The sequence below is a fragment of the Paenibacillus tepidiphilus genome (assembly GCF_008635795.1).
GTDB lineage: Bacteria > Bacillota > Bacilli > Paenibacillales > Paenibacillaceae > Paenibacillus_AQ > Paenibacillus_AQ tepidiphilus.
Window position 1 is genome coordinate 1 of record NZ_VWRQ01000025.1, and the last position, 57,671, is coordinate 57,671.

The 57,671-nt window shown below is 57.5% G+C and carries 46 protein-coding genes, 1 riboswitch and 1 other annotated feature; of the genes, 36 read left to right on the forward strand and 10 right to left on the reverse strand.

Annotated features, from left to right (window positions below; translation table 11 throughout):
* The coding region (locus F1379_RS24905) for a putative PEP-binding protein (RefSeq protein WP_338046802.1) at positions 1-381 on the forward strand (381 nt) is incomplete at its 5' end.
* A gap of 1,253 nt (positions 382-1,634) precedes the next feature.
* Positions 1,635-4,028 (forward strand): type I pullulanase, encoded by a 2,394-nt coding sequence (gene pulA, locus F1379_RS24910; RefSeq protein ID WP_150275166.1) that lies wholly within the window; start codon positions 1,635-1,637, stop codon positions 4,026-4,028.
* 319 nt (positions 4,029-4,347) lie between these two features.
* On the opposite strand, the gene F1379_RS24915 is transcribed toward pulA, so the two are convergent.
* The 5 genes from F1379_RS24915 to F1379_RS24935 form a co-directional block, all read right to left on the reverse strand.
* Positions 4,348-5,955 (reverse strand): sensor domain-containing diguanylate cyclase, encoded by a 1,608-nt coding sequence (locus F1379_RS24915; protein ID WP_162551281.1) that lies wholly within the window; start codon positions 5,953-5,955, stop codon positions 4,348-4,350.
* Between the two features lie 381 nt (positions 5,956-6,336).
* A complete protein-coding gene (locus F1379_RS24920) occupies positions 6,337-7,509 on the reverse strand; it encodes an ABC transporter permease (protein ID WP_150275170.1) in 1,173 nt (390 codons plus the stop codon).
* The gene (locus F1379_RS24925; RefSeq protein WP_150275172.1) at positions 7,506-8,204 is read right to left on the reverse strand and encodes an ABC transporter ATP-binding protein; all 699 of its coding nucleotides are present in this window, start codon (positions 8,202-8,204) and stop codon (positions 7,506-7,508) included. The genes F1379_RS24920 and F1379_RS24925 overlap by 4 nt, the downstream gene beginning before the upstream one ends.
* Positions 8,201-9,721: an efflux RND transporter periplasmic adaptor subunit gene (locus tag F1379_RS24930; protein ID WP_150275174.1), complete on the reverse strand. Its 1,521-nt coding sequence runs from the start codon at positions 9,719-9,721 to the stop codon at positions 8,201-8,203. The genes F1379_RS24925 and F1379_RS24930 overlap by 4 nt, the downstream gene beginning before the upstream one ends.
* Positions 9,722-9,769: 48 nt before the next feature.
* Complete coding sequence (locus tag F1379_RS24935) at positions 9,770-12,352, reverse strand: hypothetical protein (RefSeq protein ID WP_150275176.1); 2,583 nt, start codon at positions 12,350-12,352, stop codon at positions 9,770-9,772.
* A gap of 384 nt (positions 12,353-12,736) precedes the next feature.
* Positions 12,737-13,020 (forward strand) — a binding site (T-box leader).
* A gap of 57 nt (positions 13,021-13,077) precedes the next feature.
* Here F1379_RS24935 and pheS point away from each other — a divergent pair.
* The 4 genes from pheS (at position 13,078) to F1379_RS24955 (ending at position 20,528) form a co-directional block, all read left to right on the forward strand.
* Positions 13,078-14,112 (forward strand): phenylalanine--tRNA ligase subunit alpha, encoded by a 1,035-nt coding sequence (gene pheS, locus F1379_RS24940; RefSeq protein WP_150275178.1) that lies wholly within the window; start codon positions 13,078-13,080, stop codon positions 14,110-14,112.
* A 41-nt stretch (positions 14,113-14,153) separates the two neighbouring features.
* Entirely contained in the window at positions 14,154-16,598 is a 2,445-nt protein-coding gene (gene pheT / locus F1379_RS24945; protein WP_150275180.1) for a phenylalanine--tRNA ligase subunit beta, read from the forward strand.
* A gap of 225 nt (positions 16,599-16,823) precedes the next feature.
* Entirely contained in the window at positions 16,824-19,136 is a 2,313-nt protein-coding gene (gene zapA, locus F1379_RS24950) for a cell division protein ZapA (protein ID WP_239004804.1), read from the forward strand.
* A gap of 330 nt (positions 19,137-19,466) precedes the next feature.
* Complete coding sequence (locus F1379_RS24955; RefSeq protein ID WP_150275184.1) at positions 19,467-20,528, forward strand: GGDEF domain-containing protein; 1,062 nt, start codon at positions 19,467-19,469, stop codon at positions 20,526-20,528.
* An 82-nt stretch (positions 20,529-20,610) separates the two neighbouring features.
* On the opposite strand, the gene F1379_RS24960 is transcribed toward F1379_RS24955, so the two are convergent.
* Positions 20,611-20,964: a phage holin family protein gene (locus tag F1379_RS24960; RefSeq protein ID WP_150275185.1), complete on the reverse strand. Its 354-nt coding sequence runs from the start codon at positions 20,962-20,964 to the stop codon at positions 20,611-20,613.
* Positions 20,965-21,121: 157 nt separating this feature from the next.
* On the opposite strand from F1379_RS24960, the gene F1379_RS24965 reads away from it, so the two are divergent.
* The 4 genes from F1379_RS24965 (at position 21,122) to F1379_RS24980 (ending at position 25,768) form a co-directional block, all read left to right on the forward strand.
* The gene (locus F1379_RS24965) at positions 21,122-23,482 is read left to right on the forward strand and encodes an endonuclease MutS2 (protein ID WP_150275186.1); all 2,361 of its coding nucleotides are present in this window, start codon (positions 21,122-21,124) and stop codon (positions 23,480-23,482) included.
* A gap of 31 nt (positions 23,483-23,513) precedes the next feature.
* Positions 23,514-23,933, forward strand: coding sequence for a DUF350 domain-containing protein (locus F1379_RS24970; protein WP_150275187.1), 420 nt, complete (start codon positions 23,514-23,516; stop codon positions 23,931-23,933).
* 20 nt (positions 23,934-23,953) lie between these two features.
* Positions 23,954-24,493 carry a hypothetical protein gene (locus F1379_RS24975; protein WP_150275188.1) on the forward strand — a complete coding sequence of 180 codons (540 nt, stop codon included), beginning with the start codon at positions 23,954-23,956 and terminating at the stop codon, positions 24,491-24,493.
* A gap of 66 nt (positions 24,494-24,559) precedes the next feature.
* The gene (locus F1379_RS24980) at positions 24,560-25,768 is read left to right on the forward strand and encodes an MFS transporter (RefSeq protein WP_338046803.1); all 1,209 of its coding nucleotides are present in this window, start codon (positions 24,560-24,562) and stop codon (positions 25,766-25,768) included.
* 101 nt (positions 25,769-25,869) lie between these two features.
* Here F1379_RS24980 and F1379_RS24985 read toward each other — a convergent pair whose 3' ends face one another.
* Complete coding sequence (locus F1379_RS24985; RefSeq protein ID WP_150275189.1) at positions 25,870-27,102, reverse strand: NAD(P)/FAD-dependent oxidoreductase; 1,233 nt, start codon at positions 27,100-27,102, stop codon at positions 25,870-25,872.
* A gap of 189 nt (positions 27,103-27,291) precedes the next feature.
* Between F1379_RS24985 and F1379_RS24990 the strand changes: the two genes are divergently transcribed.
* The 9 genes from F1379_RS24990 to F1379_RS25030 all read left to right on the forward strand — a co-directional run bounded on the left by F1379_RS24990 (position 27,292) and on the right by F1379_RS25030 (position 35,524).
* The gene (locus F1379_RS24990; protein WP_150275190.1) at positions 27,292-27,525 is read left to right on the forward strand and encodes a hypothetical protein; all 234 of its coding nucleotides are present in this window, start codon (positions 27,292-27,294) and stop codon (positions 27,523-27,525) included.
* Between the two features lie 30 nt (positions 27,526-27,555).
* A complete protein-coding gene (locus tag F1379_RS24995; RefSeq protein ID WP_150275191.1) occupies positions 27,556-27,942 on the forward strand; it encodes a spore coat protein in 387 nt (128 codons plus the stop codon).
* A gap of 358 nt (positions 27,943-28,300) precedes the next feature.
* A complete protein-coding gene (locus tag F1379_RS25000; RefSeq protein ID WP_150275192.1) occupies positions 28,301-28,801 on the forward strand; it encodes an Lrp/AsnC family transcriptional regulator in 501 nt (166 codons plus the stop codon).
* A 14-nt stretch (positions 28,802-28,815) separates the two neighbouring features.
* On the forward strand, positions 28,816-30,036 hold the full coding sequence (locus F1379_RS25005; RefSeq protein ID WP_203457173.1) for an aminotransferase class I/II-fold pyridoxal phosphate-dependent enzyme: 1,221 nt from the start codon (positions 28,816-28,818) through the stop codon (positions 30,034-30,036).
* 375 nt (positions 30,037-30,411) lie between these two features.
* Positions 30,412-30,978, forward strand: a complete 567-nt coding sequence (locus tag F1379_RS25010; protein ID WP_150275193.1) for a cob(I)yrinic acid a,c-diamide adenosyltransferase — start codon at positions 30,412-30,414, stop codon at positions 30,976-30,978.
* 1 nt (position 30,979) lies between these two features.
* A complete protein-coding gene (locus tag F1379_RS25015) occupies positions 30,980-31,966 on the forward strand; it encodes an RluA family pseudouridine synthase (RefSeq protein WP_150275194.1) in 987 nt (328 codons plus the stop codon).
* 809 nt (positions 31,967-32,775) lie between these two features.
* On the forward strand, positions 32,776-33,141 hold the full coding sequence (locus tag F1379_RS25020) for an arsenate reductase family protein (protein WP_150275195.1): 366 nt from the start codon (positions 32,776-32,778) through the stop codon (positions 33,139-33,141).
* Positions 33,142-33,448: 307 nt separating this feature from the next.
* Positions 33,449-34,375 (forward strand): 5'-3' exonuclease, encoded by a 927-nt coding sequence (locus F1379_RS25025; protein WP_150275196.1) that lies wholly within the window; start codon positions 33,449-33,451, stop codon positions 34,373-34,375.
* A gap of 228 nt (positions 34,376-34,603) precedes the next feature.
* Positions 34,604-35,524: a class I SAM-dependent methyltransferase gene (locus tag F1379_RS25030; protein WP_150275197.1), complete on the forward strand. Its 921-nt coding sequence runs from the start codon at positions 34,604-34,606 to the stop codon at positions 35,522-35,524.
* Between the two features lie 155 nt (positions 35,525-35,679).
* Here F1379_RS25030 and F1379_RS25035 read toward each other — a convergent pair whose 3' ends face one another.
* Positions 35,680-36,390 (reverse strand): hypothetical protein, encoded by a 711-nt coding sequence (locus tag F1379_RS25035; RefSeq protein ID WP_150275198.1) that lies wholly within the window; start codon positions 36,388-36,390, stop codon positions 35,680-35,682.
* The gene (locus F1379_RS25040; protein ID WP_150275199.1) at positions 36,390-37,241 is read right to left on the reverse strand and encodes an ATP-binding cassette domain-containing protein; all 852 of its coding nucleotides are present in this window, start codon (positions 37,239-37,241) and stop codon (positions 36,390-36,392) included. The genes F1379_RS25035 and F1379_RS25040 overlap by 1 nt, the downstream gene beginning before the upstream one ends.
* A 112-nt stretch (positions 37,242-37,353) precedes the next feature.
* Here F1379_RS25040 and F1379_RS25045 point away from each other — a divergent pair, with 112 nt between their 5' ends.
* From F1379_RS25045 to F1379_RS25055, 3 genes are all read left to right on the forward strand, one after another.
* Complete coding sequence (locus tag F1379_RS25045) at positions 37,354-38,115, forward strand: hypothetical protein (RefSeq protein WP_150275200.1); 762 nt, start codon at positions 37,354-37,356, stop codon at positions 38,113-38,115.
* A 101-nt stretch (positions 38,116-38,216) separates the two neighbouring features.
* Positions 38,217-39,710, forward strand: coding sequence for an alpha-N-arabinofuranosidase (locus tag F1379_RS25050; RefSeq protein WP_150275201.1), 1,494 nt, complete (start codon positions 38,217-38,219; stop codon positions 39,708-39,710).
* A gap of 12 nt (positions 39,711-39,722) precedes the next feature.
* Entirely contained in the window at positions 39,723-39,998 is a 276-nt protein-coding gene (locus tag F1379_RS25055; RefSeq protein ID WP_150275202.1) for a DUF6171 family protein, read from the forward strand.
* Between the two features lie 182 nt (positions 39,999-40,180).
* Here the strand turns inward: F1379_RS25055 and F1379_RS25060 are convergent, their stop codons facing one another.
* The gene (locus tag F1379_RS25060) at positions 40,181-41,125 is read right to left on the reverse strand and encodes an ArsR/SmtB family transcription factor (RefSeq protein WP_150275203.1); all 945 of its coding nucleotides are present in this window, start codon (positions 41,123-41,125) and stop codon (positions 40,181-40,183) included.
* 152 nt (positions 41,126-41,277) lie between these two features.
* Positions 41,278-41,474: riboswitch (cobalamin riboswitch) on the forward strand.
* 241 nt (positions 41,475-41,715) lie between these two features.
* Between F1379_RS25060 and F1379_RS25065 the strand changes: the two genes are divergently transcribed.
* The 14 genes from F1379_RS25065 (at position 41,716) to F1379_RS25130 (ending at position 57,580) form a co-directional block, all read left to right on the forward strand.
* Positions 41,716-42,483 (forward strand): energy-coupling factor ABC transporter permease, encoded by a 768-nt coding sequence (locus tag F1379_RS25065; RefSeq protein WP_150275204.1) that lies wholly within the window; start codon positions 41,716-41,718, stop codon positions 42,481-42,483.
* Complete coding sequence (locus F1379_RS25070; RefSeq protein ID WP_150275205.1) at positions 42,480-42,773, forward strand: energy-coupling factor ABC transporter substrate-binding protein; 294 nt, start codon at positions 42,480-42,482, stop codon at positions 42,771-42,773. The genes F1379_RS25065 and F1379_RS25070 overlap by 4 nt, the downstream gene beginning before the upstream one ends.
* Complete coding sequence (gene cbiQ, locus F1379_RS25075; RefSeq protein ID WP_162551283.1) at positions 42,757-43,536, forward strand: cobalt ECF transporter T component CbiQ; 780 nt, start codon at positions 42,757-42,759, stop codon at positions 43,534-43,536. The genes F1379_RS25070 and cbiQ overlap by 17 nt, the downstream gene beginning before the upstream one ends.
* A 111-nt stretch (positions 43,537-43,647) precedes the next feature.
* Positions 43,648-44,544, forward strand: a complete 897-nt coding sequence (locus F1379_RS25080; RefSeq protein WP_150275207.1) for an energy-coupling factor ABC transporter ATP-binding protein — start codon at positions 43,648-43,650, stop codon at positions 44,542-44,544.
* Between the two features lie 416 nt (positions 44,545-44,960).
* Positions 44,961-47,033, forward strand: coding sequence for a precorrin-3B C(17)-methyltransferase (gene cobJ, locus F1379_RS25085; RefSeq protein ID WP_150275208.1), 2,073 nt, complete (start codon positions 44,961-44,963; stop codon positions 47,031-47,033).
* Complete coding sequence (gene cobK / locus F1379_RS25090) at positions 47,030-47,809, forward strand: precorrin-6A reductase (protein WP_150275209.1); 780 nt, start codon at positions 47,030-47,032, stop codon at positions 47,807-47,809. Before cobJ ends, cobK begins: the two co-directional genes overlap by 4 nt.
* Before the next feature lie 716 nt (positions 47,810-48,525).
* Positions 48,526-49,179, forward strand: coding sequence for a precorrin-8X methylmutase (locus F1379_RS25095; RefSeq protein ID WP_150275210.1), 654 nt, complete (start codon positions 48,526-48,528; stop codon positions 49,177-49,179).
* 1 nt (position 49,180) lies between these two features.
* Entirely contained in the window at positions 49,181-50,536 is a 1,356-nt protein-coding gene (locus F1379_RS25100; RefSeq protein WP_239004800.1) for a cobalt-precorrin-5B (C(1))-methyltransferase, read from the forward strand.
* Positions 50,529-51,800 carry a precorrin-6y C5,15-methyltransferase (decarboxylating) subunit CbiE gene (cbiE, locus tag F1379_RS25105; RefSeq protein WP_150275211.1) on the forward strand — a complete coding sequence of 424 codons (1,272 nt, stop codon included), beginning with the start codon at positions 50,529-50,531 and terminating at the stop codon, positions 51,798-51,800. Before F1379_RS25100 ends, cbiE begins: the two co-directional genes overlap by 8 nt.
* Positions 51,801-51,916: 116 nt before the next feature.
* Positions 51,917-52,657: a precorrin-2 C(20)-methyltransferase gene (gene cobI / locus F1379_RS25110; RefSeq protein WP_150275245.1), complete on the forward strand. Its 741-nt coding sequence runs from the start codon at positions 51,917-51,919 to the stop codon at positions 52,655-52,657.
* A complete protein-coding gene (cobM, locus tag F1379_RS25115) occupies positions 52,654-53,457 on the forward strand; it encodes a precorrin-4 C(11)-methyltransferase (protein ID WP_150275212.1) in 804 nt (267 codons plus the stop codon). Before cobI ends, cobM begins: the two co-directional genes overlap by 4 nt.
* Complete coding sequence (locus F1379_RS25120) at positions 53,450-54,568, forward strand: cobalt-precorrin 5A hydrolase (RefSeq protein ID WP_150275213.1); 1,119 nt, start codon at positions 53,450-53,452, stop codon at positions 54,566-54,568. Before cobM ends, F1379_RS25120 begins: the two co-directional genes overlap by 8 nt.
* A complete protein-coding gene (locus F1379_RS25125; RefSeq protein ID WP_150275214.1) occupies positions 54,565-56,271 on the forward strand; it encodes a cobyrinic acid a,c-diamide synthase CobB in 1,707 nt (568 codons plus the stop codon). Before F1379_RS25120 ends, F1379_RS25125 begins: the two co-directional genes overlap by 4 nt.
* Positions 56,272-56,557: 286 nt before the next feature.
* The gene (locus F1379_RS25130; protein ID WP_150275246.1) at positions 56,558-57,580 is read left to right on the forward strand and encodes an HRDC domain-containing protein; all 1,023 of its coding nucleotides are present in this window, start codon (positions 56,558-56,560) and stop codon (positions 57,578-57,580) included.
* The last annotated feature ends 91 nt before the right edge of the window (positions 57,581-57,671 follow it).

The following is a 57,671-nucleotide window of genomic DNA, read 5'->3' on the forward strand; positions in this document are numbered from 1 at the left end:
GAAGTGGACTTCTTCAGCATCGGCACGAACGATCTGATCCAGTACACGATGGCGGCGGACCGGATGAACGAGCAGGTGTCGTACCTGTACCAGCCATACAACCCGGCGATTCTGCGCCTGGTGAAGAACGTCATCGATGCGGCCCATGCGGAAGGCAAATGGGCGGGCATGTGCGGCGAGATGGCCGGGGACGCAGGAGCGATTCCGCTGCTGCTGGGCCTGGGGCTCGATGAATTCAGCATGAGCGCGACTTCGATTCTGCCGGCACGCAGCCAGATTGCGAAGCTGTCGGCCGCAGAGATGAAGGAGCTGGCCGCCAAGGCGCTGCAGCTCGGCACCGCCGAGGAAGTGGCTGCTCTGGTGCAGAGCATCGCGCAGTAAGCTTGTGCTTATAGCCAGCTTCTCTAGGCTTAAACGTTCATCTTAACACTGCACACATTAATTCGTTTTCGTTAACCAAGTTCACTTTTCCAACTACACTTGCCGGTCTCCCAGAAGGGGGACCGTTTTTTTATGGCCTCAACGCCACCTGCTGTCCGAACATCACTATATAAGTTGAATTTAAGATTAGGCTGAATAAGCCGGAAAGTGAATTAAAGTTATGGACTTCCGTACGCTGCCCATTCCCGTTCTCCAGATGAATACCGCTAGTTGCTGTTGAATTCGCTGGCAGCAGGCTCTATCCGGCTCTGTTTAGGTATGATTTACAAAATGCAACCCCTATTCAACAGGGATAAATGTATTTCATACAACTATTTGTTAGGTATGCACCCATTTTTGAAGGATAAATGTATTTTGTGCAACTAAAATCTGCATATTGGGATCAAACTGCCTTAAAGCAAGAAAATAGATGTACGAAATGCAACTATAGCCGGGAAACGGCCTGTTTAGATGGATATAGTTGTACAAACTGCAATTAGCAGCTTAGCAGCGGTTAGTGAGGTCATTAAGAGCAGTAGCTGCTGTCGCCTTTAGTCATGGGTGCTCTTGGCCTTCCTCATCTATCTTATTGATTTGACCTGTGTGGAGGATAATCACGATCTGCATTTCAGCAGCTTAAAACGATGACAGTCCGTGCTTCGCCTATCAGCTTTTACTGCGGAAAGCCATCAGGCGGAAGCCGGTACCGCAACAAGCGGTATAAATCAAGAAATCTACGGGCGGGAAGCGACAGGGAGTCCAAATGTTTTCTTGCGCCACGGCTAATCCCAACACAAAAATCATTAGTTCAATCTATATAGTTTGGAGCTTACCAGGGTTCCCGTTATGGGGTTCTTTTGCGCAAGCCTGGAACAGCTGCCGGAGCGGCGGAGGCTGCGCAAGGATAAATGAATTGGTGTATTTTACAGTTGTGATCTTCTTCCGGCAGCGCTATACTGCGTACAAGCTGTCAATTTCATGTCGTTCTATGCCGATATAAAGGATAGGGACGGCAGAAATGCCGCGGCACCCAAACCTGTGAACATCGTGTTACATAATATAGGAATGTAACGAAAGATAGACAGGACTCTATGGACCGAACCTGCAGCAGGTGCAAGTATGCTTCATTACAATTGTGGAAATACCTTGAGAAAAGCTAACGAACCACTCCCTCGCGCAGCAATGTTGGCGGAAGAGTATAGGATGGTGATTACATGAACGGAAATTATAGAAACGCAGAAATGACGATAGGAACCTACGCAGGCAATGACCTTGGCCTGACGTACACACCGGAATACAGTATGTTCAAAGTATGGGCGCCGACGGCATTTGCCGTGTCGCTGGTGCTTTATGAAACCGGCGGTAACGGGGAGGCCGCAGGCAGCTTGGGGTACCGGGACAGCGGGCGCATTGTGCCGATGCAGCTGCTGGAGGACGAAATTTGGTCCGTCCGTTTTCCCGGCGATTTGCAGGGCAGATATTATATGTACCGCGCCGTATATGCAGACGGCAGCATCCGTGAGGCGGCTGATCCTTATGCGAAAGCGGTGTCGGCCAACGGCAAGCGCTCTGCAGTCCTTGATCTGCGCACTACCGATCCGGCAGGATGGGCTGAGGACCGTTCGCCTGCATTACCGCATCCTGTAGATGCAGTCTTGTACGAGCTTCATGTCCGTGACTTCTCCATTCATGAGAGCTCCGGGCTGCAGGCGAAGGGCCAATACAAGGCATTTACGGAAAGCGGCGTCAGGGATGCTTCGGGCCATGCGCTCGGCATTGATCACCTGGCCGAGCTGGGCATCACGCATGTGCATCTGATGCCGGTGTTTGATTTTCAGACGGTCGACGAATTGAAAGCGTCTCCTGGCGAGGGCTCCTCTACTACTGGCGACAATGGGTATAACTGGGGTTATGATCCGCAGCACTACAATGTTCCGGAGGGCTCTTACAGCTCCGATCCTGCCGACCCCGGCGCCCGTATCCGCGAGTTCAAGGAGATGGTTCAGGCCCTGCACAGCCGGGGCATTTCCGTCATTATGGACGTGGTCTACAACCATACGTATTCCGTGGAGCAAGGGCCGTTCGAACCGCTTGCCCCCGGCTGCTTCTACCGCCGTGATTATTCGGGCAAACTTTCCAACGGCTCCGGTGTCGGCAATGAGCTGGCTACGGAACGTCCGATGGTACGCAAATATATTAAGGACTCCCTGGCCTACTGGGCGCAGGAGTACCACATTGACGGCTTCCGCTTTGATCTGATGGGACTGATCGACAGTGCCACCATTCGGGAGATCACCGAGGAACTGCGGCTGAACATTAATCCGAACCTGCTGATTTACGGAGAGCCCTGGACAGGCGGGGATTCTCCGCTGGCCACCAAGACGCTCAAGGGCGTGCAGCGCGGCAAAGGCTATGCCGTGTTCAACGATAACTTCCGATCTGCGGTCAAGGGCGACAGCGACGGATGGGGCCGAGGCTTCGTCACGGGCGAGCCTGGCAGAGAAGGGGCCGTCGCCTCCGGGATCAAGGGAGCGATTCATGACTTTACCGATTCGCCGGCGGAGTCGGTGAATTATGTGACCGCCCACGACAATCTCAACCTGTGGGATAAAGTACTGGCCACCCAGGGGCTGCGGCAAGCGGCTGGACTGCCGGTCCTCGAGAACGGGCGGCTGAAGGACGGCGGGGATCTCGAAGCGGCACTGGCCGCCGCCAATCCGTATTTCGCGGTCGATACCACAGGCGTACTAGCGGATGAAACCGTCCGCCGCTGTCTGCTGGCGAACGGAATCATTCTGACCTCCCAGGGCATACCGTTCCTGCATGCCGGGGATGAGCTGCTGCGCAGCAAGTTCGGAGACCACAACAGCTACCGCAGCGGGGATGCAATCAACGCCATCCGCTGGGAGAACAAGGAACGCTTCGCGCCTGTATTCGCTTATTACAAAGGGCTTATCGAGCTGCGCCGCAAGCATCCGGCGTTCCGGCTGCACGGCCGGCAGGAGATTGAACGCTCGCTGGAGTTCCTCCGCTGCGACGGCGGCGTGGTCGCCTACCGGCTGAAGGATCATGCCGGCGGAGATGCCTGGAGCAATATCGTCGTTATTTTCAACGCCAATCCCGGAACTGTATCCCAGTCTCTGCCGGAGACCGGGCGCTGCTGGAATATTGTGGTTGACCATACGCGGGCCGGAAGTGAAGCCTTCCGCCTGGCTGAAGGCAACACCGCCGTGGTGGAGGGCCTGTCGATGATGGTGCTGTATGACAGCTACGGCGAGCCGGGACCGAAGCCTAAGGTAGTTGAATTTCATTATGACCGTCAGGACGGGGATTACCGCGGCTGGAATTTGTGGGTGTGGGGTACAGGCATCCAGGATGGACAGCATGATTTCAGGCAATTACAGGACGGGCACGCAGTAGCGCAGGTTGAAGTGCATCCCGGCCATGCGCTGGTCGGCTATATTTTACGGCGCAATGACTGGGAGGAACGGGCCGGAAGTGAAGACCGCTTTGTGGACTGCTCCAGTGAAGAAGGCCGCATCAAGGTGCTGCTGAGTGAACAGGAGCGCGGCGGCACGGCCAGAAATCCGCTGGAGCTGACAAGCTAAAGCTTCTACAACGTACAGGTTTTCAAAGCTCAGGATTGCCAGCGGACCGTACGGCCGTTATGATGTGGAAACTCGGCAATGTGCCGACGTATCGGACACAGGGGCGTATTCTTGCTGAACGGTCCATTTGTTGCTTGATTCTGGGTCCCTAAGGTTACTGGTGTCCGATCCGTCGTTCAAACCATACGGAAGGTTAAAATAACGGCAACTGATTCCGGAAGTATCGGTACCCGTTGCAATCTAAAGGGCTGTATCCGGTAAAGCTGCTGATTAGGCAGCTTCCGGATACAGCCCTTTGCCTTGCCGGTCCAGATTCAGCTCAGCTGTCCGCCTGGCCCGCATACTGTTCATCCATGAATTCGTTGTAGAGACTTGCTTCGTTGCCGCCATGCTTCTTGGAATGATACATCGCCATGTCCGCCGCATGAAGCAGCTCGTTGATGCTGACTCCATGCTGCGGATACAGGGCGACCCCGATGCTGGCCGAGGTGTGGAAGCTTGCGGCACCGTTAACCGACCACGTCTTGTTGAACAGTTGGAGCAGCCGGTCGAGAATTTCATTCAGCATGTCCAGGCTGTCGTAGCGGTGCAGGACAACCGCGAATTCATCGCCGCCGATGCGGAACGCCTGACCGAAGCCCTTCGCGGTCTGCTGAAGCTCCCGGGAGAGCAGCTGCAGGAATTCATCGCCGGCCAAATGGCCCAGCGTATCGTTAAGCTGCTTGAACCGGTCGCAATCCAGCAGGGCAAGCGCAAGGGGCTGGCGGCGCTCCTCCGGCTGGGTGATCAGGTTCTCCATGTACATTTTGAAATGGGCCCGGTTGGGTATGGAAGTCAGATGGTCATAGAAGGCAAGCTTGTGCAGCCGTTCTTCATATTGCTTGCGCTGGGTAATTTCACGCGAGACGAGCATGAATTGGTCGGAAGGCGCATCATTGCCGCTGACAGGGGAAATCTTCGTCTCCAGCCAGACCCAGTAGCCTTCCTTCGAGCGCATCCGCAGCTCCGTAATGCGCGGGGCTCCCTGTACCTGGCTCGTCAGCTTGGCCCAGGAGATCTCCGCTTCACGAATGTAATGGGAGAGCGGGGCGCCCTTCTCGGGAACATAGCCAAGCGTGGCCGCATGCGACGGCGAGGCATATTGAATGTATCCGTTCGGGTCCGTCAGGATAATAAAATCGGTCATTCGCTCGCCGATGAGCTGATAATGTGATTTCTCTTCCAGCATTTCATGCTGCTGGATCACCAGCTTGCGGCACAGATAGATAATGACCAGGAAGAGCAGGAACAGGGCAATGGAATACAGCGCGTATAAAGTACTCTTGCGTTCCGCCATCTCAAGATTGTACAGACGTGCGTAGTCATCCAGCAACTGTCCGGATCGGTCCAGGTGTCCGTGCACCTCGCCTATTCTGCCTTGAATCAGCTCTGTGTGGACGGCAGCGGAATCCCAGGTGCTTTGCGCCCGCATAGACAACAGCTCCTGGCCTGTGCTTCCCCACTCTGCGAGCTGTTGCCGTGAACGCTCCATCTCCTGATTCAGCTCGGAGAGAAGCCGGCGGGCGGTTACGGTTCCGCTGGTTCGCTCCGCCAGCATAGAGACGCTGTAGCCGGCCATGTCAAGCCGCTGCCTCGCCTGGGCGGTATTGTCGCCGAACTCCTGGGCGAGCCGGACGAGATCACTGCCTGTGGTCTCTGCATCCAGCGCTTCTTGCAGAGCAAGCGCAGCCTGATGCAGATCGCGGTCAGCATTCAGAATCAGCTCGGAATTCTGATATACGTCATTGTACAGGGAACTGGTCAGGTTGTTGATGGATCGATCCTGGTACAGCAGGGAGGAGACGCTGATCCCAATCAGAAGGATGGAGCTCGAGGCGAAGCATATGATAAGTCTGCGTGTTTTTTTTCTCTCGGATGAACCTGCCATCAAATCCTCTCCCCGCATCTAACTTTGCGAAACTTCTTTGCTGCCGTATCTGGCATGCGGAACAGGCCTGCCATAATGATTTCATGCCTGCGGGAGACCGATTAAGCTAAATTCATCTATTCGCCCCTTGCGGCCTTCTGCTGCCGGTTTCCGTTCGTTGGAGCAGAAGAGATTAGGATACAAACTTTACTGACATCCAGATCAAGCATTATGTATGTCCTGCAACCGAACAAGATGAAGTTACGGCTCTTAAGTCCTATTACCCAACTTTTTTGCAAACGATACTCCTTTTTTGACAGGCACAAGAATAAGCCGCAGATCCCTTCTAAAAGGGGCTGCGGCTATTCCTGACCGTTTACCAGTTAGAGCTCTGAAGCTCCATTAATCGTTGCGCAGAGCGTTGATCGGACGCATCCGGGCTGCTTTGTTCGCGGGCATCATGCCGAATACTACGCCGATGAACAGGGAGAAGACGAAGGATATCATCACCGTGTTCCAGTCGGTTGCCACATTCATGGAGCTGTAATGACCGACGGCCCAGCTGATAAAGAGGCCGAGGCCTACACCGATGAGGCCACCGAAGCCGCTCAGGACTACAGACTCAATCATAAACTGCATGAGAATGTTGAGCTTCTTGGCTCCAATGGCTTTGCGGATACCGATTTCGCGGGTCCGTTCATTGACGGAGACAATCATGATGTTCATGATGCCGATGCCGCCGACGAGCAGGGAGATGCCGGCAATGCCCGCCAGAGCCATCGACAGGGTGTCACTGGTCTCCGATACGGTTTCCAGCATTTCCTGTGAATCGAATACTGAGTAGGAATTGTCGGCATAGTTGAATTTCTTGTCGAGCGAGGCTTCCAGCCTGGTTTTGGTGTCTGCTACAACGTCGGCGGAATCGGTCGTGACCGTGATCGAACGCACGCCTTTGCTTTGCAGAAAACGTTCCGCGGTCGAAATGGGGATCAGAATTTTCTCGTCGTTGGAGCCGCCCAGACTGGAGCCCTTGGATTCCAGCAGGCCGACGATCTTAAAGCTTCGGCCGTTAAGCTGGACGCTTTGTCCCACCGGGTCCCCGGTGCCGAACAGCGTCTGCGCGGTGTCGGAGCCGATCAAGGCAACCTTCTGCCGGTATTCGGTGTCGATTTCCAGCAGGAAGCGCCCGGACTGCACATGAAAATCCTGAACGGTTTCATAGGCGGGTGTGATGCCTTCCACCGATACCGTGGTGTTCTCGGTTCCGTGCTTGGCCGTCACATTGCCGCTGATAACGGGGGACACCCCCTCCACACCCTCGATATCGCCCAGGGCAAGCGCTTCTTCATAGGTAAGCGAAGTGGTTGCCCCGCGCCCCGTGATATTGACGGTCAACTGGTTGGTACCCAGCGAATTGAGCGACTCGGTAATCTGTGAGGTGGTCCCCTGGCCGATCGAGACCAGGGCAATGACCGATGATACACCGATAATGATCCCCAGCATGGTCAAAAAGGATCTGATTTTGCTGCTGAGGATGCTTTTCATGGCCATTTTCATGCTTTGGAACAGCATCATTGGTCGTTCCTCCGATCCTCTACGAGATTACCGTCATGGATGCGGATAATCCGCTTGGCCTGCTGGGCGATCTCAAGGTCATGCGTGATGAGGATGATCGTATGGCCCTGATGGTTCAGCTCGCGGATCATTTGCAGCACCTCTTGCCCGGTCTTGGTATCCAGAGCACCTGTAGGCTCGTCGGCGAGCAGGATCGGAGGGGTGCCCGCAAGTGCCCGTGCGATAGCGACGCGTTGCTGCTGTCCCCCGGACAGTTCGGAAGGGCGGTGATTAATCCGCTCCTCCAAGCCTACCCGGATCAGGGAATCTCGGGCGGCTTCCCGCCGCTCCTTGTAAGTCAGTCCGCGGTAGATCAGCGGAAGCTCCACGTTCTCGATGGCCGACAGCTTCGGCAGCAGGTTGAAGTTCTGAAAGATGAACCCGATTTTCTCGTTGCGGATCTGGGCAAGCTTGTTGTCCGACAGCTTGCGGACCTCCTGCCCGTCGAGAAAGTAGTCTCCTTCATTGGCCACGTCCAGACACCCCAGCATATTCATTAAAGTGGATTTGCCGGAGCCGGAGGGGCCGATAATGGCGACAAATTCCCCGTGCTCGATGGTGAAGCTGAGTCCCTTGAGAATGGTCATGGATTCACCGGCCATTGTATACCGGTGAATCATGTTCTCGACCCGGATGAGCGGTGATGCGCTGCTCATGGTCTGCCACCTCCGCCTCCGGGCATGCCGCCACCGCTGCCAGAGAAGCCGCCACCGCCACTGCCGCCGGTAAAGCTACCGCCGGTAAACCCGCCGCCCATACCTCCCATACCTCCCATTTGACCTTGCACAGCCTGGGAAGATGAGGTGTTGGTGGAGATTACGGTAGGAATGATGACTTCATCGCCTTCGCTGAGTCCGCTGACGATTTCAATCGTGCTCTCATCATGGATGCCGACTTCAACGGCTACCCGCGTCTGGCCGGTTGCGGTGCTTGTGCCGCCTGAGCCGCTGCGTCCGCCGGCCGCGCCTGTACCCCGGCCGCCGTAACCGCCCTGTCCGCCATATCCTCCGGAGAAGCCGCCGCTTGGCCGTTCGCCGCCCCCCGGGAACTCGCCGCTGGGCCGTTCACCGCCTCCGGGGAAGCCGCCTTCCGGCATTTCCCCAGCCGCAGGCGCCCCGCCCTGAGCCGCATCGCCCGCAGGCGCCCCGCCCTGAGCCGCATCGCCCGCCGGGGCCGCGCCTTCCGGAGCCTGCCCGCCGCCGGTTGCGTCGCCCGAAGCGGACGCATCTCCGCTGCCTTCCGCACTGGCAGGCACATTGACGTAATACTTGCCGTTCACTTCGCTTACCGCTTCGATCGGCACGGTAAGAACATCATTCTTCTCTTCAATGGTAATCGCGACCTCTGCTGACATGCCGACCAGCACGCCTGCCGATTCATTGAGACCAACGGTTACGTCAAAGAGGGATACCCCGTTGCTGGAGGTGCCTTCCTTGGCGATCTCAATCACTTTGCCGCTGAACTCCTGATCCTCCAGGGCATCCAGGGTAATCGTTGCAGCCTGATCCAACTTGACGCTTGGAATATCCAGCTCGTCCACCTGGACGGTTACGCTGAGGTTCTCGTAATCCGTCATTGTGAACAGCTCGGCGCCGTTCTGCGCCTGCTCGCCGTCCGTAATATTGACGGCCGTGATCGTTCCGTCCATCGGTGAGGTCAGCGGATCGGGAGGCAGCATATCCTCTTCAAGGTCGGCAATCGCCTCCTGCTGGTCCGCGATGTCGCTTTGCGCTTTTTCAATGGCTTTCTTTGCGTTCTTAAGCTCATCTTCGCCGGCATTATTCATCGCGAGCGTCTTGTAGCTCTCCTGCTTATCCGTAAGCTCCGTCTTGAGGCTCTCCAGCGATTTCTCGGCTTGCTTCATCTGATCGCTCATATCATTTGGGGCAAAGGTAATCAGCACATCGCCGGCTTTGACGGTATCGCCTTTCTTTACCATAACCTGATCGACTTCTCCGGCTTCCTTGGTGCGGACCGTCTCGGAGTTGATGGCCGAGACCGATCCGGAGCCCGAGACGCCGACAAGAATATTGCCTTTGGTCACTCTGGCGGTGTTAAGCTGGACAGCTCCGGCCGTGTTATGCGGGTCAGGCCACAGCACATAGGCCAGAATCCCGGCAGCGGCTGTGACAGCAATGATGCTTGATGTCCAAATCACTTTCTTCTTTTTCATTCCGATCCTCCATCTTGCTTAAAGTATAAGGCAGAGCGTGGACTTCCCTTATGAACCGCTTGGTGTGCCGCTACCTGTGCCGCCTTCTTGCGTTTCTGTTTCCGCTGTCGCTGCAGCTTTTACTGTCACGTTAATGGTGTAGCTCTGGCTGCCGAGCAAGGCGCGCTGGCCCTGGAATTCGTCGTACAGCTCCAGCCTGTAAGTTCCGCCGTTCAAGCTTTTGTACAAGGAATTGTCAATCGTAGTGGTATAGGTGCTGTAGCTGCCGACTGTAAGATCTGTACCCGTGCTTAAGGCTTTGTCAAAATACTGGCCGAACGGGTCAACGACACGCAAGACGAGCTTATGCTGATAGGTGCCCATCTGATAAGCCGTGTCCTGATCCAATTTGTAGTTGAAGGAAATGGCCAGCTTGCTGGTGCCCTGGGTCAGCTCGCCCGATGAACTGCCGACAGCAAGCGTATATGGATACATGGAAACGGAAGTCAGCGCAGCTGCGGGGGTGACAAGCGACGGACTCAGCGTCAGCGCGGCTGTGCTGACATAGCCGGCAGCTTCCGTTCCTGCAGAAGTCAGCTTGCCGCCGGCAACGGACTGGCTGACATAGAGCTGCAGGCCGGAGGTATTGACCGAGGCCGGTATTTTGGCCCAGAAGCTGACCAGCGTTTTGCCGCCGGGACTGGTGGATAGCTCCGACTGGTTCGCAGTGGCTTCAAACACCTCGCCGTTCACGCTTCGGAACTGTGCGTACAGCCGTGACAAATCCGCCTGCCGTGTTTCCTGGCTGTTCATTTCAAGCTCGGTATAAACGACGTTGGTGTCCGTGCCTTTGTAAACGGTCGTCACGCGTTCCGTCACGGCGGCTTTCTTACCGGCGGATGTTATGGTGAAGCCTTCTCCTGCGGCCAGAGGCGCGATGGCGGTGGTAGCCCCGTCTGCTGTGGTGAGCAGCAGGAACTGCTTGGTCTCGGTTCCGCTGACAGTCTGCAGGAGGATTTTGGCCTGCCCGAAGCTGAGCGTGTAAGGAATGCTGGCCAGTACCGAGAGCTCCGTGGCTGCGCCCGGTGCCAGCGTCGTGCCTGCATCTTCGCTATAGAGCTGGGAGGACGAAGTAAGATCGGTTCCATCCACCTTCAGAATGCCTGTCAGGGCAGGCAATGTTACCGTCTTGGAGGTAGAGTTGCGGATGGTCAGCTTGGCCTGGAGCAGATCCTTGCTGCCCCAAGGCAGGCGCTGCAGTGAATTCAGCGTTACGCCGAATGTGCCGTAATTATTGGTCACGCTGGTCTCGGCCGCCACGTGGGAATTAGTCTGCAGCGTATAAGGGATGCTGAAATAAGCGACAGGCAGCACTACTTTACTCGTGCTGTCGGTGCCGGCCGGTGGAACGACACGCAGCTGCAGCTTATCCTGCTTCAATTCCAGCGGAATGCTGGTATCCAGTGCAATTACTTGCTCTTCCAGCGGCTTCAGGGTCAAATTGTTGAAGGCGGTGGTTGTGACAGGGAAGCTGTAGCCTTCCGACGACTGTACCGAAAGCTCATATGCCGGAACAGCCACAGCCTTGCTGCCGGTGTTCTTGATGCGGAACTGGTAGCTCCATGCTGCGCTGCCGTTATCCGCAGAGACCGCCGCCTTTAACAGCTGCAGCTCAACGATGTTGCTGTCGATGGATACTTTCTTGGTATACCCGGCAGCGACGGTGAAGGAGGCATTGCTTGCGGCAGGCAACGAATAAGAGACTACCGGCAGATACAGCTTGAGCGACTCATCCAGCTTGGCAATCTGCAGCGTCATGCTCTTGGTGTTCATATAGGCCGGAATTTCGGTCATGAAATACAAGGTTTTCTTTTCCTGCGGCTGGATTTTGTACTCGGAGCTGCTCTCGTCCAGGGCAAGCGTGAACACGGAACCGCCGGAGGATTTCAGATACAGGCTGTAGCCGGGATCGGTGAGCACCTTGGTGCCCAGGTTGGTGACCGTGAGACCCACTTTGGCATAAGCTTTGCCGTTATAGTTGTAGATTTGCAGCGCAGAGGCCTGGGTAGTGGCGGGAATGCTGCCCAGAGTGATCTTGCGGCTCTCGCCCTGCAGCGCGGATAGTGAATAGTTGGCAGGGACGGTGAATGTGCCGATCCGCTGTTCGTAGTCGGCTGCGCTGAAGTTCCAGCCATACATATTGACTTTAAGTCCCTTGACGCTTGAGGCTTGTCCTATATTGGCGTAGTATGTAATACTCTTCGTTTCTTTGCCGGCAATCTTCTTCGTCTGGGCATCCGCCGATACCGCAAGTCCTTTAATGATGCTGCCTCCGGGAGTGAGTACCTTAGAGAAGTAGTTGGCCAGATTCACGCTGGTGCCTGCGGTATTGGTGTATGTCAGTGTATACGTGAGGATATTTCCGCCCTCCTGGGCCAAAATACCGACGTCGCTCAGCTTCACGCTGAACGACGAGCCGAGCTTCATGGCGCTGAGTCCCGCCAGCGTGGAGACCCCGGTCTGCGCGGCCGCTGTGGCTGCGGCAGCGGAAGACGCCGCTTCGGCCACAGTCCCGGCGGCAAAGCCCGGAAATTGACTGACGGCAATTGTACTGAGCAGCAGCAATACAAATGCCTTGCTTCGTTTATGCATGAATTTCCCTCCCTGTTAACAAGCCGGTGCTATCCGATAAGCGCAGTAGGGTTATTCGGTTAACCCGGCTTTTTCCATCTAGAAAATTAGCAAAGCAGGCTGAACGTAAGCTGAAAAAGATGCCATGAAACCCTTCTGAAACTTAAAGGGACCTTAAAGCCAGATAAAAATTGCCCTAATTTTGATTCGTGCAGCGTCTCCTTGGAAATAATGGCATGGTGGGAGACCTGATCCCGGAGCGGCGATTTTCTTCTGCCTCATACAGAAGCGGGCTGCCCCTATAAGGGCGTCATTGCCGCTTTTGCTTGTCAAACCGGCGTTATTTGCATATAATGAGTAGCATATCTTTGAACTGCTTTGTCCGCTGCAGGCGGACAATACCGAAAAGATGCATTGATGGAGACAAGTAGTCAGCGACTGGCTCGACAGGGAGGAAACGCCGGAGATTGAGAGCGTTTCTGGGCAATAAGCGCTGCCGAAATTCACTCCGGAGCAGTTCCCTGAAATCCGCTCAGGCATGAGGCTGAGGGGTGCAGTAGGGGATACCGGCCGCAGACCGTTATTTCTGGCAAAGTGAGACGGGTGTTTTTCCGTAAGGGTGGTTTGTCACCTTAAATGTACGGAGACCTGTCTAATTAGGGTGGTACCACGGTCTCTTCGTCCCTTAGCGATGAAGAGGCCTTTTTGCGTGGATTAAGATGAATGAAGGGGGCAGAACGAAAGTCATGAAAGAAAAACTGGAAGCACTGAAAGTGGAGGCGCTGGCGAAGCTGCAGGAAGTTACCGATCCGCAGACGCTCAACGACCTGCGCGTCAAGTATTTGGGCAAGAAGGGTGAACTCACGGAAGTATTGCGCGGCATGGGCGGACTGAGCGCGGAGGAGCGTCCGGTCATCGGACAGGTGGCCAATCTGGTGCGCAGCGCTATTGAAGAGGTCATCTCGGCCAAGCAGGAGGCCTTTGTGCAGCAGGAGACGCAGGCGCGTCTGCAGGCGGAGAAGGTGGATGTTACGCTGCAGGGCCGCACATTGCCGCAGGGGGGACTGCATCCTTTGAGCCGCGTAATCCGCGAGATCGAGGATATCTTCATCGGCATGGGCTACCGGGTAGCTGAAGGTCCTGAAGTGGAAACGGATTTCTACAACTTCGAGGCGCTGAATCTGCCGAAGAACCATCCGGCACGGGATATGCAGGATTCCTTCTATTTGACTGAGGATCTGCTGATGCGAACCCAGACGTCTCCGGTGCAGATCCGCACCATGATGGCGATGAACGGGGAGACTCCGGTCAAAATCATCTGTCCCGGCAAGGTATTCCGCCGCGATGACGATGATGCGACGCATTCCTTCCAGTTCCATCAAATTGAAGGCCTGGTCATCGGCAAGAACATCCGCATGAGCGACTTGAAAGGCACCCTGCAGCAGTTCGTGACCGAAATGTTCGGTCCGCACACGCGCATCCGGCTGCGCCCGAGCTTCTTCCCGTTCACCGAGCCGAGCGTTGAGGTGGATGTCAGCTGCTTCAAATGCGGCGGCGACGGCTGCCGGCTGTGCAAGCAGAGCGGCTGGCTGGAGATTCTGGGCGCCGGCATGGTGCATCCGAATGTGCTGCGGGCAGGCGGCTATGATCCGGAAGTTGACAGCGGATTCGCCTTCGGCATGGGCGTGGAGCGGATTGCGATGCTGAAGTACGGCATTGACGATATCCGCAATTTCTATATCAACGATATGGGATTCGTGAAGCAATTCAAGGGAATCTGAGCGTAATACCAAATAAAGCAATGTAAAGGAAGTGTGCGGACATGAAAGTATCAACCGAATGGCTCGGTGATTATATATCGCTCGAAGGCGTCGCCGCCGAAGAGCTGGCAGAGAAAATTACTGCCGCCGGCATTGAGATCGACGGCGTGGAACGCCGCAATAAAGGGTTGTCCGGGATTGTGGTCGGCTATGTCAAATCCAAAGAAAAGCATCCCGATGCCGACAAGCTGAATGTATGCGTGGTCGATGCGGGACAAGGCGAGGACCTGCAGATAGTCTGCGGCGCGAAGAATGTGGCTGCAGGCCAGAAGGTTCCGGTTGCCCTTGTCGGCGCCAAGCTGCCGGGTCTGGAGATCAAGAAGGCCAAGCTGCGCGGCGTATTGTCCCAGGGCATGATCTGCTCCGCCAAGGAGCTGGGCATGAACGACAAGCTGCTGCCCAAGGAGCAGCAGGAAGGCATCCTCGTGCTGCCTGAGAATACGGAGATCGGCCAGGATATCCTGAAGGTGCTCGGCCTCAGCGATGAAATCATGGAATTCGATCTGACACCGAACCGCTCCGACTGTCTCAGCATGATCGGCGCAGCCTATGAGGTCAGCGCGATCCTGGGCCGCGAGCTGAAGCTGCCGGACCCGGCGGCGGAGCTGGTGGAAGCCGGAGGGCCTGCCGCAGAGCTGGTCAGCTCCAGAATTGATAACGAAGAGCTGAGCTCGCATTATGCGCTGCGGTATATTTCCGGCGTGAAGCCGGGACCTTCCCCGCTGTGGATTCAGAACCGGCTGATGGCGGCCGGTGTTCGCCCGATCAATAACATTGTGGACATCACCAACTATGTAATGCTGGAATACGGCCAGCCGCTGCACGCATTTGACGCCGACAAGGTTGCCGGCGGTGTACTGGGTGTACGGCTTGCCCATGAAGGCGAAACGCTGGTTACGCTGGACGGCCAGGAACGCAAGCTCGAGCCGCACATGCTGGTCATCGCCGATGCCGAGAAGGCAGTTGCTCTGGCCGGTGTGATGGGCGGTCTGGATACGGAGGTTACGGATGACACCGTGAATATTATCCTGGAATCCGCCAAGTTCGACGGGGGCACCGTCCGCAAGACCTCGCGCCAGCTGGGCCTGCGCTCGGAGGCTTCGCTGCGCTTCGAGAAGGAAGTGGACCCGAATGCCGTCATTCCGGCGCTGAACCGGGCTGCCGTGCTGATCGCACGCTACGCCGGAGGTTCTGTGCATGAGGGTATCTCCCAAGCGGGCGGCGCAGAAGTGCAGGAGAGCATTCTGACGCTATCGCTGGAGAAGCTCAATCATTATCTGGGTACAGAGCTGTCCTTGCTGGAAGTGAAGACGCTGTTTGGCCGTCTGCATTTCAAATGCGGCGACGCTGCCCAGGGAATCGTCGAAGTGCAGGTTCCTACCCGGCGCGGAGACATTACGGCAGATGTGGACCTGATTGAAGAAATTGCCCGCCTGTACGGGTACGACAACATCCCGACTACGCTGATTGAAGGGGTCACCACCCCGGGAACGCTGACACGCGAGCAATTTGTGCGCCGTGAGCTGCGCAAGCTGCTGGCGGGCGGGGGCTATCAGGAGGTAATGGGCTATTCCTTCATTCAGCCTGAGCAGAGCAAGCTGTTCCCGGCACTGTCCGGCGGACGTCATGCCTTGAAGCTGGCGATGCCGATGAGCGAGGAGCGCAGCGTGCTGCGCACGACATTGCTTCCGCAGCTGCTGGATATCGCCCTGTACAACAGCAACCGCCGGCAAAGCGATCTGGCGCTCTTCGAGCTTGGAAACATTTTCTTCACAGATGAAGAGGAACTCACACGCCAGCCGCAGGAGCTGCCTGTATTGGGACTGCTGCTTACCGGTAACCAGGGGGCGAAGCAATGGAACGGCTCTGCCCGTCCGGTGGATTTCTATGATATCAAGGGCGCTCTGGAAGCTGTGTTCGCCTATCTGGGCCTCAGTGACCGGATTGTCTATGAAGGCGACGCTCCCCAGGATTATCATCCGGGCCGCTCGGCGTCGGTATATCTGCTCGGGGCCGAAGGCCGCCTGAAGCTGGGAACCATGGGCCAGGTACACCCGGAGCTTACCCGCAAGCTCGACCTGGAGGATACCTATGTGGCTGAAGTGCTGCTGCAGCCATTGTACGACAATGCGCGGACAGCGCTTCAATACAGCGAGCTGCACCGCTTCCCGGGCATGGAACGGGACATTGCGGTAGTGGTTGGCGAAGAAGTGCCGGCCGGCCATTTGCTGGCGGCGATCCGTGAGCATGGCGGTACGCTGCTGCAGAATGTCCAGGTGTTCGACGTGTATACGGGCGGCAAAATGGAAAGCGGCAAGAAGAGCGTGGCTATCTCCCTGCTCTACCGTCATACCGAGCGCACACTGACCGATGAGGAAGTCGGAGAAGTGCATGAAGGCGTCGTCGCAGCCCTTCAGCAAACTTTTGGCGCAGAATTAAGAAAATAGCAGGAAAAGAACAAAGCCGCAGCGAATCCTTAACAACCGGGATCCCTGCGGCTTTGTTTGCTTATGGAATCTGTAAGTGCGAAGGCTTTGCGGGAAGATAAATGCCCGGTCAGGGTAATCCTTGAGTGAACGCATTTTTGCCAAACCTTCAGTATTGACGCTACAATAGAAGAGTATAAGCCAGCTAGAATCCGCACACATCTAAAGGAGGGCACAACTGTGGCTATGGACCGGATCAGTGTCGCCGTGGAGATATACGGAACTTCCTATAAACTTGTCGGTAGCAGTACAGAATATATGAAACAGGTGGCCCGTTATGTGGACGAGCATATGCGGGCGATTTCGAAATCGCATTCCAGACTGGACACGCCGCGGATCGCCGTACTGGCGGCGGTACATATGGCCGAGCAGGCCGTCCAGGTTCAGGACCTGCGGAATGAACTGAACATGCTGACCGGCGAGCGGACGGAGCTGCGGGCCGACGTGGCCCGCCTTCAGGAAGGGCAGAAGCAGCGGCAAGAGCAAATCGAGCGGCTGGAAGCAGCAGCCAAGGAAGAGGCGGCGCGGCTGATTGCCGCCGCCGAAGAAGAGCGTAAAGTCTATCTGGATCAGCAGGAACAGGAACGCAAGCAGCATGCAGAGCAGCTGCGGGAGGCAGAGCTTGCTGCAGCCGCGGCGCGCGATAAGCTGACCGCCGAGCTGCGGTCCCGGGAGTCGGAGCTGAAGGAGCTGCGGATCTCACTCGAACGGGAGCAGGCGGAACTGCGCGAAAGCCACCGGCTGGAGCTGAAATCGCTTGAAGAGGAGCGGCTGCGGCAGTTCGAGGAGATGAAGACCGCGCATGCGCAGGAGCTAGAGCAGCTGCGCAGTACGCTGGAGCAAGAGCAGGCGGAGCGGATCACTCATCTGGAGACGGAGCTTACCGGAACGCGGGATACGCTCACAGCCGAGCTTGTGGAGACCCGCACCGCGCTGAGCAAGGAGCTGGCCGACACCAAAGCCGGGCTGGAGAAGGAGCTTGCGGAAGAGCGCGAGGCGCTGACCAAGGAGCAGACGAAGGTCAGAGAGCTGCGCCAGTCGCAGGGAACGCAGGAGCACCGGCACAAGCAGCAGGTGCAGGAGCTGGAGAAGCAGCTCGGCGAGCTGCGCGGCGGCAACAGCCAGCTGCAGTCGCGGCTGCGGGCAGCCGAAGCGGCACTGAAGAGCGAGCGCGAAGCCGGCGCTACCTTGCTGGCGCAGTACGAAGCCGTGCTGCAGCGCGAGGAACAGCTTGCACAGCAGCTTGAAGCGGCAGCCGGCCAGGAGGCACAGCTGCGGGAAGAGCTGGCGGGACTCGGCCGCCAGTATGAAGGGGTCCGCGTGGAAGCGGACAGCCTGAGACAGTCGCTGCAGGAAGCACAGCATAGAATCGCTGGACTGAAGGATGAGCTGCAGTCCAGCGAAGAGCTTGGCGCGATGCTGAGCGAGGAGCTGGATGAGCAGCGGCTGCGCCAGGAAGAGGCGGCGCAGGAGGCCGATTCTCTGCGTAAGCAGCTTGAAGACAGCCGGGAGCGCCTGCGTTCTGCGCAGGAAGAGCTGCGGGCAGCGAGCGAAACCGGCAGCCTGCTCAGCGAAGAGCTTGAGGGGCTGCGGCTGCGCGCCGATGAATCGCGCCGGGAAGCGGAAGGACTCCGCGCGGAACTGGAAGAGAGCCAGGAGAAGCTGGAGCGGATGCGCGGCGAACTGAAGCAGGCAGCTGCCGGCTCGGCCGAGTGGAAGGCGCTGGCAGACAAGCAGATGGAAGACATCGGCGAGCTGGAGATGAGCCTGCTGGAAGCGCAGGAGCAGGCTTCCGTGCTGCAGCGGGAGCTGGAGGAGCTGCGCCGCACAGCCGCCGGCGAGGCGGAACGCCTTGGGCGGGAGGCGGCGCTGCGCGCCGAAGCCGAGCGCGAGAGCGAAGTGCGGGGAGCCGCTGCCGCCAAGGCAGAGGCAGAGCTTGCGGATCTGCGCGGACGCTATGAAGAGCTGATCGCGCAGTATGATGAAGTGCTCCAGGAAGGCGAACGTGTCCAGGAGCGGTATGAGCTGCTGGAGGCGGAGCGCGAGGAAGCGGCCCGCCGGATGGAGGAGCTGGCCGAAGCAAGCCGGGAAGCCGCCGCTGCAGCTGCCGATCAGCAGGAAGCGCTGCGGGAGAGCCGCGAGCTCGAAGCGGCCTGGAAGCAGCAGCTGGAGGAGCTGAAGCAGCGGGAGCGGCAATGGAGCGAGAGCGAAGCCAAGCTGCGCGAGGAAATGGAGATCTGGCAGGAGGAAGCAAGCGCGGCCGAAGCGGAGAACGAATCGCTGAGCCGTGCCCGCAGTGAGGCGCTGCAGCAGCTGGCCGAGATCGGTGAGAGCTACGAGCTGGCGCAAGGGCAGCTGCGGCTGCTTCAGGCGCAATTCGAGGTGCGCGAAGGTGAGCTGGGCAAGCTGTCCCAGGAACATCGCAGTCTGCAGGCGGAATATGCCAAGCTGCAAACTGAATATAATGAATGGATTCAACTGATCGAACAGGACAGTTGAATGGCGGACGCAGGCGCAAGTGGAGGCGGCCCCGGACAGTGAGTTCACTGTCCGGGGCCGCTCTCTTATGATGGTAAGAAAGTACGAGGCCGAATAGATAGCCCGGACCGGCCGAAGGCCTGCTGCAGCAAGGGGGACAGCCGGGCAGGACCAGAGAACGAAGTTTGTCGAAAAATGCAAAAATATGATGCGGTAATACTTAAAATTCATTATAATTAAAGCTATTATATTAACGGTCAGAAGTAGGGGATTTCCATCATTTTTGTTAACGAGGCACAAAATGCAGAAATTTGGCATCGCAGGATACTCACCGGATATTGGGTGCTGGTTATGGTGATGATGGCCGCACAGCTGATATTTGTGCTGACCACCGGGGCGGGTGAAGTGAAGACGGTCCTGATCCCGAGCCAGGGGCATTTATTTATCGCCTGCAACGTGCTGATCATGATATCCATGATTGCCGCCGAAATGTGGCTGCGTTCTTCCTGGCAGTATCACAAGCAAGCGGTAGTCGGCTGCGGATTTGCGGTGTCGTATCTGATGTATTTTGTGCTGGAGCCCTTTATCGACGGGGCGCAGATGACCCTGATGATGCCGATTATGATCGCCCTTGTCTATTTCGACCGGAAGCTGCTCAACATTCTGGGAGCGTTCAGCCTGCTGTTCTATACAGCGGTCTACTTCGGACTGGAACGTCCGCTGCTTGACAAGCCGCTGCTGGAATTTCTGATGGTGGAATGCGTCTTCATCGTATTTGCGCTCCTGGCCCAAGCGGTGATTATTCGCGCACGGGAGGTGCGCAGCCATGTGGAGCAGCTGACGAAATCGGAGCAGGAGCTGATGGTCGAGCGGGCCATCTCGGACAAGCTGCTGAAAGTGGATGCACTGACCGGCCTGTACAATCATAAATCGTTCCATGAATATCTGGATTCGCTGCTGGAGCAGTGTGAGAGCAACGGGCTGCGGCTCCAGCTCGCGCTGTTTGACATCGACAGCTTTAAGCAGGTGAACGACACCTACGGACATTGGGTCGGCGATCTGGTGCTGAAGGAGCTCGCCGGCAAGGTAGGCTCAATGATTGCCCCTAATGATTTTGCCGCCCGGTACGGGGGCGAGGAATTTGCCGTCATTTTCACCGATAAGAGCTTCCAGGAAGCTCTGGCCGCCGCCGAGGAGCTGCGGGCCGGGATTGCCTGCATGGAGCATCCGTATGCCGGCGGCAGGCCCATCACGGTCAGCATCGGCATATGCGACTATGTGACCGGCTACGGCAAGGAGCTGTTGTTCCGCAAGACAGACCGGGCTTTATATGAAGCCAAGCACGGCGGCAAAAATAAGGTTGTATCCGCCGCCTGTATTCCCGAGGATGATCCGCTTGTGTCATATGCATAAGCCCCGGTGCCTGCTTAGGCCAATGTGGCAAAACCCCCTGCAGCCGGTTAACCGGAGGCAGGGGGTTTTGCTGCGGGGCAAGTTATTTGGATTTACCTGCTTCAAACGGTGTTGAGACCGGCAGGAAGAGGTCGATAATTCCGATCACGAGTGCCGCCAGCAGCGCGCCGAGGATGGAGACGCTGACACCGCTGACCACAAACTGTGCGATCCAGATCACGAGGGCGCTGACCAGAAAGCCCACGATGCCACGCCCGAAGGGCGTTGTTTTCTTGCCGAAGATGCCTTCGATGATCCAGCCAAGCAGAGCGATAACGAGGGCGAGCACAAGCGCGCTCCAGAATCCGCCGATGGTAAACTGCGGCACTATCCAGCCTACGACGAGCAGCACAATCGCTGACACGATGAAACGGACGACATGACCGAGAAATTTCACTGTTCGTAACCTCCTTTGGCCTTTTTCGCTTTAGGATATGTGCAATGATTATTGTGGCCTGAACACGCCGCTTTATGCCCAGCAATCATGCCCAAATAGCGCAAATGGGCCGTATTAGGTATAATGGAAGCATCTATGAAGGGAGCAGTGACGTTAATTGGACGATAAAATTCTGCACACGCTTGAATACCGCAAAATTTTAAATAAATTAGTACAGCATGCCCAGACCTCAATGGGAAAGCAGGCGTCGGAGGAGCTGCGGCCATCGGGCGATTTCGAAGGGGTCAAGAAGCTGCTGCAGGCTACCGATGAAGGGGCGACGGTTGACCGGCTGAAGGGTATTCCGACATTTGGCGGAATCAGCGATATCCGTCCTGCGCTCAAGCGGGCTTCGATCGGCGGCATGCTTGGCACGCATGAGCTGCTTGCCGTAGGCAATACCATTCACGGGGGACGCCGGATCAAGCGCTTTGTGGCGGCGATGCACGAGGAGGAGAAGGTAGAAATCCTGTTCGCCTTGAGCGATCTGCTCTCCGAGCAAAAGCCGGTGGAGGATGCCATCAAGGCATGCATCAGCGAGGATGCCGACATTCTGGATACAGCCAGCCAGGAGCTGGCCAATATCCGCCGGGAGCTGCGCGGCGGTGAAGCCCGCATCCGCGAGAAGCTGGACTCGATGATCCGTTCATCCTCGGTCGCCAAGATGCTGCAGGATCAGCTGATTACGATCCGCGGCGACCGCTTCGTGATTCCGGTGAAGGCGGAATACCGCTCCCACTTCGGCGGCATCGTGCATGACCAATCCGGTTCCGGGGCCACCCTGTTCATCGAACCGGAGTCCATCGTGGCGATGAATAACAAGCTGCGGGAGACGCGGCTGCGCGAGGAGCGCGAGATCGAGATCATCCTGCACCGTCTCAGCGCGCTGGTCGGCGGAATCGCAGAAGAGACGGCCTACGATATCGACATTCTTGGAGAACTGGATTTCATCTTCGCCAAGGCGCGGCTTGCCCGCGATATGAAGGCGACCCAGCCGCGGATGAATGACCGCGGCTATCTGAAGCTGCGCAAGGGGCGGCATCCGCTGATTCCTGCCGAGGCGGTCGTGCCGCTCGATGTGGAGCTCGGCAATCAATACAGCTCCATTATTGTTACCGGCCCCAATACCGGCGGGAAGACGGTCACGCTGAAGACGATCGGACTGCTCAGCCTGATGTCGATGTCCGGCCTGTTCATTCCGGCCGAGGAAGGCAGCCAGATGTGTGTATTCGATGCAATCTATGCCGATATCGGCGACGAGCAGAGTATTGAGCAGAGCCTCAGTACCTTCTCCAGCCATATGACCAATATTATCTCCATTCTGAAACGGATGACGCCGAAGAGTCTGATCCTGCTGGATGAAGTCGGTGCGGGAACTGACCCGGCGGAGGGCTCGGCGCTGGCGATTGCCATCCTGGAGCATATCCACCGCCTGGAATGCCGGATGGTAGCAACGACGCACTACAGCGAGCTGAAGGCTTATGCCTATGAACGCAAGGGCGTCATCAATGCAAGCATGGAGTTCGACGTAGAGACGCTCAGCCCGACGTACCGGCTGCTTGTCGGCGTACCCGGCCGCAGTAACGCCTTTGCGATTGCCGAGCGCCTGGGCATGCCGGGCTCCATTCTGGACCATGCCCGCGGGGAAGTGAAGGAAGAGGATATGCGCGTGGAGCATATGATCGCTTCGCTGGAAGAGAACCGCCTCAGAGCGGAGAACGAACGCGAGAAGGCAGAGCTGAGCCGCCGCGAGGCGGAGGAATTCAAGCGCCGTCAGCAGCAGGAGCTGGAGAAGCTGGAAAGCCAGCGCGACAAGCGGCTGGAGAAGGCTGAGAAGGAGGCCGCCGACCTTGTGGCCAAGGCGCGCAAGGAAGCCGAGGAGATCATCAGCGATCTGCGCCGCCTGGCGATGGAGGAAGGGGCCTCCGTCAAGGAGCATAAGCTGATCGAGGCCCGCCGCCGTCTGGACGAAGCGCAGCCTGCCCCTCGGCAGAAGCAGCCGGTCCGCAGTGCCAAGGCGCCGCAGCAGCTGCAGCCGGGCGATGAGGTCCGGCTGCCGAGCGTCAATCAGAAGGGCTACATTGTTGAGCTCAGCGGCACGAAGGAAGCCGTCGTGCAATTCGGCATCATGAAGATGAAGGTCAACATCGCCGATCTGGAATTTATGGCTTCGGCGCCCGACAATCCGCCGCCGGCCAAGCGGGCGACGACACTCAAACGCTCGCGGGACGAGAATATCCGCTCGGAGCTGGATTTGCGCGGTGCGAATCTGGAGGAAGCGCTGCTGGAGACCGACCGTTTTATCGACGAGGCCTTTCTGGGCAACCTTGGACAGATTTATATTATCCACGGCAAAGGGACAGGCGTCCTGCGCTCAGGGATTCAGGATTATCTGCGCAAGCACAAGCATGTCAAAAGCTACCGGCTCGGAAATTACAATGAGGGCGGCGCGGGTGTGACCGTGGCTGAACTGAAGTAGCGGCTGGGAGATCCGGCAGAAAGAGGGAACGATGCAAGAGAATATCGACCAATTGCTGGCTCATCCGCTTGGATCGCTGCTGGGGTACTTTGCCGTGGCCGTGCTGGGGCTTGTGGTTTTCCTGTCTTTTTTCGAAATGGTCACCAAATATAATTGCTGGGAGGAAATCCGCAAAGGCAATCTTGCCGTGGCCATGGCTACCGGAGGCAAAATTTTCGGTATCTGTAACATTCTGCGCTTCAGCATTGAATCGGGAATTTCGATTTACGATACGATGAAATGGGCGGTGGTCGGATTTCTGCTGCTGCTGCTGGCTTATTTCCTGTTTGAATTTCTGACGCCGGTCTTCTCTATAGACGATGAGATTGCGCAGGACAACCGGGCGGTCGGATTGACGGCGATGCTGATTTCAGTCTCACTGTCGTATGTGATCGGGGCCGCTATTTTTTGAATAAGAAGGAGATTACGACAATGGATACAACAGTATGCCCTTGGTGTCATACAGAAATTGTGTGGGATGAGGAAATTGGACCCGAGGATACCTGCCCGCACTGCAACAATGAGCTGTCCGGCTACCGGACGATTACCGTAGGGGCGGATGATCTTGAGGATGAAGAGGATGAGTCCGACGATAGCTCCGTCCAGGATCATATCAGCGATGACAAGCTGTGGGATGACGAGGATAAGGAAGCGGTAGTGCCGATCTTTAACACGGTCACCCAGTTCGGCGACGATTATGATCCGGCAGCATACGAGCTCAGTGTGGCCGCTGTACTTGCTGCGCAGCTTGAAGCGCCCGAATGCCCGCAGTGTCATGAATTGATGGTCATGTCCGGCAAGCAGCCGGTGACGTCATTCGAAGGGGCAGTGCCGGAAGCGATGAACGGACGCCCTGTGCTTGAGGCCCCGTTTGCGCTGAATCTGTACATTTGTCCTTCCTGTTTCCACGTGCAGCACAGTCTGGCCCAGGAAGACCGCGTCCGGTTCGTGCGCCATTTGAGCGGCAAATAAGGACGGGCACATGCTTGCTCCCGCTTCAGGGCATATTAATGCCGATATGTCCTGGAGGAAGGGGAGATGTGCGAGATGAAAGGCTCAATCCGGAGCCAGGCCCCGCTGCTGCTGGGCGTTAACGGGCTATTTGTGCTGGCCAATGCGCTGGCAGGCACTTTTCTGAACGTATATTTGTGGAAAAGCCGGCAGGATTTCGTCATGATCGGCTGGTTCGCGGTCAGCCAGCAGCTGGCTGTCGGCCTCAGCTTCTGGCTGGGCGGCAAATGGGTCAAAGAACGAGGCAAAATGAACGCCCTGCGGCTGGGAATCGCCGTTTCGGGCTTTTTTTATTTACTGGTGCTATGGCTGGGGACGGACGCCGCGTACTATATATGGCCGCTCGGCTGTACACTCGGCATTTCCACCGGATTGTTCTGGCTCGCCTTTAATACGCTGTATTTCGAAATTACCGATGCGAAGAACCGGGATTTCTTTAATGGCTGGATGGGACTGCTCGGTTCATTTACCGGCATTGCCGGACCCTGGGTCTCCGGGCGGATCATTACATGGCTGCAGGGCGCCCGCGGCTACCGTACCGTGTTCACTCTTGCTTTGTGCATTTACGGGCTTGCGGCAGTGCTCAGCTTTTTTCTGAAAAAGCGTAAAAGCGGCAGCGCCTATATCTGGCTGGAGCCTTGGCGGGAGCTGCGCCGGAAGGAAAGTCCCTGGCGGACAGCTGCGGTTGCCCTGATGTTCGAGGGGATGCGGGAAGGCGTATTCTCATTCCTGATCGGCCTGCTGGTATACATAGCCACCCGGGAGGAGAGCAAGCTGGGGCAATTTGCGCTTCTGACTTCGGCGGTATCACTCGTCAGTTATTATGTGGCGGGCAAGTATTTTAAGTCCCGCTTCCGGTCCCAGGGCATGCTGGCCGGGGGACTGCTGCTTGTAGCCGTTATTGTACCGCTACTCTGGAAGGTAAGCTTCGGGACACTGCTGGTCATGGGCATCGGAACCTCGCTGTTCCTGCCGCTCTACGTACTGCCGATCACCTCGGTCAGCTTTGATCTGATGGGCCGGGATGCAGACAGTGTGGATAAACGGGTGGAACTGGTCGTCCTAAGAGAGCTTAGCCTGATGTGCGGACGCCTCGCGGGGATGTTCATCTTTATAGGGGTCCTGTCGGTGAATGACTCCCGGCATGTCATTACGCTCCTGCTTCTCGGCCTTGGGGCGGCTCCGCTGGGCAGCTGGCTTGTGCTGCGGCGTCCGCTGCGGGGAGGTAACCTCTAATATAGCGCAGCGTAGGATAGGCAACCCCGATAGCTGAGCAAGGCACATAAGGGCACAGGCCCGGGCGACTATTCCGCCCGGGCCTGTGCTTGTTTAAGTTGTCATACCGTTTGGGGTGACGGCTTGGCCGGCCGCGTCAGCGAGAACAGCTCCAGCTCGGGCCTGTTCATTCCAGTAAGCGTATCGGCCAGTAGTTCAGCCGCTATCATGCTGTAGACGGTTCCGTTGCCTCCGTAACCTTCAATAAAGTAACAGTTCGGATAATCCGGATGCGGCCCGATGAAGGGCAGTCCGTCCCGGGTGGTCCCGAACACCGCTCCCCAGGCATATTCGGCCTCGACGATGCCCTGAAGCTCGGGAAACAAGGCCTCCACCTCCTCCAGCAGCCGCTTGCTCTGGGACAGCACACGGACCTCGCGGCGCTGCGGATCGGTCAGGGTCTCATCCTTGCCGCCGGCAATAATCCGGCCGTCATGGGTCATGCGCAGATACAAGTAGGGGCGGGCGGTTTCCCAAATCAGACTGCGTTCATGCCATTTGGGCTCTATCCGAAGCGGCCGGGTCATAATTGCATATGTATTGACCAGTTCTGCACCCCGGTCCTTCTTCATTTCCTGGGTTTCATAGCCCATGGAGAAGACAACTTTGCGTGCATAAATGCGTCCATGCTCTGTATGGCAGACGACTCCGGCATCGCCGTACTCCAGCCGGCGGGCCTCGGTATGCTCATAGATGCGCACGCCGGAAGCATGGGCCTTGTCCAGCAGCGCATGAACCATCCGGAACGGATTGGCTTCGGCGTCTCCCCGGGAGTACAGGCCGCCCGGTTTGGAGAAGGAATAGCGTCCGGCTATATCGGATTCCTCCCAGAACTCCGAGTCAAAGCCATGGGCCACCAGGTTCTCATGCTCCTGCCGCAGCAACTTGACATCCTCTGCTGTACTGGCATAAAGGAGACTTGGGCGTGCGGTGATATAGGGATTGATATTCAGTTTATCCTGCAGTTCCAGAATGCCTTTGATGCTGCTCTGGCACAAACGGTAGAACAATACGCCCTTGTCTTTACCGAAGGTATTGATGCACGCGGTTAGAGATTTGTCGTTTGCTACCTGAAGCAGCCCTGTGTTTGCCTGGGAGCTGCCTCCGGCGACCTTTCTTTTCTCGATAACAACGGTATGTGCCCCGCTCTCCGCCAGACGGTATGCCATCATTGCCCCGCTCATACCCGCGCCGACAATCAGACAGTCGCAGTGAAGGTCTCCTTCAGGCTGGGGGTAAGACGGAATAACCGGCAGAGTGTGTTCCCAAGGGATGCGTCCGCTGAATAAATTCATAACTGGTTCTCTCCTTTTAGACCGTTCGCCACGGTAGTATTGGCGGCTCATTTCACTCTCATGCGCACTGGATTCAGGTGGCTGGAGAACGTGATGTAAGGCGCTAAGAATGTACCTTTAAGCACATAAAGATCGGAGCACGCGGCATAATAAGCCTGCTTGAACATTTTGAAGGGAGGATTCACGCACATGCATTCCGCAAATATGCAGCCGCTCAGCGGCAAGGAACTGGAGTATATCGCCGATTCTATTTCCAATGAGGATCTGTTGATTAAGCAGCTGGCCGCAACGGCCGGGGTCACACAAAATGCGACTGTCCACCAAATCTGCGTACAGCAGATCAACAGCCATACCCGTCATATGAATACACTGGTTCAATTGATGCAGCAGCATCAGCAATACGCACCGACACAGCCGCAATAATTATAACTAAGAACATGAGGAGGTAATCACGTGTACGCACAAAACGGAACCGCATTTATGGCGGATGAAGATTTGCTCAATACGGTGCTGGCGGATTTAAAACGGACGGTCCGCGAATATTCGACAGCAGCCACAGAATCCAACTGCCCTGTCGTCCGGCAAACGTTCAATGAGCTGACCATGGATACACTGCGGCTGCAGGGGGATCTGTATACACAGATGTCGCAGCTCAACATGTATACCGCTCCCGGCAAAGCGCTACGTCAGGATATCGACAAGCAGCTCCAGACGGCGCAGCAGACGCAAACCAAATGCCAGCAGTTCGTGCAGCAGAAGACTGGCGGAGCCGGGGCGTATGCCCATCCGGCCAACGTTCAGGCCCATCAGCCCAATGTGCAAAACCCTTACTATATGTAACCCTGCGGCTTATGCAGTGAAGCACTGGGCGGGATGAACGCTGTGAGGGTGAACGTGCCGGTCCATTCGCTGTAATCTACGTCCGTTCCTTCCGGAGACCCGGGAGGAGCGGGCGTTTTTGTGCTGATGTCGGGATAGGTAATGCATCCCCCGGAACACTCGTTTTGAGGGAAGGGTTCAGGTAATCCGCGCCGGATTTGAGAACAGGTTGAGCATACCCGGGAATCGCCGCCGGGCATATTTTAGTTTGCAGAGTTGCCTGTTTCATGTCATATTAATACTAAACTCTTTTCGCGGTGGTGTGCTGCAGCCCTGCTGCACCGGCACACATGCAAGGCGAATAATCCGGAGGGAAGGCATGCGGGAAATGGATGAACTGAAGCAAAAGGTGCTGGAACTGCTCAAGGAGGATGCGCGTACCTCTACAGAGCTGATGGCTACGCTGCTTGGGGCCGAAGAAGAGGATATCAGGACGGCCATCGAACAAATGGAGCAGGATCATGTCATTGTGAAATACACCACGGTGGTCAACTGGGACAAAGTGGACGATGAGCGCGTGACGGCGCTGATTGAGGTGCAGATTACTCCGGAACGAGGCCGGGGCTTCGAGGGGATTGCCGAACGGATTTACATGTATCCTCAGGTCAAATCCGTGTATTTGATGTCCGGCGCTTTCGATTTGCTCGTGGAAGTGGAAGGCCGCAATTTGCGCGAGGTGGCGAACTTCGTCTCCGAGAAGCTGTCTCCGATTGATTCGGTGCTGTCCACCAAGACCAATTTCACTCTCAAAAAATACAAGCAGGACGGTATCATCTTCGAAGAGCACGAAGAGGACAACCGCCTGATGATATCTCCGTAAAGGAAGTCATGTAAATGATCACGAATAAATCACAGCATAGCGGAGATGCAGAGAAATCAATGAAATCCTACCTGGCCCCCCTGGTGCAGCAGATACAGCCGTCAGGCATCCGCAAGTTCTTCGATCTGGCGGCAGGCAGCAAGGATATTATCTCGCTTGGGGTCGGCGAGCCTGACTTCAAGACCCCCTGGCATGTCCGGGAAGCCTGCGTTTATTCACTGGAGCGCGGCTTTACCGGCTATACCTCGAACGCCGGCATGCCGGAGCTGCGGGAAGGGATTGCCCAGTATTTGCACAGCCGCTTTGCGGTCGATTACAATCCGGCGAATGAGATCATCGCCACCGTCGGCGGCAGCGAGGCCATCGACCTGGCGCTGCGTGCGCTGATCTCGCCCGGGGACGAGATACTAATCCCGGAACCGTGTTATATCTCCTATTCTCCGATTACTGCTATCGGCGGTGGTGTTCCGGTTGGCATCGAGACCTTCGGCGAGAACCAGTTCAAGCTGGACGCGGCGGATCTGGAAGCCAAGATTACCCCGCGCTCCAAAATTCTGATTCTGTGCTACCCGAGCAATCCGACCGGCGCAATCATGAGCCGCGAGGACTGGGAGCCGATTGCCCGGGTCGTCGAGAAGCATGATCTCATTGTCATTTCGGATGAAATTTATGCCGAGCTGACCTACGGCAGCAATCATGTAAGCTTCCCGTCTCTGCCGGGTATGAAGGACCGGACGATTCTGGTCAGCGGCTTCTCCAAGGCGTTCGCCATGACCGGCTGGCGGATGGGCTATGCCTGCGGCCATCCCGACCTGATTGCCGCTATGCTGAAGATTCACCAGTATACGGTCATGTGCGCCCCTTCAATGGGCCAGGTGGCGGCGCTGGAGGCGCTCAGTAACGGTATGGAAGAGAAGGACCGGATGGTGGAATCCTACAACCAGCGGCGGCGGCTCATCATCAAGGGGCTGCGCGATGCCGGTCTGGAGTGCCATGAGCCGCAAGGCGCGTTCTACGCTTTTCCAAGCATCCGGGCCACGGGGCTGACCTCCGACGAATTTGCCCAGCGGCTGCTCTTTGAGTACAAGGTCGCTGCGGTGCCGGGCAGTGTATTCGGCTTGGGCGGCGAAGGCTACCTGCGTTGCTCCTATGCCACCTCGGTCACGCAGCTTAACGAAGCGATTGAGCGGATCGGCGCGTTTGTACGGAAGCTGGAGCAGGAACGGCGAGGATAAGCCATACGGCGGCCCCTGCGAGGACTTTATTGTTAAAAATTGTGCGTCTATGTAAGCAACAAGAGGAACCGCTTCGCCCCGAAACGGCAGCACGGACAGCCATTTCGGGCGGAAGCGGTTTGTTGTTTTTTTGTTTGGCAAGAATACAGACCTAGTACCTTGACCAAGCCAAATCTAAGGACTGTATGCGAGGATGTCTTCAACCTTACTCGAAAACTAGATGGTGCATAACTATAATTTGATGCGGTCAAGGTACTAAGTTACAGTGGTTTACATGTATTTACATGTCATAAACCGGGAAGAGCATTTGCCTATTCTCTTGGGAAACGATTAAACTATAATTATGTGATTGAGCTGCTGGAGGGGAAGCTGGAAATGGCGATTTATACGCGAACAGGTGATAAGGGTGAAACTTCGGTCATTGGCGGAAGAGTAGGCAAGGATGATGTCCGCGTGGAGGCTTACGGCACGATTGACGAGCTGAATTGCTTTGTCGGACAGGCGAGAAGCCTGATGGAAGGCGATGAGCGGTTCGCCGATGTCCGCGAGCAACTGCTGGAGATTCAGCACGAGCTGTTCGACTGCGGCTCTGACCTTGCTTTTGTCAAGCTCAGCGAGAATAAATACAAGGTCAAGGCGGAGATGGCCGTGCGTCTGGAGGGCTGGATTGACGTGCTGCAGGCTGAGAATCCGGTCCTGGAGCGCTTCATCCTGCCGGGAGGCAGCCAGCTGTCATCCGTGCTGCATGTATGCCGCACGGTCTGCCGGCGGGCGGAACGCCGCGCCGTGACGCTGGGACGAAGCGCCGACATCAACCCGGAAGCCGTTATTTATCTCAACAGGCTCTCCGACTATTTCTTCGCGCTGGCCCGCACGGCGAACACGCGCCTGGATGTTGCCGATGTCGAATATGTGCGCAGTAAAAAGGTGTTCCGCCACTGATATGACCAGCTATTATCCGCCAATTACCTATACGGTGCAGCCGGCCGAGGACGGCTGGCTGCTGAAGAGCATTCTGCAGAAGCGAATGGACGTATCGCGCAAGCTGCTGTCACGCCTGAAGCTGACCGAAGAAGGCATCAAGCTGAACGGAGTGCGGGTCTATATCAGCGAAAAGGTCAGCGCCGGAGACTGCGTGGAGATCCGTATGGAGGAAGAGATCTCCGCCGACATTATGCCGCAGGATATTCCGTTTGACATCCTGTACGAGGATGAGCACCTGCTGGCCGTGAACAAGGCGGCCGGGGTGATTGTGCATCCCACGCACGGGCATTATACGGACACGCTGGCCAACGGTGTCGTCCATTATTGGGCGGCGAAGGGGGAGCGCTACCGCTTCCGTCCCGTCCACCGGCTGGATCAGGAGACGTCGGGGGTGCTGGTCATCGCCAAGAACCCGTACAGCCACCAGCATATCTCCGAGCAGATGATCGCCGGGACGGTGGACAAGCGGTATGCCGCCTTTGTCCATGGGACGCCGCCTGCGCTGCGCGGCGACATCGACGGCCCGATCGACCGCGATCCGGCCGAGCCGCACCGGCGTATAGTAACACCGGACGGGTACCCCTCCTTGACGCGGTATGAGGTCAAGGCGCAATACCCGGGCGCGTCGCTGGTGGAGCTGAAGCTGGAGAGCGGGCGCACCCACCAGATCCGGGTGCACATGGGCTCGGTCGGCTGTCCGCTGATCGGCGACTCGATGTACCGGCACCCGCTGTACAGCAAGGCGCAGCCTACGCCGGCAGAGCAGGCACAGCTTGCTGAGGTGGCAGCGCTGGATGCCGCCATCCCGCGGCAGGCGCTGCACGCGGTGCGGCTGAGCTTCCGCCATCCCATCTCCCGTATGGAGATGGTGTTAGAGGCGCCGCTGCCGCCGGATATGGCGCTGCTGCAGCGGGTGCTGGAGCAGCAGCCTGAGCGCCTGCCCTGAAGCAGGGGCAGGGAGCAGTGCCTGGCGGCGCGTTGCTGAGCCGGCCGGATGAGGCATAGGCAGCCCGGCCAGAGCCGGCTCAGGCAAGGTGAGACCGGACAAAGGTAGCTCAGATAGAGCCAGCTAGGGCAAAGGCAGTCCGGACAGAGGTAGCTCAGATAGAGACAGACAGGCAAAGGCAGTCCGGACAAAGGTAGCTCAGATAGAGCCGGCTAGGGCAAAGGCAGTCCGGACAAAAGTAGCTCAGATAGAGCAGCCAGCTCAGGCCAGCCCAGACAGGGGGATAGTTGTATTTTGTGCAACTATTATGTTGATTACCGGCCGTTTATTGCGAATAGTTGTACTTTGTACAACTAAAACCCAAGAAAAACGTCAAGTCGACCAAAACCGCTGTTAATAGATGTATGAAATACAACTATTTCTAGGATAGCGGATTTTTAGGCCATAATAGATGTACAAAGTGCAATTAAGCCGTACCGCTGAAGAGGCGGTCGCGGTTGTATTAAGTTGTACCGCTGAAGAAGCGGCTGCGAATCGTATTGGTCCGTACTACTGGAGAAACGGTCGCGGATTGTGTTAAGTCGTACGCTGAAGAGGCGGCTGCGGATCGTATTAAGCCCTATCGTTGAAGAAGCCGAAGCGAATCGTACGTAGTTTCGGTTATGCAGTGAATATTTGTGCTTCGCTATAGTAATCCTTAGGACATAGCTGAATATCTATCAACAAGTTCGTATATATCACCAAGTTCATATATATCAAACAAGTCGCGCATATACCAACAGTTTAGATGCAGAAACGGAGCCAATGGGATGAGCCAACTGAAAGTATATCAATATCCGAAATGCAGTACCTGCCGCAGTGCCGTTAAATGGCTGAAGGATGCAGGACATGAGCTGGAGCTGCAGCATATCGCCGAGCAACCGCCTACGGTGGAGGAGCTGCGCAAGCTTCTCGCCGACAGCGGGCTGCCGCTGAAGAAATTCTTCAACACCAGCGGCGAAGTGTACAAGGAGCTGGGGTTGAAGGACAAGCTGGCGAGTCTCAGCGAAGACGAGCAGCTGGAGCTGCTGTCACAGCACGGGATGCTGATCAAGCGTCCGGTGGTCACCGACGGCCACAAAGTTACCGTGGGCTTCAAGGAAGAGCAGTACGGCGAAGCGTGGGGCAACGCCTGAACCTAAGGCAGAGCCGCCGGAAGCAGCTGCTAAGAGTGAGCGCCAGCAGAGCCGCCGGATGCAGCCACTAAGTAAGCGTAAGCAGAGTCGCCGGATGCAGCTGCTAAGAGTGAGCGCCAGCAGAGTCGCCGGATGCAGCCACTAAGTAAGCGTAGGCAGAGCCGCCGGATGCTGCTGCTAGAGTGAGCTTAGCAGAGCCGCCGAATGCAGCGGCTAAGTAAGCGCAGCAGAGCCCCTGTATCGCAGCTGCTATGAGCGGCGTAAGCTTAATACTCTAAATTCAGATTTCACAAAGGAGAGGTTACACATGAGTACTGAACCAAAGGGCCGGGTAATGCTTGTCGACGGAATGGCTCTGCTGTTCCGGGCCTTCTATGCAACCTCTTATGGAGGATATATCCGCAAGACCAAAGCCGGGCTGCCGACGAACGCGGTGTACGGTTTTCTGCAATATTTCTTTGACGCGGTGAGTACGTTCGAGCCTTCCCATGTGGTCTGCTGCTGGGATATGGGCAAGGGTACCTTCCGCACCGAGAAGTACGACGGTTACAAGTCGAACCGGATTGAGGCGCCGCTGGAGCTGATTCCCCAGTTCGATCTGGTTAAGGATGTTGTTGCTGAGCTCGGCGTGCCGAATATCGGCCTGGTCGGGTATGAGGCGGATGATTGCATCGGAACCCTGTCGGCCTGCTTCAGCGAGGAATCCGAGGTGTACATTCTGACGGGTGACCATGATATGCTGCAGCTGGTAAGCGACCGCGTGAAAGTCATTATTATGAAAAAAGGCCGCTCTAACTACAAGGTCTACGACCCTGCGGAGCTGATGGACGAAAAGGGCTTGACCCCTGCGCAGGTCATCGACCTGAAGGGCTTCATGGGCGACACCAGCGACAATTACCCGGGCGTTAAGGGTATCGGCGAGAAAACGGCGCTGAAGCTGCTGCAGGAGTACAGCACCGTCGAAGGCGTAATTGAGAATCTCGCCGCACTGCCGAAGGGCGTCCGCGCCAAGATTGAAGCCGATCTCGATATGCTGCATCTGTCGCGCGAGCTGGCGGAAATCCGCCGAGATGTGCCCGTGGTCTGCACGCTTGCGGAATGCCTGTGGGAGCTGCAGCGCGAACAGGCTGCCCGTAAGTTCCAGGAGCTGGAGTTCGGCAGTCTGCTGCATCTGCTTGGCTCGGCGCCGGATGAGCGGGGAATTGTCCAGATTGAGCTGGGCGAGCTGGGCTAAAATTTGTTAATATGCGAAGAGTGTCATTGACAAAATTATTTATTTATGCTATAATTTACAGTTAAGTGAATTTGGTGTATATTAAGGTTCTCCTGGCCAGGGAGAATCTTTTTTTTGCGTTAGTCTGCAAAATAAGATTCGTATTATTAGGGGTCCCCGCACAAGCTCGGAACAGGCAATATCCATTACACCCCGTATGCCGGGGTTCCATTTGCGGAGGGCAAAGCAATGAAACCAAACGAATCCAGCATCACATCCATGGTGGCAGCCTTTGGCCGCGCCTATCACAGCCGGTTTGACGAGCCGAAGATTTTTGACGATTATATCGCGGTGAGGCTGATCTCCGAGCAAGAGTTTGCCGGCATCAGCGGCAATATGATTGCCGGTATTGAATTTTTCAGCCCGGAATTCGCACAGGAGCACCGGAATCAGCCGGATGAAATCCTGAGATGGATCACCCAGGTCCAGCTGTCGCCGACTCCGCTGGCAAGGGCAGCGTACTGCGAGTCAGTGCTGCTGAATGAAATGAAGCTCGGTGCAGAACAGTATGTCATCCTCGGTGCAGGGCTGGACAGCTTTGCGTATCGCCATCCGGAGCTTGGCGGCAGCCTGGAGATTCTTGAGGTAGATCATCCGGCGACCCAGCAGTTCAAGCAGGAGCGGCTGGCGGAGTCCGGATTGACGGTGCCGGACCATCTTCATTTTGTGCCGATGGACTTCACGCGCGGAATGCAGGCTGCTAAGCTTGCCGGGGCAGGAAAGCCCGGCGGCCGCCGGAGCTTTTTCAGTCTGCTGGGCGTTTCCTATTATTTAACGAAGGCAGAGCTGGGCTCCATGCTGCAGCAGCTGTTCGCGGACGTTCCGGCGGGCAGCTCGATTGTGCTGGATTATGCCGATGATACGCTATTTGAGACGAAAGGGCGGGGAAACCGCGTGGAGCATATGGTCGCGATGGCGGCCGCCGCCGGAGAGCCCATGAAGTCCGGTTACGCCTATACGGAGCTGGAGGAGCTGCTGGCGCAGTCGGGGCTGCTGATTTATGAGCATTTGAATCCGGAAGCGATTCAGGAGCGGTACTTCCAAGGGCGCAGCGATTATTTGTCGGCTTTTGAGACTATCCATTATATTCATGCGGTCAAAGCAGTTTGATCGTTTGATTGCATACTTTACGGCAACAAGGGCCAACCGGAGATGTACGGTTGGTCCTTGTTGAGTAACCGTTACTACTGAAGTGCAGCTCTAATCTCGTAAAATTCAGGAATAATATGCTAATATTGCAGGTGTGGCGACCGTACGAATGTCCGCTATTTTATAGGGTGCTCAAACTTCCTGCGTATCATCACCCGCAAATAAATAATTACCAGCACGATAATGTACAAGGCCGTGTGCCACATCTCCAGCGGATGGGGTCTAGCGCTTGCCTGCGGATGGTCATTCAGGATGTACAGGATGATCCGGTAGGGCGGAATAATCCAGAATAATGCAGGAAAGGTGCGGTCGATGATGCCCTGGCCTCCAAGGGAGACAGCCAGAACGATGCACAGACCCAGGAAAGAAATCAGGCCTGTTCTGAACAATTTGGCATTGAACCAAGCGGCAAGGGATATGCCCAGCAGGGCCGCGAACTGATGGCAGGCGAAGGCGGTCAAGGCTTGCCCGATGCCCGGCATGTAGTCGAATTTGTCAAAAATAATCGGATAAACGATTACGAAGACAGAAAGGGGCAGTGTAAACAGCCATACATATACCAGCTTTGAGGCGTACAGCAGCATAAGCTTCCCGGAATGGAGAAAGGTGATAATCTGCTGCGTCTCATCCTCCAGATCAATAAACACATAGCAGAGCCATGCAGCGGTCAGAAAGAGCAAGGTGGCCGTAACGGCATAGCTGTCCATGACCGGATTCGGAATGACCCCATAGAGGAAGAAAACAGCGATCAGGAAGACGGTCAGCGGCGGAACATAACGATAGGAGCGCTGATAATAGCGGTGATAATAAAGTAGAATTTGCAGCATTATGCGTATTCTCTCCTCCCGGTAACTTCAATGACAGAGCCGCCGGATTGCAAAATCTGCAGCAGCAGCTGGTCGCAGCTCTCTGTCCGCGCATAGATACGGACCAGACTTTCTTCTGCGGAAGCGCTCATAATCGCGGGGTGGGACAGTATTCCGGCGTTTCGCTGTCCTGCAGGCAGCCTGCAAAGCACCAGCACGGACGGTTCCAGAGCTGCCGGTATTTGCTTCACCGTTTCAATCAGCGCAGTATTTTGCACCGTGATGACCCGGTCAGTAATGTCCTGCAGCATCTCCGTTTCATGGGTCGAGATCACAATGGTCACGTGCCGGCTCTTTAATTCACGCAGCGCTCCGGCCAGCTCCTGCATCGACAAGCCGTCCAGGCCCGACAGCGGCTCATCCAGCAGCAGCAAATCCGGCGTGGACAATACGGCCTGCATCAGATTTACTTTTTGCAGCATGCCCTTGGAGAAAGACTGCATCGGCTGATGGCCCAGCGGCAGCTGAAGCAGGTCGTGAAGCTCCTTGATGCGCTCTTGCAGCGCTGCTTTGGGCAATCCCTGAATCCGGCCCATGTGCATTAAATATTCCTGCGAGGTGAATTTATGCTTCGGAAACCGGTCGGGCATGAAGCTGATGCGTGGCGGCTGTGAGTCACTAACCTTGCGGCTGCCCGTGGTCGGAGCGATGAATCCACCGATGAGCTTGATCAGCGTGCTTTTGCCGGAACCGTTGCCGCCCAGGAGCATCAGCGTCTCTCCGCGCCGTATAGTAAGCGAGACGGAGGAGAGTACGAGCTTGTCTGCATAACGTTTGGTTATATGATTCAGTTCTACAAGCGTATCCGGCATTCCATATGATCCTCCCTTTGGTGCACTTGAAGCTTATTCTAGCTCGGATACACCAGATTGTCACTTTGATGTTAGTATTTCTCAGATAAGATTCTTGATAGGAGGAAGAGAGATGTTCTCTTCAAAAAAGTTTAAAGTATGCGTTTTGCTTATCGTCATGCTTATCGGCCTTTGTATCCCTGTAGTCGCCCGCGCCAAATCCACGCATGCCGTAATGGTGAAATATGATTCCCGGATGGAACGGATCAGTGTGAATACGTATGTGGAGAAGCAGGTTGATCCGCACCAGCGCGATCAAATAGCCGAAAGGCTGAGGGCCTCCCGTGAATCGGTTGCCGGATTGTTTGGAAGCAAAGAGGCCTCTCCGGTGCTGATTTTTGTGCAATCTGCCGAGGGGCAGCGCAGGTATGCCGAGAATCCTACCGGACAAACGTATTATTTATATTGGGGCAACTACATAGTGCTTGGGCCCCAGGGGATGGATAGCGCTGTAATTTCCCATGAACTCGTGCACGCTGAACTGAGGGAGCGCCTGCTCAACAAAGCGAAGGTACCGGCCTGGTTTGACGAAGGGCTGGCTACGATGGTGGACGGGCGTTATACGGATTACGACACGGTCTGGCGGAAGGAAACGAATGGCGGAGAGCGGAAGATCGATCTGGAGAGCATGGAATCGTCAGCGGCCTTTGCTTATGGCACAGCCGAAGCGTATACCCATTACAACCTTGCTTGCTATGAGGTGACCCGCTGGTATTCACGGGTAGGACGGCAGGGCCTTCTGCAATTCATTGATGATCTGAATTCCGGACAGCCGTTTGCTTCAGCTTATGCCGATATTGAGACGAGCCTTGAGCGACAGCCGTCTGCTTTTTGAACGTTGACGAAGCGTTCTTGAACTGCTTATAATATTAATATAATAATTAATTTGTTAATAAATATATTAACTATTATTAAAAATTGAAAGGTGGCATTTGCATGGCTCAGCGCGCCGTACTCAACGCAGATATCCGCAAAGGGAAGATTGACAGAAACATTTACGGGCATTTCTCCGAGCATCTGGGACGTTGTATTTATGAAGGAATCTGGGTAGGCGAGGATTCGCCGATTCCGAACACGAAGGGCATCCGCAACGATGTTGTGGAAGCGCTTAAGGAAATCAAAATTCCGGTGCTCCGCTGGCCGGGCGGCTGCTTCGCCGACGAGTATCACTGGAAGGACGGCATCGGTCCGCGCGAAGGCCGCAAGCGGATGGTCAATACGCACTGGGGCGGCGTGGTGGAGAACAACCATTTCGGGACCCATGAATTTATGGAACTGTGCGCCCTGCTGGAATGCGAGCCGTATATCAACGGCAATGTGGGCAGCGGCACTGTACAGGAGATGTCGGAGTGGGTGGAATATCTGACCTTTGACGGTGTCTCCCCGATGGCGGAGCTTCGCCGGGAGAACGGCCGCGAAGAGGCTTGGGCAGTCAAATATTTCGGTGTGGGCAATGAGAACTGGGGCTGCGGCGGCAACATGCGTCCGGAATATTATGCCGATCTGTACCGGCGCTATCAGACTTACGTGCGTAACTACGGCGACAACAAGATTCACCGGATCGCCTGCGGGGCGAACTCCGACGATTATAACTGGACGGAAGTGCTGATGCGCGAAGCAGGTCGCTTTATGGACGCGCTTACTCTGCATTACTACACCCTTCCGCTGCCGGGCTGGGAGATTAAAGGCGCGGCAACCGGATTTGCACCAGCGGAGTGGTTCTCTACGCTGGAGAAGGCGCTGCGCATGGATGAGCTGATTACCCGCCACAGTACCATTATGGACAAATACGATCCGGACAAGAGAGTCGGTCTGATTGTCGATGAATGGGGCACCTGGTACGATGTCGAGCCGGGAACGAATCCCGGGTTCCTGTATCAGCAGAACAGCATCCGCGACGCGCTGGTGGCCGGGCTGACGTTCAATATCTTCCACAAGCATTCTGACCGTGTCCGGATGGCCAACATCGCCCAGACCGTCAACGTGCTGCAGGCCGTCATCCTGACCGAAGGGGAAAAGCTGCTGCTGACACCTACCTACCATGTGTTCAATATGTACAAGGTGCATCAGGATGCGGAGCTGCTGGAGCTGAAGGTGGACTGCGGCAACTACAGCTTCGACGGCCGGGAGATTCCGGAAATCTCTGCATCCGCTTCGGTAACGGCAGAAGGCGTTATCCATGTCAGTCTGTGCAACCTGAACCATATCGCTGCAGCGACGCTGCCGCTTGAGCTGCGGGGCCTCGGCGGAATGGCCGAGGTAACCGGCACGGTACTGGCTGGCGATGCCATCGACGCGCATAACACCTTCAGTCAGCCGGAGAACGTGGCGCCCAAAGCCTTCACGGACTTCTCCCTGGAGGGCGATACCCTGACGGCGGTGCTGCCGCCGATGTCGGTAACCGTGCTGGAAATCAAGCCACAGGCATAAGGAGACAAGGGTATGGCAACAACATCGGCCTGCAAGGGATGCCGGGGGGACTACAGGGTGACCGAAGCGCAGATTGCCCGGATTCTGGCCTCCTCCATGTTCAATGCGCATAACGTCGCTTCCGAAGAAGTCTACGCGGAGCGGGTCGCCATCTGCGCGGCTTGCCCCAAGCTTCAGGACGGCGTCACCTGCACCGCCTGCGGGTGCATCATTCCCGTCGTGGCGAAGCTGAAGGACCGTGGCTGCCCGCTGCCCGGCGGCGGCTTGTGGCAGCCGGTGACGGAATAAGCCCTGCAAATGGAGCATTTCGGGGGTAACCGGTAATGCGTTCGGGCGAATCAGAAGAATGAAGCATTGCTTTCGCCGGTGTGAAGTAAGCATAGAATGGACGAAAAAACCGTACCGGGCAAGGAGAATTCCTCGCCCGGTACGGTTTTTTGCTGTGCCGATATATCAGATGCTGTCCTGCGTCACTGCCGGGCATCTCTGGCGGAATCGGCGGGGGCGGAGGCGTCGGTGTAGTACAGCTCAAAGGTCATATCCTCGTTGTAATTGCCGAAGCCCTTTCCGTATAAAGTGAGGCCGCCGATATGCTCGGCGTCGTCTTCCACCGACAAGCGGAAGGTCCACTGCTTGTCGCGGATGCCTACCTCTGCCAGTGTCACATCGGAGAGCTTATGCCCATCCATGAATGTTCCTTGCGGGGTGATACGCAGCCGTTTGAGCAAGCCGTATTGGTTCGTGTACGCAGGCCACCAGGAGGGCGTATACTTGCCTCTGCTGTCGCCGTAGTCTCCCGGGCTGGTCCAGTGGCCGAGAATGACGCCGTTCAGCGTGAATGTGATATCCGACGGCCAGTTGTTATTGATCGACGGTGCTTCCGAAGCGATCTCCATGGTGATCGAGAGCTCCTCGGGCTGCTGGCTGGTGAGCAGAAAATTAGGGATTTTGTACTCGACATACCCCTTGCCAAACCAGAGAATACCGGCGTTCATCCGCTCCAGGTCCCAGAAATAGCGCGGGTCATCGAAGCTGCCGACGATGCGCTCGGCGGTTGCCAGTCCGCAGGTAGGCTCGATCCGGAAGTCGGAGTAGTGTCCGACCGGAATTTCTTTGCGGTGAGATCTGCGCGCTTCCAGCGGTTGGGCGGGGAACTCGATTTCTGCCCGGTCGGCGGCGAGGGAGCAAATCTTCTGCAGACCGCTGCGTCCGGGAGCCATATGGGTGCGGATCAGGCCGGCGGCTTCCAGCTTGCGCACATGCATGGTCATGATGGCGCTGCTGAGATTGGCCGCAGCGGCAAGCTCCTTGACATTCATTGGCTGCAGCGTGAGCAGGCGCAGCATCTGCAGCCGCACGGTACTGGCGAGCGCTTCGTAGACCGGCAGAGATTGTTCGGTGAGATCAAGTTTCATGCTATGCCTCCGGTTCATCTATTATATAGTTAATAATTATATTATTTAAGTGGTTTTCTTACAAGCTTTATACCTGCGGAGAAAATCTGAGGGGATACGCACCACTTTTGTCACAGACGCCGGACAGCCTGTTCCACTATAATATTCAAGATTATCATGCAGTCAAACAAGGTGCCCTTGCGGATTGGCAAGGGGTAACAGGGAATCGGGTGCAAATCCCGAGCGGTCCCGCCACTGTAAGGAAAAGCCGGCTTCTATTCATGCCACTCGGTTCAGCCAGGACCGGGGAAGGCGGAGCAACGGCGCTTGTATTCCGAGCCAGGAGACCTACCTTGTTTGTGCACACCAGGACTCTTCGCGGATAGGAGCGGTGTACGGAACGGCATAGGGGAGACAGGCAGGCGCCTTGTCTAACGGAATAAGGGTGCCCCTGATGGGCGGCCATATCTTTCGTTAATGACAGGTTTGCCGATGCTCGGATATACGCCTCTTCTCATGCTGCAGTCTACGTACATGGCTGCCACCCCTTGGGGTGGGAGTTTTTTTGTTTTTGCACGGCAATATTTCACCAAAAGCAGGGAGGACAGGAAATGAAAAGACGAGGAATTCCGAAGCTGGCACTATTGGCCGGCGGGCTTGTGCTGTACTTCCTGGTTAACGAACCGGGAACCGCCCATGCGATGCATATTATGGAGGGTTTTTTGCCGCTGGGATGGGCGGTCTTCTGGTGGGCGGCATTTCTGCCGTTCTTTGCACTTGGGGTATGGAAGCTTAAGCTCATGACCCGGGACAATCCCGATCTGAAGCTGCTGCTGGGACTTTCGGGAGCGTTCACCTTCGTGCTGTCGGCGCTCAAGCTGCCGTCGGTAACGGGAAGCAGCTCGCATCCTACAGGAACCGGGCTCGGAGCCGTGATGCTGGGGCCGCTGCCGATGAGCGTGATCGGATCGGTTGTGCTGGCGTTCCAGGCGCTGCTGCTGGCCCATGGCGGGTTGACTACACTGGGCGCGAATGCTTTTTCGATGGCGGTAGCTGGGTCTTTTGCCGGTTATGCGGTTTATAAGCTGGTCATGAAAAGCTCGGAACGCGAGCGGCTGGCGGTGTTTCTTGCGGCGGCAATTGCCGATCTGACAACGTATGTGGTGACCTCTGTTCAGCTGGCGGCTGCTTTCCCGGCTGCGGATGGCGGATTTGCCGCCTCCTTTTTGAAATTCGGCAGTATCTTTGCCGTAACGCAAATCCCGCTGGCCATCAGCGAGGGACTGCTGACCGTTCTGCTGTGGAACTGGCTGAAATCCTACAGTCCAGGGGAACTGTCGCTCCTGAAACGCCAAACCAAAGGAGGAATCTCCCGATGAGCAAATGGAAAAATGCTGTCATGCTGCTGGCCGTCGTCCTGCTGGCTCTGCTGCCGCTGCTGCTGGTGAACGGAGATTTCGGCGGTGCGGATGATGCGGCCGAAGGAGCGATCACCGAAATTGACCCGTCCTATGAGCCCTGGTTCCAGCCGTTGACCGAGCTGCCGGGCGAGACCGAAAGTATGCTGTTCGCCCTGCAGGCAGCAGCAGGCGCCGGAGTGATCGGTTATGCCGTCGGGCTGTGGAAGGGCCGGGGCGAACGGCGCAGAGCCCATGCTGAGAAGAATTGATGCCCTGTCCTGCAGAAATGCGCTGCGGCCGTTGCCGCCGCTGTGGAAGAGCCTGTTCACTGCAGTGATGTTTATTCTTTCCTATATGGTTCATCCGGCTCTGCAGCTGATCATTTGCTTGTGGATGATGTACTGGTGTACACATCACGCACGGATTCCCCGGCGCGCTTATGGCCTGCTGTTCGGTACAGCGCTGTTCTTCTTCGCGCTCAGCCTGCCGCCGCTGCTGGTAGAGCTCGGACGTCCGGCAGACGGAGAGGCCATTCTGCACTTGCCGTTGTCCGGACAGCTCCAGCTCTATATAACGGCTGAAGGGTTGTGCCGTGCCGGATTACTATTGACCAGGGTAATGGCCTGTCTGTCCTGCTCTTTGTTCCTGATACTGACGACACCCTTCGGCGAGCTGCTGCAGGTGCTGCACAGGCTGCGGCTTCCGCAGATTGTGCTGGAGCTGATGCTTGTGATGTACCGTTTTCTGTTCCTGCTGAGCGACACGGCGCATGGCCTCTTGCTGGCGCGGCGGCTGCGCGGGGGCGGACGGAGAATTACGCTCAGGGAGACGGCGGGAATGGGAGGAGCGCTCCTGGCCGGCACCATGCGCCGCTACCGCGGGTTCGCCCAAGGTCTGGCGGTACGCGGATATACAGGGGAGATTGCCCTGCCGCCTGCAGAGCCGCGAGTTCTTCCGCGCGGCCTTGCACTGCGCGCGGGTGCGGGCATTCTCCTTCTGCTGCTGGCCCAGCTGTGGCTGCTTCAGGCATAGACCGCTATAACATAACAACAACTATCAGCAGCAGCCCGCTGCCTGCGGGGTAGTTACAACACAGACCGGCACCTTCTGCATTCGCGCCGGCAGCGAAGGAGACAGATGAACATGGATGCCTGCATGGCCTTTGAAGACGTCGTATACCATTATCCGGATGCTGCGGGACCGGCACTGAACCACCTGACCGTGTCGGTCCCCAAAGGACTCAAGACAGCGGTTCTCGGCCATAACGGCTCGGGCAAATCCACGTTCTTCCTGCATGCCGTCGGCGTGCTGCGCCCGCAGCACGGCCGGGTTCTTCTGGAAGGAGCCGCACTCGGCTACTCAAGGAAAGAGCTTGCCGCCCTGCGCCGTTCGGTCGGTCTGGTGCTGCAGGACCCTGAGCAGCAGCTGATTCTGGGTACGCCGCTGGAGGATGCGTCGTTCGGGCTGCGCGCTGCGGGCATGAACGAAGGCGATATCCGGAGTCGCTGCATGGAGGTGCTGGAGCAGCTTGGACTGGCTGACCTGCGGGACCAGCCCATCCACCAGCTTAGTCTGGGCCAGAAGAAACGGGTCTCTCTGGCTGGAGTACTCGCCATGCGGCCGGAGCTGATCCTGCTCGATGAGCCTACCTCATACCTCGACCCGTTATCCGAAGTCCAACTGCTCACTGGCCTGGATATAGCCCGGAGCCAGGGGGCGACCCTCGTCATGGCGACCCATGATATGAATCTGGCTTACCGCTGGGCGGACTGGATCATTGTGCTCGATCATGGAGCATGCCGCATAGCCGGCCGCCCGGATGAAATCTTCGCGGCCGGAGGCACCCGGCTTCCGGCCGGACTGGCTATGCCGCTGCTTGCCGACATCTGGTACAGCTTGCCCCGGCAATATATCTCTGGCCGGCCGGCTCCCCGTGACAGCGAGCAAATGATACAGCGGTTGGCGGAGCTGCTTGCGGAGAATAGCACGCCAGGACATAGCGGAGGCAACATGAAATCAGAGGAAGAGGAACAGGACTGAGCCGGCGGGATGGCTATAAGGGCGATCGCTTGAACTGGCCTAACCTGAACTGGCTTTAGATGGCCGCAGGAATGAAGAGCCTGTATACGAAGCCGGCATAAAATGAAACAGGTAAAGGCCTGGATTGACGAAGGATCTGGCAAGGAATGAAGAGCCTGTATACGAAGCCGGCATAAATGGAACAGGTAAAGGCCTGGATTGACTAAGGACCTGGCAAGGAACGAAGGGCCGGCATACGAAGCCGGCATAAATGGAACAGGTAAAGGCCTGGATTGACTAAGGACCTGGCAAGGAACGAAGGGCCGGCATAAATGAAACTGAGGCAGGCTGGTCACTGCGTTAGCGTACCTCAGTGAACAGCATAAACATAAGCAGCAACGGGTTGAGGGAGAAAAGCGGAAACGGAGGAAACATACATGAACAATCAAGGGAAGCTGTGGGTCATCGGCTTTGGGCCGGGTGCGCTGGAGCATATTACCGGCCGGGCTTTGGCCGCCATTGAAGAAAGCGAGGCGGTCATCGGCTATAACACCTATGTGGAGCTGATCAAGCCCCTGCTGACGCATCAGGAGATCGTAGGCACCGGCATGACCGAAGAGGTCAGCCGGGCCCAGGAGGCTGTGCGCAGGGCAGAGTCCGGGCAAGCGGTGGCGGTGATCTCCAGCGGAGACGCAGGCGTCTACGGCATGGCCGGCCTGATCTATGAGGTGCTGATGGAAAGAGGCTGGAAGACGGAAGAAGGGCCACAGGTAGAGGTCATTCCCGGTATTTCAGCCATCCAGTCCTGCGCTTCGCTGCTTGGCGCTCCGGTTATGCATGATGCCTGCACAATCAGCCTCAGCGACCACCTGACGCCTTGGGAGAGTATTGCGGCACGGATTGAAGCCGCTGCTTCGGCCGATTTCGTGATTGCCTTTTACAATCCGCGCAGCCATAAGCGGACGCGCCAGATTGAAGAAGCCCGGGAGATTCTGCTGCGCTACCGCGACCCGGCCACACCGGTGGGCATTGTCAAGAATGCCTACCGTGAGCGCCAGCAGACGGTGATTACAACACTGCAGGCAATGCTGGAGCAGGAGATCGGTATGCTGTCTACAGTGATTGTCGGCAATTCAGCGACAACTGTCTACGAAGGAATCATGGTCACGCCGCGCGGGTATGAACGCAAGTATAATCTGGGCGAAGAAGTCCAGCCGCTGAAGCCGCATGAACGGCTGCGGCCGGCGGCGGAGCCGTGGGCGCTGGATTCGGCCCGGCCGGGACGTACTGGAGAGGAACGGAAAAGCGCGGTGCTGCTGGTCGGACACGGCAGCCGGGTGCCCGAAGGCAATGAGCAGCTGCTAGATCTTACAGCACAGCTGGCCTCACGCAGACCCGAACTGCATATTGAAACCTGTTTTATCGAGCTGGCCGCACCGTCGATTGCCGAAGGTGTTGACCTGTGTGTGCAAGCCGGGGCAGAGGTGATCTATGTAGTTCCTATTATTCTGTTCGCAGCAGGACACGCCAAGCTCGATATCCCCGCAGCGTTGGACTGGGCCCGCAGCAGCTACCCTGGGGTGAAATTTATATACGGCCGTCCGGTCGGTGTACAAGAACGGGCAGTGGAAATTCTCCAGGATCGGATTACGGAGGCAGTCCGGCTGCAGCCGGAGTATCCTCTGCTGCATGAATGGGCCGATGGCCCGGAAGCCGGTGACGGCAGACACAATGCCGGGTATAGCTATGGCCGTATAGAGCATGTGCCAGCCGTGGCGATGGATGAACTGAACCCGCTGAATAAGATGGGTCTTGAAGGTCAGGAAGACACTGCTGATCCGGCCGGGATTTCTGTGGAAGACAAAGATACGGTAGTCCTTCTTATGGGCCGCGGGGGAAGTGATCCCGATGCCAACAGCGATCTCTGCAAGCTGGCGAGGATGCTCTGGGAAAAGACCGCTTATGCAAGCGTTGAGAGCTGTTTCATCGCGGTGGCAAAGCCTTCCTTGCCGGATGGACTGGAACGCTGCCTGACGCTTGGAGCGCGCAGAATTATCGTTCTGCCGTATCTGCTGTTCACCGGGGTGCTGATGAGACAATTTGAGGAGACAGTCGGTGCTTTCGCCGCAGCCCATCCGGAGATTATCGTGGAGCTCGGCAGCTATATCGGCACGCATCCGCTGTTCTCCGAGATGCTTGAGGAGCGGATGAATGAAGCCTTGTCCGGCCAGACAAACATGAACTGCGATAATTGCAGTTACCGTTCCACGGCGGCAGCGAATCGTCAACATCATCATGGACATCATCATAGCCATGATCATGGGCACGGACATAGCCATACCCACGACCAGGGGCACAGCCATGATCATGGGCACAACAGTCATAGTCACGGCCATGATCATGGGCACAACAGCCATAGTCACGGCCATGATCATGACCGTCAGCCGGTATCCGTGGCGCCTGCGGTTGCGGGTGTGCAGCAAGAGGACAAGGGGAAGCCGGCGCGATGATCTTTATGCTCTGCGGTACCGGCGATGCCCGTGAGCTGGCGCTGACCCTTAGCGGGCACGGGCTGCCGCTAGTGGCGTCCGTGGTGACCCCGAGTGCCGCCGTCAGGCTGGCTGAAGCCGGGATACGCTCGGTTACGGGCAGGCTGGATCGGGAGGCAATGATCCGCGTGCTGCGGGAAGGCGGCTTCCGCGCAGTGGTGGATGCCAGCCATCCGTATGCAGAGGAAGCGCATGCGAATGCCGCCGCTGCTGCGGCCGCGCTGGAGCTGCCCTGCTACCGCTATGAGCGGCGGAGCCTGTCCTATGCCGGGCATCCCCGGCTGATTACAGTTCCCAGCTATGAGGCGGCAGCGCTGCAGGCCAGGAAGCTAAAGGGCTCGATCATGCTGACGACCGGCGGCAAGACGCTGGAGATCTTCGCAAGGCAGCTGCTTGGCGATCCGCAAATCCGCTTGACGGTGCGGCTGCTGCCCTGTCTGGAGAATATCACGCGCTGTCTGGAGCTGGGTATTGAGCAGCGCAATATTATTGGGCTGCAGGGCCCTTTTTCCCGGGGGCTGAATGAAGAGTTGTTCCGGCAATACGGAACTGAGGTTATGATCACCAAGGAAAGCGGCGCCGAAGGCTCACTCGACGAAAAGGTGCATGCCGCCCTCGATATGGGCCTGCACGTAATTGTTATTTCCCGGCCCCGGACGAGTTACCTTACTGTACGCCGATTCGATTCTTTTACAGCACTGACTGAGGCGCTTCTGGCTGCGCCGGAGCTGAAATAAGAAGAGTGTAAGAGGCGGAAAGCTGTACAATGCGAACCTAATAATTTTAATAGCGACCAGCTTGTGAAGCTTCAGACCTTAATTGCATTCTGTACAACTATTTATTGGGATTGCTGGCTGTCTGATCGTTTAGCTGCATTTTATACAACTATTATCCGGTAGAAGCCGCGTATAGAAGGAAATGTCTGGATATAGATGTATGAAGTGCAATTATTCGCTCTGGAGCAAACGAATTGGCCTTTTTAAGTGTACAAAATGCAACTAAAGTTGGCGGCTACTGGTTCTAGTAATAAGCGTAAGTTTGCTACAGGCGCAAGATTTACATAACCGCTGGTTTGCGATGAGTATTAATTTTGCTAAAATTCGAAAGATCATTGTTAGCATAGGTTTGTGGAAAACCGAAGTTTGCGACAAGCGGTAAATAGCCGAAAAACATAAGTATTCCGTAAGCATAATTTTGTTGAAGTGCAAAAGTTTGTGGTAAGCATACTATTCGGAAATTCGGAAGTTAGTTAAAAACATAAGTTGCCGACATCCAGGTCTGCTATAGGTGGTGGTCTCCCATAAACTTGCTGAAAGCGAAGCCCGCATGTAGACAGTTCTGCCGTACGTACTGGCTTATCACAAGTATAGGTTTTCCTGAATGCATTCCAGACAACGAATCTACCTGCGATTACAAGTCGCTGGGAGTACAGAAGGTGGAAGGAGGAAGAGTGATGGATTTTGGAACGGAGTTCAAGCCGCTTACGGTGGAACCCCAGGAAATTGAAAATCTGAGCTTTGATATGATAGCGGAGGAACTGGGGGCACATGATTTTACGCCCGAACAGTTCCCGGTGGTACAGCGGATTATCCACGCTTCTGCCGATTTTGAGCTGGGGCGGAGCCTGGTATTCCATCCTGAGGCGATTGCCGCAGGAATAGCGGCCATCCGTGCGGGACAGCCGGTTATTGCCGATGTGCGTATGGTGGAAGCGGGCATCTCCAAACCGCGGCTGGCGCAATACGGCTGCGAAGTCAGAGTGCACATCGGTGATCCGGATGTGGTACAGGAGGCCCGGGAAATAGGTGCCACTCGTGCAATCATGGCGATACGCAAAGCCTGCCGGGAGGCACCGGGCGGCATTTATGTCATCGGCAATGCGCCGACGGCGCTGCTGGAGCTGATCCGGCTGGTCAGAGAGGGCGCGGTGAGCCCCGGCCTTGTAATCGGGATGCCGGTCGGCTTCGTCTCGGCGGCCGAGTCTAAGGATGAGCTGCGCCGCCTGGATATGCCCTACATCACGAATATCGGACGGAAGGGCGGCAGCACGGTGGTTGTGGCTGCGCTCAACGCGCTCAGTCTGCTTGCCGCCCGGCGGGAGGCATAGCATGGGCGGAATGCGCGGCAGGAAGGCAGCCAGGCAGGGCGGCCATCCAGAGAAGCCTGAAAGCAAGCCAGCGTGCCCGGCGTCTGGCATTGCAGGTGCGCCTGCGTTGCAAGCCGCGAGTAAAGCCGGCGTTCTTGCGTCCCCGGCGCCTGCGTCGCCAGCCGCGAGTAAAGCCGGCGCTCCTGCGTGCCCGGCGCCTGCGTCGCCAGCCGCGAGTAAAGCCGGCGCTCCAGACGCCGGCCATGCCGGAGAGCCCCCGGCCGCCGGCGCTCCGGCAGGCCCGCTGCGCCGGGGCTACACGACCGGCGCCTGCGCGGCGGCCGCAGCCAAAGGCGCGGCGCTGCTGCTGCTCACCGGCGAAGCGGCGCCGGCGGTGGAGCTCTGCCTGCCAGCCGGGTTCCGGCACAGCTTCCAGCTGACCGGCTGGCGGCGGGAGGAGACCGGCGCGGCAACCTGCGCGACGGTCAAAGACGCCGGAGACGATCCGGACGCCACCCACGGAGCGCTGATCGAGGCAACCGTGAGCTGGCGTGCGGAGCCGGGTGTGGAAATCGACGGCGGCCGGGGCGTCGGGCGGGTTACGAAGCCCGGCCTGCCGGTGCCGCCGGGGAAAGCGGCGATCAATCCCGTGCCGCAGCGGATGATCCGCGAAGCGGTGACGGAGGTGCTGGAGGAACTTGGCGCAGCGCAGGGACTGCGGGTGGTGATCAGCGTGCCCGAAGGTGAAGCGATTGCGGCCAGGACGCTGAATCCGCGCTTGGGGATCGTTGGCGGCATCTCCATCCTTGGCACGCGCGGCGTGGTCACGCCGTTCTCCACCGAGGCGTACAAAGCAAGCGTCGAGCAGGCGATTTCTGTGGCCGCTGCGGCGGGCGGGCGCCATATTGTGCTGACCACCGGGGGCAGCAGCGAGAAATATGCGCAGGCGATGTTCGGGCAGCTTCCGGAGGAAGCTTTTGTACAGATGGGCGAATACGTCGGCTTCTCGCTGACCCACGCCAAGGCTTACGGCATCGGCAAAGTGACGCTGGTAGGAATGGCGGGCAAATTTTCCAAGGTGGCGCAGGGGGCGATGCTGATCCACTCCAAGAATGCACCGGTCGATTTCGGCTTTCTCGCCGCGGTTGCCGCTGATTCCGGAGCCGGGCAGGAGACGCTTACGGCCATCGCCGCCGCCAATACCGCCGCGCAAGTGGTCGATATGATGACGGAGGCGGGAAACCGGCTTTTTTTTGAAAAAATATGTGAATATGCCTGCCGCCATTGCCTGAGCCATGTGAATGGGGGCATGACGGTGGAAATGGTGCTGATTACGATGAAGGGCCGGGTGCTGGGAAGGGCGGAGTGCAGTGGATAAAATCATCTATGTGATCGGTATCGGTGAGGATGGCGCGGGCGGGCTATCGCCGAAGAGCCTCGGAATTGTCAGGGACAGCGAGGTGCTGATGGGCGGGGAGCGGCAGCTGGACTTTTTTGCGGATTACAGCGGGCAAAAAATCGTGCTGCGCGGCGGTCTTGCCGCGTTTGCCGGTAAATTGGAGGAAGTGCGGCAGACGCGGCGGACAGTAGTGCTGGCTTCGGGAGACCCGCTGTTCTTCGGGATCGGCGGTTATCTCGTGCAGAAGTTTGGTCCGGGGCAAGTTGAGGTGATTCCGCATTACAGCAGTGTGCAGCTGGCTTTTGCCCGGCTTGGGGACAGCTGGCAGGATGCTGAACTGATCAGTCTGCATGGACGGCCGATCCGCGGATTGGCCCAGCGAATGGACGGCCGGCGCAAAATCGCCATTCTGACCGATGACCGGAACACGCCCGCGCGGATCGCCGCTTATTTGTTGGAATTCGGGATGACGGAATACGAGGCTTTTGTCTGTGAACAGCTCGGCGGGCCGGAGGAGAAATGCCGGTTCTGGGAGCTGACGGAGCTGGCGGAGCTTACGGCTGAGCAGTTTTCCGGGCTGAATATACTGATCCTGCGGCAAAAAAAAGCGGAGGCTGTTCTGCGGCGCGGCTTTGCCTATCCGGATGAGGCGTTCGCGCAGCGGCGTCCGGACAAGGGGCTGATCACCAAACGCGAGGTGCGCGCCTTGGCATTGTCCGAGCTGAACCTGAGCGATACGTCGGTTGTCTGGGATATCGGCTCGGGGTCCGGCGCTGTGGCGGCGGAATGTGCACGAATCGCCTGTTCGGGACAGGTGTATGCTGTGGAGAAGGACGGCAAGAATCTGCCGAATATGGAGGCTAACCGGCTGGAATTCCGGGCGGATTACGAAATTATTATAGCCAAAGTACCGCAAGGACTGGATTCGCTGCCGGCCCCGGATGCCATATTTATCGGAGGCAGCGGCGGAGAACTGGCGGCAATTATCGCTCTCGGAGCGGACCGGCTGCAGCCCGGCGGGCGAATGGTCATTACGGCGATTACAGTTGAGACGCTGCAAGGGGCGATGACTGCGCTGGAAGTGGCGGGAATGAATCCGGAGATTACCCTGCTTCAGGCTTCGCGGGGGAAACCGATATGCGGGATGACCCGTTTCGAGGGCATGAATCCGGTCTACGTCGTCAGAGGCGAGAAACCAGGCGGGGAGCAGCACTCTCTGCATCAAAGTCAAAGGGGGAAATGATAATGGGCAATAAAGACACGGGCATCCTGACGGATTCCTTGTATACAGACCAAGCGGCTACGATTGCCGGGGCAGAAGTGCAGAGACCCTGGGCCGGCGGGGACGGTCTCGAAGATATGCTCCGGGATGCCGGGCAAGGCTCCGGTCCTTTGACAACCGGTACGCTATACGGAATTGGCGTGGGACCCGGCGATCCGGAGCTGATTACCCTTAAGGCCTGCCGTTTGCTGAAGGAATGTCCGGTAATTGCTTATCCGGCAACGCAGAAGGGCGGCAAGTCCTATGCCCAGGATATTATCGACCTGCATGTAAATGCCGCTGAGAAAACGATGCTGGGGCTTGTCTTCCCGATGACCAGGGACCCGCTGCAGCTGGCGAACGGCTGGAAATGGACGGTGGAGCTGTGCTGGGATGAGCTTCGGCGCGGGAATGACGTCGCTTTTGTAACCGAAGGCGATCCGCATCTGTACAGCACCTTTATTCATCTGGCCCGCCTGATGCAGGACATGCATCCGCAGGTGCCTATTGTATCGGTACCGGGCATCTCCTCCTTTCTGGGAGCGGCGGCATCCCTCGGGCTTCCGCTGGCCGACAGCGATCAGCGGGTGGGAATCATTCCGGCGACGGAAGACCGAGCGGCACTGCGGGAAGCGCTGCTGCACCATGATACGGTCGTATTCCTCAAGGTAGCGAAGGTGCTGGATACGGTGCTGGATGTACTGGAAGAGCTGGGCCTTGCGGAGAAGGCCTCCGTTGTAACCAAAGCGACCTCCGGCAGCGAGCGGATCTGGCGCGATGCCCGGGAGCTGCGCGGCACGAAGCTGGAGTACCTCAGCCTGATGGTGGTGAGCAAATGAGAGAGACGCTGCTGGAACCGAAGGTGTACATTGTCGGGGCGGGTCCCGGTGATCCGGAGCTGATTACAGTGAAGGGCCGGCGGATTCTCCGGTCGGCCGATCTCGTTCTGTACGCGGATTCACTGGTCAGTGCCGAGCTGATCGCCGAAGCGAAGCCGGGCGCCACGGTGCTGCAGAGCTCAGGCATGGATCTGGAGCGCCAGATTGCCGTTATGGCGGAAGCGGTGCAGGGCGGGCGCAGCGTCGCCCGGGTACATACAGGCGATCCCGCGATGTACGGCGCGATTCTGGAGCAGATCGCGCTGCTTAAGCTGCTTGGCATCGGCTGCGAGATCGTGCCCGGCGTCAGCTCTGTCTTCGCTGCGGCGGCTGTGCTGGGCGCTGAGCTCACGGTGCCGGAGCTGACGCAGACGGTCATCCTGACGCGCGCCGAAGGGCGCACCCCGGTGCCGGAGCGGGAGCGGCTGCGCGAGCTGGCGGCGCATCACTGTACGGTGGCGCTGTTCCTCAGCGCCTCGCTGGCCGGATATGCCGCTGAAGAGTTCCTCGCCGCCGGCTGGAGCCCCGACACACCGGTGGCCGTTGTTGAACGGGCCACCTGGCCGGATCAGCGGATCGTACGTACAACCGTATCCGGGCTGGAGGAAGAGCTGCGGGCTGCGGGTATTGCCAAGCATGCAATGATTCTGGCCGGCTGGGCGCTCGATCCCGGCCTTGCGGACCGGGACGCCCACCGTTCGAAGCTGTACGATAAAGCCTTTACCCACGGCTTCCGGGAAGGAAGCGGCGGCAATGGCTAAGAAATATGCCGCCGTAGCCATTACACGCAATGGCATCCGGCTGGCGCTGGAGCTTGCCGGGCGTATGGGGGATATGGAAGTCTATTGTTACGCCAAATACAGCGGCGGCTTGTCGGAAGAGCCGGGAGAGCGGCGGCTGTTCGACGGGCCGCTCAAACCACTGCTTCCGGATTTGTTCCGGAGCTATGAAGGACTGGTACTGTTCTTCTCACTGGGGGCGGCCGTGCGGCTGCTCGCCCCGCTGCTGGAGCATAAGACGGCTGATCCCGCCGTCGTCGTCATTGATGAGCGCGGAGAGCATGTCATCAGCATGCTCTCCGGGCATCTCGGCGGCGCCAACCAGCTGACGCTGCGGATCGCCGGGCTGCTCGGCGCCCACCCGGTCATTACGACCGCTTCGGATGTGCAGGGCAGCTTCGCCGTGGATTTGCTGGGCCTGGAATTCGGCTGGCGGGCGGAGCGTCCGGCACCGCTGAAGGCGGTCAGCGCCGCACTGGTGAACGGCGAGCCAGTTGCCGTGGTGCAGACCTGCGGGGAGCGGGACTGGCTGCCCTCCGGTGCCGTGCAGCCGGAGCATGTGTCACGGCTCCCGGGGGTGACCGGGCTGGCGGCTGCGGGCACTGCCTGGGCGGCGGCGATTGTCATCACCGACAGGCTGCTAAGCGCCGGGGAGCAGGCGCTGCTGCCGGCTGAGACGGTGGTGTACCGCCCGCGCAGCCTCGTGCTGGGCCTCGGCTGCAACCGCGGCACTTCGGAGGCCGAGCTTGAGGCTGTGGTAAAGGATACACTCGCCGCGCTGGAGCTTTCCTCGCTGAGCGTGCGGAATGTGGCCACCGCCGCAATCAAAGGCGATGAGGCCGGCCTGCTGGCTTTATGCGCCAAATATGACTGGGAGCTGCAGCTGTATACGCCGGAGGAGTTGAACCGGATGACGGTTCCGGTGCCCTCCGAGGTCGTCTTCCGGGCGACAGGGGCCTACGGGGTATGCGAACCGGCGGCGCTGCTGTCTTCGGGTGCGGCTGATTTGCTGCAGCCAAAGCTCAAGAGCGGCAATGTGACGATTGCCGTGGCCCGGGTTCCTTATGCAGACGAGGGGATGGCTGTGGAATGAGTGAGACTAACTGCCGGGCAGAGCGGCGTCCCCGGCTGATTGTGGCCGGTACGGGCAGCGGCTCCGGCAAAACCACCGTCACCCTGGGCCTGATGCGCGCTTACGCGCGGCGCGGCCTGCGGGTGCAGGGCTTCAAATGCGGGCCGGATTATATTGATCCGGCCTACCACAGTGCCGCTGCAGGCTGTGAAGCCCGCAATCTCGATGCCTGGATGACCCCGGAGGGGTATGTGCAGGAGTACTTCCTGCGCACTTCCGGGGCGGCGGATCTGTCCGTGATCGAAGGGGTTATGGGGCTATATGACGGTAAGGGAGCTACAGGCCTGGCCGGCTCTACAGCGGAGATTGCCATTCTGACAGAATCTCCTGTGGTGCTTGTGGTCGATGCCCGGAGCATGGGGCGCAGTGCGGCGGCGGTGGTGCTGGGCTTTCAGCGGCTGGAGCCGCGCGTCAATCTTGCGGCGGTCATCGTCAACCGCTGCGGCAGCCGGGAGCATTATTCTCTGGTGCAGGCGGCGATTGAGGCCGCCTGCGGCATACCTGTCATCGGCTGGCTGCCGCGTAACGGGGCGCTCCAGATCCCCGAGCGCCATCTGGGCCTGCTGCCTGCGGTGGAGCGGGGCGAGCTGGAGGGCTTGTTCGGGCTGGCCGCAGATTCACTGGAGGCCGGGACGAATCTTGACCGGCTGCTGCAGATCGCTTCGGAGGCGCCGCCGTTCCTGCCGGGGCCTGCGGCAGAAGAGCACCCGCCGGGCAGCAGCCCTGCTGTACTGCCGGCCGCAGAGCCGGCAGGCGGTGCAGCGTGCGCGAAGGTTGTGCCCCCGGCGAATTCAGCCGCCGGAGCCAAGCGTAAGCAGGCTACTCCGCCTGCGGTCCCCGCAGAGGGAGCAGCCTGCGCGGTTACACCGTCTGCAGATTCCGCAGGCGGAGCTTCTTGTGCACCTGTCTTGTCGACCGCTGTCGCTGGAGGCGGAGCTTTTCGCGCCCCTGCTTTGTCCCCGGCGGTCTCTGCCGCCGGAGCCAAACGAATGCTGCAGCCTACAGCAGCTGCGGCTGCCCCGGTGCTCGCCGTGGCCCGCGATGCGGCGTTTAATTTCTATTACGCCGACAATCTGGAGCTGCTGGCGGAGGCCGGAGCGCGCCTCGTATTCTTCAGCCCGCTGGCAGGTGAAGGGATTCCGGCCATGGCGGACGGAATCATGCTCGGCGGCGGCTTCCCCGAGGAGTTCGCCGCAGAAATTGCCGGCAATACCGCTTTTCTGGGCGGGCTGCGCCGCGCCGCAACCGCCGGAATGCCGCTGTATGCAGAATGCGGCGGCTACATGGTGCTGGCCCGCAGTCTGACGGACCGGGCGGGCGCCAGACATGAGATGGCGGGGATTATTCCCGCCGCTACAATCATGCGCGAGCGCCGGGTGGCCCTTGGCTACCGCGAGGTTACTGCGCTGCAGGATCATCTCCTGCTGCGGGAGGGAGAGTGTCTGCGCGGCCATGAATTTCATTATTCAGAGATGATTTACGACGGAGAAGCTCCGGGTACCTTCGCCTATTCCAGCACAGGGCGGACCGGTACCCGGCCGGAGGGCTATGCGGCTGGCAATGTGCTGGCGGCATATACGCATATTCATCTGGCTTCCTACAGGCCGGCGGGCCTGCGGCTGGTTGAGGCCTGCCGCAACTTTGCCTGCCGGAAGCCAAGGTGAGCATAGTCATTGATGGATACAGGCGGCGGAGTACCCGGATAGCTAAGCTGGGACTCCACACAATCCAAGTAAAAATAGATTGACTGTTCGGCAATATATGGTATCCTAAGTTTTAACAGTATAGCATGAATGAGGGAGCACCTCTTTTACGCCCAGGCGGCGTGGAAGAGGTGCTTTTTTTTGTGCACAGAGGGAAGAGACTGAAGGTCGTAGGCATATGAAGCCTGCAGTTTCAGCCCGGGGTGCAGGCAATGCTTGCTGCATGACAAAGAAGGTAGGGATCGGGATGCAGATTGTATTTATGAACCGCTTGAGCAGAACATCGGGGGAGGAGCAGGAGGTGTTCGCCCAGCTGTGGATCGGGGAAGAGGAAGGCGTCTGGCATTTGGGCTGGCGCGACTTCTCGGGAACGCAGGAGACAGGGGACAGTATCTGGTATGAGGGCGGTTCGTGGAATGAAATGCTCTGTGTGTACAGACATGAATTGGCCATCAAGATGGGGGACGGCTACCGTCCGCTGATCGACGGCGTTTTCCATGAAGAGGACAGCCTGAGTGCCCGCAATCAGGATCAGCTCAGGCTGCAATATTACAGTGAGCTGTTCAGCCACGAAGCGGTGTATGACGAGCTGTGCGCCTGGCGCCGGGGCAAGGCCTCCAGCGAACGGAAGGCGCCATATATTCTGGCGAGCAACCGGCTGCTGCGGCTGCTCAGCGCGTTCCTGCCGCGTACGGCGGAGGAGCTGCTGCAGCTTCCGGGCATCGGTGAAGCCAAGGTTGCCCAGTACGGCAGCGACTGGCTCGCGGTAACCGCAGCGGTGGAGCGGGCCCATGATTATCCGCTGCATTGGGTCAAAGACGCTGTGGATGAGACGGACTTCACTTCCTGGCTGTACAAGCAGCGGGAGCTGAAATACAAGAAGCAGCTGGAGCGGCTGCGGCTGCGGCGCGTGCTGCTGCAGGGTATTGAGGGCGGTCAGGGGATGGAGGAACTGAAGGCAGCCAGCGGCATCAGCCGCCGAGAGGTATTGGAGGCGGTGGAAGAACTGGAGAAAGACGGCTACACAGTCGACAAGCTGATTGAGCATGAGCTGCAGGGAATAACGCCCGATGAGCAGGCGAATATCATGGCGGCGTACGAACTGCTTGGGGATACCTTTTTGAAGCCGGTGCTTTATAAGGTTTACGGTGAGGGCTTTGCTCCTGCGGAAGGTCTGGATATTTACTATGAACGCCTGCGCCTGCTGCGAATCCGGTTCCGGAGAGAACGGGAGACAAATTATACGCTACCCATGGCGGGTAACTCTTAAGCGAGGCATATTCGTAGTTCGCGGAATACTATGATTTAAGTGGGGTATTATCATCGGGCAGTCGTTCACGCGACAGCTTATGGTAATGCCC

Excerpts from the sequence above, each read along its gene's own strand:
- F1379_RS25120 (WP_150275213.1), top strand. The coding sequence starts at position 53,450 with ATGGCTAAGAAATATGCCGCCGTAGCCATTACACGCAATGGCATCCGG.
- F1379_RS25060 (WP_150275203.1), bottom strand. The coding sequence starts at position 41,125 with ATGAAACTTGATCTCACCGAACAATCTCTGCCGGTCTACGAAGCGCTC.
- F1379_RS24920 (WP_150275170.1), bottom strand. The coding sequence starts at position 7,509 with ATGATGCTGTTCCAAAGCATGAAAATGGCCATGAAAAGCATCCTCAGC.
- F1379_RS25035 (WP_150275198.1), bottom strand. The coding sequence starts at position 36,390 with ATGCTGCAAATTCTACTTTATTATCACCGCTATTATCAGCGCTCCTAT.
- F1379_RS24935 (WP_150275176.1), bottom strand. The coding sequence starts at position 12,352 with ATGCATAAACGAAGCAAGGCATTTGTATTGCTGCTGCTCAGTACAATT.
- cobK (WP_150275209.1), top strand. The coding sequence starts at position 47,030 with ATGATCTTTATGCTCTGCGGTACCGGCGATGCCCGTGAGCTGGCGCTG.
- F1379_RS24955 (WP_150275184.1), top strand. The coding sequence starts at position 19,467 with ATGGTGATGATGGCCGCACAGCTGATATTTGTGCTGACCACCGGGGCG.
- pheT (WP_150275180.1), top strand. The coding sequence starts at position 14,154 with ATGAAAGTATCAACCGAATGGCTCGGTGATTATATATCGCTCGAAGGC.
- pheS (WP_150275178.1), top strand. The coding sequence starts at position 13,078 with ATGAAAGAAAAACTGGAAGCACTGAAAGTGGAGGCGCTGGCGAAGCTG.
- pulA (WP_150275166.1), top strand. The coding sequence starts at position 1,635 with ATGAACGGAAATTATAGAAACGCAGAAATGACGATAGGAACCTACGCA.
- F1379_RS25065 (WP_150275204.1), top strand. The coding sequence starts at position 41,716 with ATGAAAAGACGAGGAATTCCGAAGCTGGCACTATTGGCCGGCGGGCTT.
- cobJ (WP_150275208.1), top strand. The coding sequence starts at position 44,961 with ATGAACAATCAAGGGAAGCTGTGGGTCATCGGCTTTGGGCCGGGTGCG.
- F1379_RS25130 (WP_150275246.1), top strand. The coding sequence starts at position 56,558 with ATGCAGATTGTATTTATGAACCGCTTGAGCAGAACATCGGGGGAGGAG.
- F1379_RS25125 (WP_150275214.1), top strand. The coding sequence starts at position 54,565 with ATGAGTGAGACTAACTGCCGGGCAGAGCGGCGTCCCCGGCTGATTGTG.
- F1379_RS25025 (WP_150275196.1), top strand. The coding sequence starts at position 33,449 with ATGAGTACTGAACCAAAGGGCCGGGTAATGCTTGTCGACGGAATGGCT.
- F1379_RS25040 (WP_150275199.1), bottom strand. The coding sequence starts at position 37,241 with ATGCCGGATACGCTTGTAGAACTGAATCATATAACCAAACGTTATGCA.
- F1379_RS25010 (WP_150275193.1), top strand. The coding sequence starts at position 30,412 with ATGGCGATTTATACGCGAACAGGTGATAAGGGTGAAACTTCGGTCATT.
- F1379_RS24930 (WP_150275174.1), bottom strand. The coding sequence starts at position 9,721 with ATGAAAAAGAAGAAAGTGATTTGGACATCAAGCATCATTGCTGTCACA.
- F1379_RS24985 (WP_150275189.1), bottom strand. The coding sequence starts at position 27,102 with ATGAATTTATTCAGCGGACGCATCCCTTGGGAACACACTCTGCCGGTT.
- F1379_RS25020 (WP_150275195.1), top strand. The coding sequence starts at position 32,776 with ATGAGCCAACTGAAAGTATATCAATATCCGAAATGCAGTACCTGCCGC.
- F1379_RS24990 (WP_150275190.1), top strand. The coding sequence starts at position 27,292 with ATGCATTCCGCAAATATGCAGCCGCTCAGCGGCAAGGAACTGGAGTAT.
- F1379_RS25055 (WP_150275202.1), top strand. The coding sequence starts at position 39,723 with ATGGCAACAACATCGGCCTGCAAGGGATGCCGGGGGGACTACAGGGTG.
- F1379_RS24925 (WP_150275172.1), bottom strand. The coding sequence starts at position 8,204 with ATGAGCAGCGCATCACCGCTCATCCGGGTCGAGAACATGATTCACCGG.
- F1379_RS25045 (WP_150275200.1), top strand. The coding sequence starts at position 37,354 with ATGTTCTCTTCAAAAAAGTTTAAAGTATGCGTTTTGCTTATCGTCATG.
- F1379_RS24980 (WP_338046803.1), top strand. The coding sequence starts at position 24,560 with ATGTGCGAGATGAAAGGCTCAATCCGGAGCCAGGCCCCGCTGCTGCTG.
- F1379_RS25050 (WP_150275201.1), top strand. The coding sequence starts at position 38,217 with ATGGCTCAGCGCGCCGTACTCAACGCAGATATCCGCAAAGGGAAGATT.
- F1379_RS25100 (WP_239004800.1), top strand. The coding sequence starts at position 49,181 with ATGGGCGGAATGCGCGGCAGGAAGGCAGCCAGGCAGGGCGGCCATCCA.
- F1379_RS24915 (WP_162551281.1), bottom strand. The coding sequence starts at position 5,955 with ATGGCAGGTTCATCCGAGAGAAAAAAAACACGCAGACTTATCATATGC.
- F1379_RS25080 (WP_150275207.1), top strand. The coding sequence starts at position 43,648 with ATGGATGCCTGCATGGCCTTTGAAGACGTCGTATACCATTATCCGGAT.
- F1379_RS25095 (WP_150275210.1), top strand. The coding sequence starts at position 48,526 with ATGGATTTTGGAACGGAGTTCAAGCCGCTTACGGTGGAACCCCAGGAA.
- F1379_RS24970 (WP_150275187.1), top strand. The coding sequence starts at position 23,514 with ATGCAAGAGAATATCGACCAATTGCTGGCTCATCCGCTTGGATCGCTG.
- cobM (WP_150275212.1), top strand. The coding sequence starts at position 52,654 with ATGAGAGAGACGCTGCTGGAACCGAAGGTGTACATTGTCGGGGCGGGT.
- F1379_RS25000 (WP_150275192.1), top strand. The coding sequence starts at position 28,301 with ATGCGGGAAATGGATGAACTGAAGCAAAAGGTGCTGGAACTGCTCAAG.
- F1379_RS25005 (WP_203457173.1), top strand. The coding sequence starts at position 28,816 with ATGATCACGAATAAATCACAGCATAGCGGAGATGCAGAGAAATCAATG.
- F1379_RS25030 (WP_150275197.1), top strand. The coding sequence starts at position 34,604 with ATGAAACCAAACGAATCCAGCATCACATCCATGGTGGCAGCCTTTGGC.
- F1379_RS25015 (WP_150275194.1), top strand. The coding sequence starts at position 30,980 with ATGACCAGCTATTATCCGCCAATTACCTATACGGTGCAGCCGGCCGAG.
- F1379_RS25070 (WP_150275205.1), top strand. The coding sequence starts at position 42,480 with ATGAGCAAATGGAAAAATGCTGTCATGCTGCTGGCCGTCGTCCTGCTG.
- F1379_RS24975 (WP_150275188.1), top strand. The coding sequence starts at position 23,954 with ATGGATACAACAGTATGCCCTTGGTGTCATACAGAAATTGTGTGGGAT.
- cbiQ (WP_162551283.1), top strand. The coding sequence starts at position 42,757 with ATGCTGAGAAGAATTGATGCCCTGTCCTGCAGAAATGCGCTGCGGCCG.
- cobI (WP_150275245.1), top strand. The coding sequence starts at position 51,917 with ATGCTCCGGGATGCCGGGCAAGGCTCCGGTCCTTTGACAACCGGTACG.
- zapA (WP_239004804.1), top strand. The coding sequence starts at position 16,824 with ATGGACCGGATCAGTGTCGCCGTGGAGATATACGGAACTTCCTATAAA.